The organism is Vibrio sp. 1159, from assembly GCF_033340395.1.
GTDB lineage: Bacteria > Pseudomonadota > Gammaproteobacteria > Enterobacterales > Vibrionaceae > Vibrio > Vibrio alginolyticus.
In genome coordinates this window covers 1-55,820 of the sequence record NZ_JAWOWL010000013.1, presented here as the reverse complement: position 1 = coordinate 55,820, position 55,820 = coordinate 1, and the positions used below count along the sequence as shown (strand labels likewise).

62 protein-coding genes and 1 pseudogene (1 of these 63 running past the window's edge) are annotated in these 55,820 nt (G+C 52.7%); 14 read left to right on the top strand and 49 right to left on the bottom strand.

All coding sequences use genetic code 11. The features are described 5' to 3' along the window. The 6 genes from bet to R7127_RS12180 form a co-directional block, all read right to left on the bottom strand. On the bottom strand, nucleotides 1-595 hold the 5' portion of the coding sequence (gene bet, locus R7127_RS12205) for a phage recombination protein Bet (RefSeq protein WP_001282585.1). Its footprint begins 395 nt before the window's first position; only the first 595 of its 990 coding nucleotides appear in the window; it begins with the start codon at nucleotides 593-595; its stop codon lies off the left edge, out of view. A gap of 94 nt (nucleotides 596-689) precedes the next feature. After that, a complete protein-coding gene (gene ssb / locus R7127_RS12200) occupies nucleotides 690-1,220 on the bottom strand; it encodes a single-stranded DNA-binding protein (protein ID WP_000987165.1) in 531 nt (176 codons plus the stop codon). 60 nt (nucleotides 1,221-1,280) lie between these two features. Next, nucleotides 1,281-2,189 (bottom strand): hypothetical protein, encoded by a 909-nt coding sequence (locus tag R7127_RS12195; RefSeq protein ID WP_000739139.1) that lies wholly within the window; start codon nucleotides 2,187-2,189, stop codon nucleotides 1,281-1,283. Between the two features lie 10 nt (nucleotides 2,190-2,199). Next, nucleotides 2,200-3,168 (bottom strand): AAA family ATPase, encoded by a 969-nt coding sequence (locus tag R7127_RS12190; RefSeq protein ID WP_000085162.1) that lies wholly within the window; start codon nucleotides 3,166-3,168, stop codon nucleotides 2,200-2,202. Nucleotides 3,169-3,387: 219 nt separating this feature from the next. Next, nucleotides 3,388-3,573: a hypothetical protein gene (locus R7127_RS12185; protein ID WP_001186917.1), complete on the bottom strand. Its 186-nt coding sequence runs from the start codon at nucleotides 3,571-3,573 to the stop codon at nucleotides 3,388-3,390. A 303-nt stretch (nucleotides 3,574-3,876) separates the two neighbouring features. Then, nucleotides 3,877-4,197 carry a hypothetical protein gene (locus tag R7127_RS12180; RefSeq protein ID WP_000547566.1) on the bottom strand — a complete coding sequence of 107 codons (321 nt, stop codon included), beginning with the start codon at nucleotides 4,195-4,197 and terminating at the stop codon, nucleotides 3,877-3,879. Between the two features lie 293 nt (nucleotides 4,198-4,490). On the opposite strand from R7127_RS12180, the gene R7127_RS12175 reads away from it, so the two are divergent. Then, complete coding sequence (locus tag R7127_RS12175; protein ID WP_000796664.1) at nucleotides 4,491-5,132, top strand: hypothetical protein; 642 nt, start codon at nucleotides 4,491-4,493, stop codon at nucleotides 5,130-5,132. Nucleotides 5,133-5,254: 122 nt separating this feature from the next. After that, nucleotides 5,255-6,115 (top strand): hypothetical protein, encoded by an 861-nt coding sequence (locus tag R7127_RS12170; protein ID WP_000709517.1) that lies wholly within the window; start codon nucleotides 5,255-5,257, stop codon nucleotides 6,113-6,115. A 38-nt stretch (nucleotides 6,116-6,153) separates the two neighbouring features. Here R7127_RS12170 and traN read toward each other — a convergent pair whose 3' ends face one another. The 24 genes from traN to mobH all read right to left on the bottom strand — a co-directional run bounded on the left by traN (nucleotide 6,154) and on the right by mobH (nucleotide 34,320). Then, nucleotides 6,154-8,952 (bottom strand): conjugal transfer mating pair stabilization protein TraN, encoded by a 2,799-nt coding sequence (traN, locus tag R7127_RS12165; protein WP_001256487.1) that lies wholly within the window; start codon nucleotides 8,950-8,952, stop codon nucleotides 6,154-6,156. Nucleotides 8,953-9,067: 115 nt separating this feature from the next. Then, nucleotides 9,068-10,075, bottom strand: a complete 1,008-nt coding sequence (locus tag R7127_RS12160; protein WP_000983283.1) for a TraU family protein — start codon at nucleotides 10,073-10,075, stop codon at nucleotides 9,068-9,070. Further along, complete coding sequence (locus R7127_RS12155; RefSeq protein ID WP_001337754.1) at nucleotides 10,072-10,743, bottom strand: EAL domain-containing protein; 672 nt, start codon at nucleotides 10,741-10,743, stop codon at nucleotides 10,072-10,074. Before R7127_RS12155 ends, R7127_RS12160 begins: the two co-directional genes overlap by 4 nt. Continuing rightward, the gene (locus R7127_RS12150; protein WP_000621288.1) at nucleotides 10,740-12,005 is read right to left on the bottom strand and encodes a TrbC family F-type conjugative pilus assembly protein; all 1,266 of its coding nucleotides are present in this window, start codon (nucleotides 12,003-12,005) and stop codon (nucleotides 10,740-10,742) included. Before R7127_RS12150 ends, R7127_RS12155 begins: the two co-directional genes overlap by 4 nt. After that, complete coding sequence (locus R7127_RS12145; protein ID WP_001010738.1) at nucleotides 11,968-12,498, bottom strand: S26 family signal peptidase; 531 nt, start codon at nucleotides 12,496-12,498, stop codon at nucleotides 11,968-11,970. Before R7127_RS12145 ends, R7127_RS12150 begins: the two co-directional genes overlap by 38 nt. Further along, nucleotides 12,495-12,812 (bottom strand): hypothetical protein, encoded by a 318-nt coding sequence (locus R7127_RS12140; protein WP_000351984.1) that lies wholly within the window; start codon nucleotides 12,810-12,812, stop codon nucleotides 12,495-12,497. Before R7127_RS12140 ends, R7127_RS12145 begins: the two co-directional genes overlap by 4 nt. A gap of 14 nt (nucleotides 12,813-12,826) precedes the next feature. Continuing rightward, on the bottom strand, nucleotides 12,827-15,274 hold the full coding sequence (traC, locus tag R7127_RS12135) for a type IV secretion system protein TraC (RefSeq protein WP_000637386.1): 2,448 nt from the start codon (nucleotides 15,272-15,274) through the stop codon (nucleotides 12,827-12,829). Continuing rightward, nucleotides 15,271-15,978 (bottom strand): DsbC family protein, encoded by a 708-nt coding sequence (locus R7127_RS12130; RefSeq protein ID WP_001259347.1) that lies wholly within the window; start codon nucleotides 15,976-15,978, stop codon nucleotides 15,271-15,273. Before R7127_RS12130 ends, traC begins: the two co-directional genes overlap by 4 nt. A 148-nt stretch (nucleotides 15,979-16,126) precedes the next feature. After that, a complete protein-coding gene (locus tag R7127_RS12125) occupies nucleotides 16,127-21,658 on the bottom strand; it encodes an Ig-like domain-containing protein (RefSeq protein WP_000606833.1) in 5,532 nt (1,843 codons plus the stop codon). 200 nt (nucleotides 21,659-21,858) lie between these two features. Continuing rightward, a complete protein-coding gene (traA, locus tag R7127_RS12120) occupies nucleotides 21,859-22,176 on the bottom strand; it encodes a TraA family conjugative transfer protein (RefSeq protein WP_064754699.1) in 318 nt (105 codons plus the stop codon). 78 nt (nucleotides 22,177-22,254) lie between these two features. Next, complete coding sequence (gene traV / locus R7127_RS12115; protein WP_000793435.1) at nucleotides 22,255-22,833, bottom strand: type IV conjugative transfer system lipoprotein TraV; 579 nt, start codon at nucleotides 22,831-22,833, stop codon at nucleotides 22,255-22,257. Further along, a complete protein-coding gene (locus tag R7127_RS12110; protein WP_024131605.1) occupies nucleotides 22,830-24,143 on the bottom strand; it encodes a TraB/VirB10 family protein in 1,314 nt (437 codons plus the stop codon). Before R7127_RS12110 ends, traV begins: the two co-directional genes overlap by 4 nt. Next, complete coding sequence (locus R7127_RS12105) at nucleotides 24,143-25,060, bottom strand: type-F conjugative transfer system secretin TraK (protein WP_000794249.1); 918 nt, start codon at nucleotides 25,058-25,060, stop codon at nucleotides 24,143-24,145. Before R7127_RS12105 ends, R7127_RS12110 begins: the two co-directional genes overlap by 1 nt. After that, entirely contained in the window at nucleotides 25,044-25,670 is a 627-nt protein-coding gene (locus tag R7127_RS12100) for a TraE/TraK family type IV conjugative transfer system protein (RefSeq protein WP_001049716.1), read from the bottom strand. The genes R7127_RS12105 and R7127_RS12100 overlap by 17 nt, the downstream gene beginning before the upstream one ends. After that, nucleotides 25,667-25,948: a type IV conjugative transfer system protein TraL gene (traL, locus tag R7127_RS12095; protein WP_000805625.1), complete on the bottom strand. Its 282-nt coding sequence runs from the start codon at nucleotides 25,946-25,948 to the stop codon at nucleotides 25,667-25,669. The genes R7127_RS12100 and traL overlap by 4 nt, the downstream gene beginning before the upstream one ends. A 144-nt stretch (nucleotides 25,949-26,092) precedes the next feature. Then, entirely contained in the window at nucleotides 26,093-26,458 is a 366-nt protein-coding gene (locus R7127_RS12090; RefSeq protein ID WP_001052531.1) for a hypothetical protein, read from the bottom strand. Between the two features lie 11 nt (nucleotides 26,459-26,469). Continuing rightward, a complete protein-coding gene (locus R7127_RS12085; RefSeq protein ID WP_001275801.1) occupies nucleotides 26,470-26,613 on the bottom strand; it encodes a hypothetical protein in 144 nt (47 codons plus the stop codon). A 180-nt stretch (nucleotides 26,614-26,793) separates the two neighbouring features. Continuing rightward, complete coding sequence (locus tag R7127_RS12080; protein ID WP_001231463.1) at nucleotides 26,794-27,456, bottom strand: hypothetical protein; 663 nt, start codon at nucleotides 27,454-27,456, stop codon at nucleotides 26,794-26,796. Next, nucleotides 27,456-27,833: a hypothetical protein gene (locus tag R7127_RS12075; RefSeq protein ID WP_000869261.1), complete on the bottom strand. Its 378-nt coding sequence runs from the start codon at nucleotides 27,831-27,833 to the stop codon at nucleotides 27,456-27,458. Before R7127_RS12075 ends, R7127_RS12080 begins: the two co-directional genes overlap by 1 nt. Nucleotides 27,834-28,074: 241 nt before the next feature. Continuing rightward, nucleotides 28,075-28,251 (bottom strand): hypothetical protein, encoded by a 177-nt coding sequence (locus tag R7127_RS12070; RefSeq protein ID WP_169342285.1) that lies wholly within the window; start codon nucleotides 28,249-28,251, stop codon nucleotides 28,075-28,077. A gap of 47 nt (nucleotides 28,252-28,298) precedes the next feature. After that, complete coding sequence (locus R7127_RS12065) at nucleotides 28,299-28,928, bottom strand: DUF4400 domain-containing protein (RefSeq protein WP_000743450.1); 630 nt, start codon at nucleotides 28,926-28,928, stop codon at nucleotides 28,299-28,301. Further along, a complete protein-coding gene (locus tag R7127_RS12060) occupies nucleotides 28,885-29,430 on the bottom strand; it encodes a hypothetical protein (RefSeq protein WP_000228720.1) in 546 nt (181 codons plus the stop codon). The genes R7127_RS12065 and R7127_RS12060 overlap by 44 nt, the downstream gene beginning before the upstream one ends. 49 nt (nucleotides 29,431-29,479) lie before the next feature. After that, nucleotides 29,480-31,345 (bottom strand): conjugative transfer system coupling protein TraD, encoded by a 1,866-nt coding sequence (gene traD / locus R7127_RS12055; RefSeq protein WP_000178856.1) that lies wholly within the window; start codon nucleotides 31,343-31,345, stop codon nucleotides 29,480-29,482. After that, nucleotides 31,342-34,320, bottom strand: a complete 2,979-nt coding sequence (gene mobH, locus R7127_RS12050; protein WP_001337757.1) for a MobH family relaxase — start codon at nucleotides 34,318-34,320, stop codon at nucleotides 31,342-31,344. Before mobH ends, traD begins: the two co-directional genes overlap by 4 nt. A 167-nt stretch (nucleotides 34,321-34,487) precedes the next feature. On the opposite strand from mobH, the gene R7127_RS12045 reads away from it, so the two are divergent. Genes R7127_RS12045 through R7127_RS12030 form a run of 4 tightly spaced genes read left to right on the top strand, consistent with a single transcriptional unit; the run spans nucleotide 34,488 to nucleotide 38,015 of the window. Further along, nucleotides 34,488-35,105: a hypothetical protein gene (locus R7127_RS12045; protein ID WP_001249396.1), complete on the top strand. Its 618-nt coding sequence runs from the start codon at nucleotides 34,488-34,490 to the stop codon at nucleotides 35,103-35,105. After that, nucleotides 35,087-35,320: a hypothetical protein gene (locus R7127_RS12040; protein WP_001191892.1), complete on the top strand. Its 234-nt coding sequence runs from the start codon at nucleotides 35,087-35,089 to the stop codon at nucleotides 35,318-35,320. The genes R7127_RS12045 and R7127_RS12040 overlap by 19 nt, the downstream gene beginning before the upstream one ends. Further along, entirely contained in the window at nucleotides 35,320-37,512 is a 2,193-nt protein-coding gene (locus R7127_RS12035; RefSeq protein WP_000366822.1) for a DNA topoisomerase 3, read from the top strand. Before R7127_RS12040 ends, R7127_RS12035 begins: the two co-directional genes overlap by 1 nt. Nucleotides 37,513-37,526: 14 nt before the next feature. Next, entirely contained in the window at nucleotides 37,527-38,015 is a 489-nt protein-coding gene (locus R7127_RS12030) for a hypothetical protein (RefSeq protein WP_000468105.1), read from the top strand. A gap of 91 nt (nucleotides 38,016-38,106) precedes the next feature. Here R7127_RS12030 and R7127_RS12025 read toward each other — a convergent pair whose 3' ends face one another. From R7127_RS12025 to R7127_RS11975, 11 genes are all read right to left on the bottom strand, one after another. Then, nucleotides 38,107-38,385: a hypothetical protein gene (locus tag R7127_RS12025; protein ID WP_014386427.1), complete on the bottom strand. Its 279-nt coding sequence runs from the start codon at nucleotides 38,383-38,385 to the stop codon at nucleotides 38,107-38,109. Between the two features lie 232 nt (nucleotides 38,386-38,617). Beyond that, a complete protein-coding gene (locus tag R7127_RS12020; RefSeq protein WP_000464631.1) occupies nucleotides 38,618-39,235 on the bottom strand; it encodes a hypothetical protein in 618 nt (205 codons plus the stop codon). Between the two features lie 93 nt (nucleotides 39,236-39,328). Then, nucleotides 39,329-39,547 carry a hypothetical protein gene (locus tag R7127_RS12015; RefSeq protein ID WP_000362482.1) on the bottom strand — a complete coding sequence of 73 codons (219 nt, stop codon included), beginning with the start codon at nucleotides 39,545-39,547 and terminating at the stop codon, nucleotides 39,329-39,331. 205 nt (nucleotides 39,548-39,752) lie between these two features. Beyond that, the gene (locus R7127_RS12010) at nucleotides 39,753-40,409 is read right to left on the bottom strand and encodes a hypothetical protein (RefSeq protein ID WP_000268551.1); all 657 of its coding nucleotides are present in this window, start codon (nucleotides 40,407-40,409) and stop codon (nucleotides 39,753-39,755) included. Further along, nucleotides 40,409-41,836: a DNA cytosine methyltransferase gene (locus R7127_RS12005; protein ID WP_000936896.1), complete on the bottom strand. Its 1,428-nt coding sequence runs from the start codon at nucleotides 41,834-41,836 to the stop codon at nucleotides 40,409-40,411. Before R7127_RS12005 ends, R7127_RS12010 begins: the two co-directional genes overlap by 1 nt. Before the next feature lie 3 nt (nucleotides 41,837-41,839). Further along, nucleotides 41,840-42,340 (bottom strand): hypothetical protein, encoded by a 501-nt coding sequence (locus R7127_RS12000; protein WP_000647189.1) that lies wholly within the window; start codon nucleotides 42,338-42,340, stop codon nucleotides 41,840-41,842. An 8-nt stretch (nucleotides 42,341-42,348) separates the two neighbouring features. After that, nucleotides 42,349-42,660, bottom strand: coding sequence for a hypothetical protein (locus tag R7127_RS11995; RefSeq protein WP_002210541.1), 312 nt, complete (start codon nucleotides 42,658-42,660; stop codon nucleotides 42,349-42,351). Between the two features lie 5 nt (nucleotides 42,661-42,665). Next, the gene (locus R7127_RS11990; protein ID WP_000566600.1) at nucleotides 42,666-43,172 is read right to left on the bottom strand and encodes a hypothetical protein; all 507 of its coding nucleotides are present in this window, start codon (nucleotides 43,170-43,172) and stop codon (nucleotides 42,666-42,668) included. Continuing rightward, a complete protein-coding gene (locus tag R7127_RS11985; RefSeq protein ID WP_000344151.1) occupies nucleotides 43,165-43,839 on the bottom strand; it encodes a thymidylate kinase in 675 nt (224 codons plus the stop codon). The genes R7127_RS11990 and R7127_RS11985 overlap by 8 nt, the downstream gene beginning before the upstream one ends. After that, complete coding sequence (locus R7127_RS11980; RefSeq protein ID WP_000044824.1) at nucleotides 43,814-44,095, bottom strand: hypothetical protein; 282 nt, start codon at nucleotides 44,093-44,095, stop codon at nucleotides 43,814-43,816. Before R7127_RS11980 ends, R7127_RS11985 begins: the two co-directional genes overlap by 26 nt. Further along, nucleotides 44,088-44,465: a hypothetical protein gene (locus R7127_RS11975; RefSeq protein ID WP_001125905.1), complete on the bottom strand. Its 378-nt coding sequence runs from the start codon at nucleotides 44,463-44,465 to the stop codon at nucleotides 44,088-44,090. Before R7127_RS11975 ends, R7127_RS11980 begins: the two co-directional genes overlap by 8 nt. 318 nt (nucleotides 44,466-44,783) lie before the next feature. Here R7127_RS11975 and R7127_RS11970 point away from each other — a divergent pair, with 318 nt between their 5' ends. Next, entirely contained in the window at nucleotides 44,784-44,927 is a 144-nt protein-coding gene (locus tag R7127_RS11970) for a hypothetical protein (protein WP_000939033.1), read from the top strand. 91 nt (nucleotides 44,928-45,018) lie between these two features. Continuing rightward, nucleotides 45,019-45,654: an N-6 DNA methylase gene (locus R7127_RS11965; protein WP_000074431.1), complete on the top strand. Its 636-nt coding sequence runs from the start codon at nucleotides 45,019-45,021 to the stop codon at nucleotides 45,652-45,654. Nucleotides 45,655-45,706: 52 nt separating this feature from the next. Here R7127_RS11965 and R7127_RS11960 read toward each other — a convergent pair whose 3' ends face one another. The 4 genes from R7127_RS11960 to R7127_RS11945 form a co-directional block, all read right to left on the bottom strand. After that, the gene (locus R7127_RS11960) at nucleotides 45,707-45,979 is read right to left on the bottom strand and encodes a helix-turn-helix domain-containing protein (RefSeq protein WP_000703827.1); all 273 of its coding nucleotides are present in this window, start codon (nucleotides 45,977-45,979) and stop codon (nucleotides 45,707-45,709) included. A gap of 48 nt (nucleotides 45,980-46,027) precedes the next feature. Next, nucleotides 46,028-47,209 carry a ParB/RepB/Spo0J family partition protein gene (locus tag R7127_RS11955; RefSeq protein ID WP_001207227.1) on the bottom strand — a complete coding sequence of 394 codons (1,182 nt, stop codon included), beginning with the start codon at nucleotides 47,207-47,209 and terminating at the stop codon, nucleotides 46,028-46,030. Nucleotides 47,210-47,212: 3 nt separating this feature from the next. Beyond that, on the bottom strand, nucleotides 47,213-47,998 hold the full coding sequence (locus R7127_RS11950) for a ParA family protein (protein WP_001151304.1): 786 nt from the start codon (nucleotides 47,996-47,998) through the stop codon (nucleotides 47,213-47,215). Nucleotides 47,999-48,171: 173 nt separating this feature from the next. After that, nucleotides 48,172-48,483: a hypothetical protein gene (locus R7127_RS11945; RefSeq protein ID WP_000338945.1), complete on the bottom strand. Its 312-nt coding sequence runs from the start codon at nucleotides 48,481-48,483 to the stop codon at nucleotides 48,172-48,174. 306 nt (nucleotides 48,484-48,789) lie between these two features. Between R7127_RS11945 and sul2 the strand changes: the two genes are divergently transcribed. From sul2 to R7127_RS11925, 4 genes are all read left to right on the top strand, one after another. After that, nucleotides 48,790-49,605 (top strand): sulfonamide-resistant dihydropteroate synthase Sul2, encoded by an 816-nt coding sequence (gene sul2, locus R7127_RS11940; RefSeq protein ID WP_001043260.1) that lies wholly within the window; start codon nucleotides 48,790-48,792, stop codon nucleotides 49,603-49,605. A 60-nt stretch (nucleotides 49,606-49,665) separates the two neighbouring features. Next, entirely contained in the window at nucleotides 49,666-50,469 is an 804-nt protein-coding gene (aph(3'')-Ib, locus tag R7127_RS11935) for an aminoglycoside O-phosphotransferase APH(3'')-Ib (RefSeq protein ID WP_001082319.1), read from the top strand. Further along, nucleotides 50,469-51,305 carry an aminoglycoside O-phosphotransferase APH(6)-Id gene (locus tag R7127_RS11930; protein ID WP_000480968.1) on the top strand — a complete coding sequence of 279 codons (837 nt, stop codon included), beginning with the start codon at nucleotides 50,469-50,471 and terminating at the stop codon, nucleotides 51,303-51,305. Before aph(3'')-Ib ends, R7127_RS11930 begins: the two co-directional genes overlap by 1 nt. 305 nt (nucleotides 51,306-51,610) lie before the next feature. Then, nucleotides 51,611-51,853, top strand: coding sequence for a transposase (locus R7127_RS11925; protein WP_000844627.1), 243 nt, complete (start codon nucleotides 51,611-51,613; stop codon nucleotides 51,851-51,853). A gap of 31 nt (nucleotides 51,854-51,884) precedes the next feature. Here the strand turns inward: R7127_RS11925 and tetR(A) are convergent, their stop codons facing one another. Beyond that, a complete protein-coding gene (tetR(A), locus tag R7127_RS11920) occupies nucleotides 51,885-52,535 on the bottom strand; it encodes a tetracycline resistance transcriptional repressor TetR(A) (RefSeq protein WP_000164043.1) in 651 nt (216 codons plus the stop codon). A 105-nt stretch (nucleotides 52,536-52,640) separates the two neighbouring features. Between tetR(A) and tet(A) the strand changes: the two genes are divergently transcribed. Then, nucleotides 52,641-53,840 carry a tetracycline efflux MFS transporter Tet(A) gene (tet(A), locus tag R7127_RS11915; RefSeq protein ID WP_000804063.1) on the top strand — a complete coding sequence of 400 codons (1,200 nt, stop codon included), beginning with the start codon at nucleotides 52,641-52,643 and terminating at the stop codon, nucleotides 53,838-53,840. On the opposite strand, the pseudogene R7127_RS11910 reads toward tet(A), so the two are convergent. From R7127_RS11910 to R7127_RS11900, 3 genes and pseudogenes are all read right to left on the bottom strand, one after another. Then, nucleotides 53,786-53,995: pseudogene (locus R7127_RS11910) on the bottom strand (IS91 family transposase); the annotation flags it as partial. The gene tet(A) and the pseudogene R7127_RS11910 overlap by 55 nt on opposite strands. Nucleotides 53,996-54,205: 210 nt before the next feature. Then, on the bottom strand, nucleotides 54,206-54,430 hold the full coding sequence (locus tag R7127_RS11905; RefSeq protein ID WP_000743213.1) for a hypothetical protein: 225 nt from the start codon (nucleotides 54,428-54,430) through the stop codon (nucleotides 54,206-54,208). Beyond that, nucleotides 54,427-55,164, bottom strand: a complete 738-nt coding sequence (locus R7127_RS11900; RefSeq protein ID WP_001366550.1) for a recombinase family protein — start codon at nucleotides 55,162-55,164, stop codon at nucleotides 54,427-54,429. The genes R7127_RS11905 and R7127_RS11900 overlap by 4 nt, the downstream gene beginning before the upstream one ends. Before the next feature lie 326 nt (nucleotides 55,165-55,490). Here R7127_RS11900 and R7127_RS11895 point away from each other — a divergent pair. Further along, nucleotides 55,491-55,820 (top strand): hypothetical protein (locus R7127_RS11895; RefSeq protein WP_170868628.1); only part of this gene is annotated, 330 nt, incomplete at its 3' end.

The following is a 55,820-nucleotide window of genomic DNA, read 5'->3' as shown; positions in this document are numbered from 1 at the left end:
GCTCCATTTCACGGATGCGTTCAGCTTCATCCTGGTCATAAATACCAGAGAAACCAAATGCGACACGAGAACACTGGATCAGCGACTTGTGCCGGAGTTGACGCTTGGTGTGCGTTTGCCAGGGGCCATCAACAGTGTAAGCACCATTGCGACCTTGACCCTGAAACGGTTCACGGTACACCTCATCAATGAACTCCTTGATGCGGATAGGGCGAGATCTGTCCTTACGGTAAATCACGCATTCAATCCACTCAGGGCAGTCAACTTTCGCCCCCTGCATTCTGACCATCTTGTCCGAATACACGAACTCGACGCCATCATACTGGGGATGCTCGTTGATGATGCGGCTCCAACCATCAACACCTACTACCGGAATGATCCCATTTTGCTTGTCAGGAAACGCATAGATTTCCCGAGTGAAAGGGTTCAAACCGTACTGTTCAGCCACGATCAGGAGCGTCATCATCTGCTCATCGGTCGGGGCACTTCCATCTCGCTGCTTGAATGCGGTCGCCTTCAAAGTTTCATAGAACTTTCGGGTGTCCACGCCAAACCGGCTTGCGATACGGGTTACAAGAGATTTGTTATCAGACATGGTGTTTCTCCAATTCACGAATGAACGGTTTGAGGACACCATGACCCCCTCGGGGCATGAGTGCCCCCGTGGGGTTTAGTAAGAGTTGGCGGTGTTACCCGCCAGCCAAGTGGTGCAGCCGCATGAACGGGATGTCATCATCCCAGCCATCAGGAGCGGGACCATAGCCTCCGCCCATACCACCTTGCGGTGCTGATTGCTGCACAGGAGCAGATTGCGTACCGGCTCCTGTACGTTGCCCTTTTTGGGGCGCTGCACGTTGAGAGTTGTCCTGAGGTGCATTTCCACGACCACCAAGCATCTGCATTTCAACGCAGTGTACTTCGGTGGTGTAGCGCTCGATTTGTTGGCTGTCAGTCCACTTCCGGGTGCGGTTGCTCCCTTCGAGATAGACTTGGGAGCCCTTTTTCAGGTACTCACCAGCGACTTCTGCCAAACGACCTTTAAGCACAATACGGTGCCACTCAGTATGCTCTCTTTGCTCGCCAGACTGCTTATCGCGCCACGTATCCGTTGTTGCAACGTTGAAGTTGGCAACGGCAGTTCCGCTTGGCATGTAGCGAATTTCCGGGTCAGAACCGAGATTACCGACCAGAATTACTTTGTTGACGCCTTTAGACATCATGACCTCCAAGTTATTTGGAGAGGGCCAACGCCCCTTTCGGGGAGCAAGCCCCCGTAAGGGTTAAAAAAAGTGATCCTCTTGTTCGGCGTCGATCTCTGCCAGGCGAATCAGCTCAGATACAAGGCCAAGCCTTTCTGCATCTGCTCTTACTTCGTCGTAGCTGAAACCAAACCGTTCAATGAGGGGTTTTAGTGAATCAAAACGCTCGTAGTCGAAGGTATCACCCTGTTCATCACAGAATGCCACCAGCGGCTTCTCTACGTTTGAAAAGTCATCCGCGAAACGCTGTTGCAGGTAAACCAACATCAGCAGGGGTTTGTGACCATGTTCCGGGCGGAGTTCACCAGCGCCTTCCAGCGTAGCTGGATGGATAGTGTTTTCGCCTAGTCCAGTGCTAACCCCAAGCTCATAACCGCTGTCAGTACGCATCAGCACACTGGGTAGCAAGTCATTTGAGCCTTCGCTCCGAGCAACCTCAAAGCCGATTAAACCGGCTCCTTTGGCAAAAACCCCAGCAACAAAACCTTTGAAGAGGTTTATGTCACCTGGAGGTAACTCAGAGGGCGGAGATAACAGCCAGTTGAGAGATCCCAAGCTGGCTGTTTGTCCGGCTGAAACATTCCCCCCTTCCAGCACCGTCTGTGTCTCTGCGTTTACCAGCACCTCATCCAGAAAGGTGTACCCCTGGCTGAGAAACTGTGACACATACTGGCTTTCTTTGTCCTTGTAGGACATTGGGATCGTGTCTGGGCCGTTAGCTTCAAAAGGTCCTTCGAGCTTTGTCTCAGACCAATTTTCAGCTTTCCCATCAGTGACGGTTCGGCGTAGCTCGACCATCGTGAATTGGCCTGGCTCCGAGGAGCTGGGCTCCCGGAGCAACTTGTAGCCAATGAAGACTTCTATTGTGGTTTCGTCATTGCCCCACTCTTTAGCAGTGTAACGACGGCACAAACAGTCATTTTTCTTCATGCGTCACCCCTTAGCGCCATTGGTCCCCGAACACATCCTTCGCAACACGCAGGATGGCTTCACGCTCCTCTTTGGCCGCACGGATAAGCAGAGCTTGATCCAGGGCGTATTCAAGAGCATTTGGGGCACCACGGAACGCTAGAGACAGTTTCGCCCAACGCACCAACGTCCGAGTGGACATGGTGACGCTGATCTGACCATCTTCACCGTTTTCGCCAAGAAACAGTTTGCGGACCTGATTAGCAATCCGAACCATTCCCTTCCGCACATTTTCCGGAAGTTTCGGAGTAACACGGCCAAGAATGCTGAGTTCAGCTTCCTCATCCGCATACCCTACTTTGGTGAAACGATAGCGATCCATAGCTGCGAGGTTCTGCATCATCACCCCCTGGTACAAACCAGAAGCATCACCGGACCCCGTAGAGTTACCAGTAACGACCACACGAAACATCGGGTGCGGCTTGATGATTTCCCCGCCATTCTGAGCGATCACAAGGGGACGCCCTTCAAGGACATCGTTGAGACCAGCCAGCTCGGCAGGGTCGGCCAAATCCACCTCGTTGATGAGGAGCAGATGACCTTCACGCATAGCGACTGCCAGAGGTCCATACATGAACTTCATGACAGGTGGTTGACCAGGCTTTTCCGCGACCAGAGCGTGATGTCCAATCAGATCTGTCAGCTCCATCCGCCCGTGGGCAGTGATTTGCTGAACAGGCCAGTTGAGACGACCAGCGATCTCGGTGATACCTGAGGTTTTGCCAGACCCGGTAGGGCCGGTTACGAACAATGCGTCACCGCCAGGCTCTTTGAGATAGGCCAAGACCTCTCGCAGAAACTCTTTGCGGAAAACGTAGTTGGTATCAGTGGCAGGGATGAAAGGGTTTGAACCGTCAGCGTAGCCGATGGCCGTTACCTTCTCCGGAATGCTGGGCATACCGAAAACCTTGCTTACTGAGAATTGAGAGTATTGAGACATAGGTGCGCTCCTATTGTGACAGGCGCACCACGTCCCGAACCGGGCGGATGCGCCCGGTTGGGCTAGTAAATTAACGTTAATTTGCTGTTTGTTTTTGGCGACCAGCTATCGCACTTTTCGCTCTCCGAAGAGAACAAAATCTGCTTACTGATGGTATTCACCATGAGTAAGAAGACTTTTAAGGAGCGAGGAGAGTAGCCTCTCCTGGAGGCCACTCCCTCAATGGACGAACATCACCACATCGTCGTTTTGACCAATGACCCCGGTTTCTTTGGCCCACTTCACTGCTTCACTGTGCGCCTGGTAGGAGCTGGAATACAGTTTCGGATCAAATTTCACCTCGCGTCCATCAGCCAGATAGATGATGCCTGCGTGATCGTCGTAAACATGAAGATTCTGTTGCATTCGACATTCCCCCTGTAGCTTGTCGTCAAAGCCAACTGACACCAGAAGACTTTGAGGACAAGCCACAGAGGCTTGACCAGAAAGAGAGGGGTTGCCCCCTCCCTTTGCGTTGACTATCAGCAGTAACCGAACGATTCAGCGATTCTCACGAAAGGACGAGAGATTGCCCAACCAGTAGGGATACACAAAGCGATGATAGCGATTTCCATGATGTTGCTCCTAAGCAAAAAGGGGCAACATCCCCGTCGGGGTATGGTTGCCCCGATGGGTTTGAAAGTGTCGAAGATTACTCAGCGACAGTTATTACCAAACAAGTTCCTTGCCCTTACGAAGGTAAGTCGGGATTTCGAGATAATCCCAGTCAGGTTCTTGTTTAGCGACTTCTTGAACTTGAGTTACCTCAGGTTCAACGACTGCTTTGGCTTGTTCAGCCTTGGCAGCACGTTCTTTGATGACGGCCTGTACAGACCGCATTGCAGGAACTGCGAATTTGTTCCAAAGGAACAAACCGATACGCTGGAACACTTTAGCGAGAACGATGAAGGAAAAAGCAAATGCCTTCGCGCCTACGTACAGTGCGCCCAGAGATGCAAGCAGAACTACAATGAAAGTGATGATGTGCATGGTGTTGCTCCTATGTAAAAAAACAGGGGCAACACCCGAAAACCGGGAGAAGCCCCCGGCTTGGGGTTAAGTAATGCCATACGGCATAAGACTAGATGCTGTTTGTTTTCGGAGACCAGCTATCTCACCTATAGCCGCAGAGCGACTAAGATGATTCAAATATAGCTCACCTTTGCTAAACAGAAAACGCTGTAACTGTCCATTTTGGGCACTTCGAGAGGTCAGGTTACAGATTGACCGCATTTATCCTTTCCAGTGCGTTTATCTGTACCTCAAATTTAGGAGTATCTCTAATGGCAGAAGCACAAGTAGCACTGGACACAAACAACGACCGCAGCAACCACTACTCTCGCCCTGTTTTCAAGCAAGTTCTGAAAGTAAACAGCCTCCAAGCTCAGCGCGTCATGGAACGCAGCTTTGAGCGAGTTTCCAACTCCCTGTTCTCCATCGACGTGATCCTTCGCATCATCGGTGAGCAGGACGAAATCGACCAGGTTGAAACCGTCATCCTGGAACACATTTCCAAGGTCTCCGAAGACCTGGACAAAGCTACCGCCCAGCTCAACAAGCTGATGGAAGACAACGGCATCGACATGATGCCCGGCTACACCAACCCGAATGAATACACCATCGAGATCAACTCTCCTCAGGTTGCTCAGTTTGCACACCTGATCCGCAAACTGGATACCCTGATGGGGATCGTTGACACTCTCTGGCTGAACACCGTACTGACCAGCAAGCAGCGCACCGACGCCACTTACCAATGGCAGCAACGCCTCATCAAGCTGGCCGGTCGAATCATCGGCATCGAGAAACGGGCTCGCATTTCCGCCCACAGCAAAGGCAAAGAAGGTGAAGTGGCCGAAGCCGCTCCGGAATCTGCAACCGGCGACAAGGAAATCGCAGACGAAGCCGAGAAAACAAAAGCAGCATAACCCAGCCCAAACCTTTGCCCCTCGCCCGAGGGGCTTTTTTTTGTCTTTTATGGTTGCATTTTTTGATGCTGTGATATTATCGAAGTAAATCAGATTCAACTCAGGTAAGAACGGAGAACAACATGAAAAAGGCTTTAATCACCACCGTGGCTCTGGCTGTAGCAGCTCTATCTGGCTGTGCATCCACCAGCAGTTACGAACCCACAGCGTACAAAACCAATCACAGTCGCGCTTACAACATCGCGGAGGCCGGTGGCCTGGTAACAGGCATCCAAGACGCTTCTGTTCCGCGTGACAAGCTGGAGCGTCTGACCGACACCAAAACGTTTGGGGCAGCCTACGTGCTGTCTGGCTACATGTCCCCTCAGCTCGGAATGACCGACTGGCAAGGTGGCTTGGTCAACCTTGCGAACTGGGCTATCGGCCCCAAACAGCATGGCGCTCGCAATAGCTTGATCGCTTGGATGCCTGCTAACGAAGCAGTTTCACCGGCAGACGCTCAGGCCAAATTTCTTTCACATGTGAAAGTTTCCATTGAGTCAGCGCTGACTGATTTGGGTGCCAATTTCACGCTTCTGTATGACAAAGATGGTCGCCTAACCTATCAGTTCTACAAGAATGAATGGGGTTGCCCGACGTGGGTGAACGGACAAAGTAAGGTAGCTGACATGTGTTCCGTTAAGGTGAAAATCGTGGAGCCTCGCCTAGGGTCAGCTCCTAATTTTGTCTCTGGCGTTCAAGGTACAGCGTATGCCTTCACATCAGGCCATGAGACCGCATACAACTTTGTGAATGTCGGTAATGGGGCAGCAAGCCATGCTCCTCAGCAAGCGATCTACGCAGCTATTAGCAAACAGCTACCAGCTTGGGCCTACCTCTACCTTGCTCCAAAATCGGTTGAGCTGGATAATGGCGAAAAAGTTGCTTTCCCTTACCTTCTTGATCAGGGAAAAGCAGAGTTATTTGTTTACCCAGAAGCGTAATCAATCTACATGAGAAAGGGGCCGAAAGGCCCCTTTTTTTATCCACCACCACCAGTTGGCGCGCCTGTTTGAGGGTCTATGCTGTTTGTCGCCTCTTTTCGCTTCGCGTCAATATCAATCCCTTCCAACCGCTCCAACGCCCTTTCCTGAGCATTCTTCCGCGTCCCGTCAATATTGAAGTCATTCCCTGCTCCAGTCAGCGAGTCGAGATTTATTGAGGCCGGATCAGGGAATTTACCGTTCTGCTGTAATATCCCAAGCCACTCATCCAAATTAATTTTGCTCCAATCAATTTCGGCAATTTTATCTAGTGGAATCCCTTCACACTGAGGATTTTTGGGGTCTCCAAAGTTCTGCCCCAATTGAGGGCGAACCTGTTCTTGTATAATACGAGAGAGCGGAGAATTGAAGCAGCAATACGCTTCTCTTTTTTCAATACAAGCGCCCAACACCTTAGATTTACAATAAGAGCCTACATAGGTGCAATTCTTGAGCGCTCTTTTGGCGTTCATAGTGAACTCTTCTTCCTCGCACTTATAAATCATCTGGATCATCACCATCGCAACGACATAGACGGTATATATCGTCATGGCAGTGCTAAGCCATGTTGTCGCAGTCTCCATCATTGCTTCGGCAGCTTGTTCAGATGCTGCGGCAGCCGCCTGCTCTGTTGCTGCATCTTGGCCTGCTGATTTCATGACATCCATCATCACTTCTTTGACTTGCTCTTTGAGCTGGTCAATGAGTTGATCAACAAACTGCTCTACAGGCTGGAAGAACGAATCAACAGCACCTGAAACGTTCTCTATATAACTTGTGAACGGTTTTGTGACTTCTGTCCACCCTTGAAGGGCAGGTTCCCTAAGTACCTGATAAGCACCTTTAAGCGCATTACCATCAGTCAGCCCCATCACTGCGCCATCGAGCTTTGGAACGGCCATTATTAGGTTCAGATAATCGGCAAGAGATATATTGGTTGGCTTTTCACAGCAATCAGAAACTCCCCCAACAGCTATCTTGCATTCGCCAGCTTCCCCTGCAAAAGCAGAGCAAATAACGTTTTCATCCCCGGTAGGATTGTCATCCCCATCTTGGCCTGTGCAGCTCATATCCTGCGTCATGAATTGGGCTGCATTGAGCAACGCAGTAGCGCGAGCAAAATCAGTGCTTTGTGTTTTGGTCAAATCAAGGCAGTCATCTCCCATGCAGCGTATAGGCCCACCGCACTGGTACTCAGTTTCCTTTTCCAAGGTCGGAACAGAAACATCTGTACCACAGTCATAAGTATCCTCGTGGACGTAGCACGTACCAGAACTTCCCTGAGCACCATCAACACATTTGGAACTGATGAAGCCGCACTGAGGGTTTTCTTCATATTTCTGACAGCTATCGAGATTCCCGCCCGTGTTTACCGGACAGTGCGTTTCACCTTGAGGGTCTGTCCAGCAGTCCATTTGCCCCTTATAAAAGTCATAGTCAGCTTTAACTCGAACCTTTTTGCATAGTTTTGGAATACCAGGCAAAGGTGACGGCTTGAGTTGAGATTCGCAAACTTTGATCCCATTGATGACTGTGCAGCCCGTAGCATCAGTCGGGTCATCTATACATGTGATCTCGCCTTCCGCAAAACCATCTACAACCCCTTTGGCTGAATCCATGCAGCTCTGTGGAGCCCACTCATCCTTGGTAATGGCTTTTGATGGGTCATAGCGTAGCTTTATGCGGCCAAAACCCTCACCTGCGCCAGTTACTGAAACGCGGATCTTAAACGTAACAACATCACCATCTTTCACATTCTTGAAATAGGGAGTGACATCAATATTAGGGTTTCGCTCCCAACTTGTTGACAATTCACATCGGCCAGCCGTTTCTGGAGGGAAATTGCCGTCAGGGCCGGACCATACTTTAGTTTCCTGACCTGATTTACCAACCCAAACTTGCATGTAGTCATCCCACTTGGCGTACTCAAGAGTTGCAGACACTATGGCGTCTGGATTACTGACTTGGACCCGCGTGTATTCCTCATAAATCGAACAGTTGCCACTCCAGTAGTCGTTACCAACTCGGCCAATCCACAACTCAGTACAGCCTTCTCCACAAGATTTGAGGTTATATGGACCATCATAGTGCTTCACCACAGAGGCATCGTAGTCATGGACAACCTCACAGTCCGCGCTTTGATCTACAACACGCTGACACCGTTCATACTCTGGAATGTGGGCGTTGATAGTATTCTGATTGATGGTTGTTTCGGCAGAACAATCCCCAAAGCCACCTGCGATGAGGTCCATATCCTCATAGGTCTTTTTGCTTAGATTTAGTACAGGGTCATTACTGAAATCAGGGCGTGATCGATTAGAGGCATCGAGAAGAACCTTGTATGCCGCACCAGAGATTGATGGATTAGCACTATTGGCATCACTCCACAGCGACCCTTTTGCATTATTCCCCACGCTGTCCATGTCATCGCCAGAGTCGTAAATGCCTTGCAGACCGCCCACATCAGGTTTATTGGCATCAGGGAAGTAATAACTATCAGGTTTATTGTTGGTCCCGCTCGTTCCGGGGAATAGATCATTGACATTAATCTGACTCCCCCCGTTCATTTGGAATTGACCGTCTTTCAACGTCGGCATAGAGATTGTGCCATCTTGCACAGTCCCCGAGCTCGACTTGAATGAGTTTGAGAGGTTTTGTCCGAAAGCCTGGGCCTCTTTACCCACCGCTGTGATGTCCTGGTCTTGGCTACCGTTAGCGTAGGAATGTATCGGCAGCGCAGACATGGTTACTGTCAACAGCGAGGCCACAGCTTTCATAAAGTAATTATGACTTCGCATTGTGTTCTCCATTTCAACCTTCCCATGCTATCTGAGAAGACAAGGGCCACCTGTACGTGTAGTGGCCCTTTTGGGGCATAATCTAAAATGCCCGTGCAAATTCGTTAGGGTCTGCTCAATTGTTACAGCAATCATTCCATCGCCAGATGGTGTAAATAGGGTCTTGCCCAATTGCCGGTATAGTTCGCGCCAGACCCCACGTAAGAGTGGATTCGCCAATTACGTGAGATGAGTTTGTCTCTGGAACCGGATGCAATAGCGTGAATTTGTACTGCGTTTTGGGTAGTGTTGGGCTAATAACACCTCTACACATAGCCTCAGAACCCATTGTCTTCCACGCTAACCCCCGGCGATGCAAAGCAGCCAGAACCCTTGTGCTAAGAAGACTGCTATCGCGGATAACACCTTTTCCACCATTCTGGTTGCCACTAAATGGATACAGGGTGCCCCATGAACCAGCACACCAGAAAAGCTGTTTTAAAGGTTTTCCAGCGGTTGATGAGACAGCATCAGCAGTACACGCAGCCGCCGCAATTGGGTTTGCTACTGCCGCCGCCTCTGGATTGGTAAAAAAAGCGAGCTCATCATTGTTCCAGGTCGGGTCGAGCTCCGACATGTACATGATGTCGAGATCCATATACCCATCAGCATTACAGGTCTGCTTAATAAATAAATCGAGCATCACCAACAGAGGAAACGCATAGTAGTGATAGTGCATAAAAGAACCATCACCACCATCCATGTCTCCCATGCCATGATGCCCTTGGTTAGTCCTATCAAACGGGAACCTGACACCATTCAAGACAGATGAGCAGCCAGGCACTCTCTGAAATTCAACAAGCCGTGCTGGCTCCCACATAGAAGTGGTGACTCCAGGCCGAGGGACCCCTAGATTATCCTCGCACATACACAGAGGGTTGCTTACGGCTTCACTCGGGAATGATCCGCCTCCACCACTTATAGGAACCCCTGCTACTTTGATGGGAAAAATACAGCTCCAGCAGATGTCAGTAATCAGTTTTCCGCCGATTACTTCCGCATTCTGGCACCCAGGGTCAGCCGATACCGAACGAACCCAAAAGACCGCGCTAACGGCAATGACCCGTAGAATTTTTTGCATCATGGTAAGGCCTTTACGTAATTCAAGTGTTTCTCCATGACAGCAGGCTTCCCGTGATAGAAACCTTGTTGCCATGACAGTCCAAGTAATTTGGCGCTCTCCCCCAATGGGAAGCTCTCCACCTGCTCAGCAATGAGCTGTATGCCTTTTCGGCGGCAGTGGAGGATGGCCGAGTAGTCTTCAAGCGACCGCAGTCTTCTCGCGTCAAACTTGCAATAGTGCCAGTCATAACGACTCAGGCGCTCCAGCGAAGAGTTTTTGTCTCCATAGTCATCCAGCGCCAGCTCAACCCCTATTTCGGTAAGAGCCTCCCATCTCAATGCGAGAGAGGCATCCTGAATGCCCTCGGTAATCTCGATGACAAGCCGTGATGAGTGATTCTTAGCAATGTCGCGGACAACCCTCCACCACGCTTTGAAAATGACGTCTGATTGCAAAGTATGTTCAGAGACATTCAGAAAAAGAGCTGGGTACAGATCCAAGCAATAATGAAGGTTGTCCTGAATGAACCGTGCCATCTCCATATCCACCAGCCCCCAATAAGGAGGTGATGACAGAGAGGATGGTGTAAGAACCCGGCCTTCGTCGTACCAACGAGCCAGTACCTCAGCAGCGACAAACGAACCTGTGCCGACGTCTTTAATTGGTTGGAAAGCCGGGGCAAAAATCATTCACCGCCCTCCTCAGCAAGTTCGCGGACAACAAACTTCTTGCCTCTGGCAGTAATGACGCTCGGTGTGTGCTCCAGCTCGAACCGGGTAATCAGATCTGGCGTCAGCAGATATACCGGCGCGTCAAAGTTGTCGGTGACACTCTTGTAGGAATCCCAGCCTTTGTCTTTGTCGAACTCTGTGGCGATATAGGTAATCCGTTGTACGCCAGGTTCCTGCTTAATTTCAGGCAGCTTCTTGGCGAGCAGCTCCATTTGCTTTTTGTCCAGCGGGTCGAAAACTACGACCGCTTGGGTAAATGGCCGCGTTCCAGGCTTGCAAACTTCCTTCGGATCGCACAATGGGTTGATCACGTCACCCGCGTGAGCGAACACAGTGCCATCCGGAGTGCTGATGTCACTGGTGATCATGACGCTAGGGTCAATTTCTCGTGTTCGAGATTTTGGCGCTCTGGGCAGCTCATTGAAATTCTGCTTGGTCCAGAAGCGCTCTATAGCCTGTTTCTTCTTCTCTTCCCAGTCGATATTGGCAAGGCGTTTCTTGGCAACATCAATAAGGTCTGGCTCACTGATTTTCTCCACCGGCCCCTTAACGCCGAGATCGCCTTTTTCTCCGTTATCCACTTCCCGAGCCAACCATACCGGGTCGGACAACCCGGAGACCTGGGCGACGACGTTTGGTTGTTCGCCAGGCAGCGGCTCATCCTCCAGCATCACAATCGTGGGAACGGCTGTGATGTTGTACGTTTTGAACAACGTAGGGTTGATGATGATGTTCGGCACTGGGTCTTTTTTGGCCGCGAGCGCCTGAATAGCTTTAACTCCCTGCCCCAAGTTCATTCCTTCCGGGATGCCACGGAACACAATTACAGAATCAGGCTGGCCTGACACCGCCGTTAGGACGTCATCTAACCCCTGTTCGCCAAGAGACAACGAGGCGAAAACCAGTATCCGATGGTCAGAGTAGATACCCTTTTCAGCCTGTTTCCGGTGCATCTCCTTGAGCGTTGGGTTAGTAGTTTGGAGCTGCTTGAAAAATGCCTTGGCTTCGGCCTGAGCCTCGTCCATGTGTTGGTTTTGCAACAGAGATGGCATTTCCATCTTCTGGGCCTTTTGGGCAATTTGCTTTCCTTTCTCAATAAGCGCCTTATCCTGCTCTGTGAGCGGAGACTCTTGAGCGTATGCCCCGCCAGCCACAGAGAATATCAACGCCACCAGAACGCTCTTAGAACAGGGGATATGCGCGGCCAATGATCTGATCATTTTTCACAGTCCCCCAGTAACGTGAGTCGAAGCTGAATGGGCTTTTGCCCATAAACCAGTAGTTATTCTCTTTCAGCGTGGTCTTGCCGTAAAAGTGGCTCTCTGGCAGATGTAGTTTCCCTGCGAGCTGGAGCCCCTCTCCGACGACATCACCATTGACGGTGATCTTCCACTTATCGTTGATCTCGACTTTATCCCCCGGCATACCGGTGAGGATTTTGACCATGCGAGTCCCGTCCTTGTAGAAAGGCTGCATGTTCTTGGCTTGGAAGGCGTAAACAGCTCCCCTCTCCAGAGTTTGGTCGTTCAGATCAATGAGGAAGAAGGTGTAACCCGGCAGGCACTTCTCCTGTTGTGGATCAATGCCAATACGGTAGCGGCTGGCAAAGGCCGCACCAGCAGCCCAAAGAACCAGTAGTGTCACACCGGCCTTAACCCCGAAGCGCTTCCAGGATTCCTTTTTGACGAAATACTTCTTGAGTGGAAAATTCATTTCAGCACCTCATCAGGGAGGTACACGTCACTTGGAGCACCGACGACAGCACTTGCGTCAAGGACCAAATAACCTGCGTCTTTCAACTTCAAAATTGCGTCATTGGTCTTGACCATCAGTCTTTCAACTTCCTCCTGAGAGGCACCAGCGGGATACGCCGACGCCACTTTAGCGAAGTCAACCACGACCACTGGCGGGGTTTGATTCAAACGCTGATGGATGCTTGCCGTTTGTTCGCTCATCACGTAGTAGCTACCGCCGAAGCCACCAGCGGCACCGAGAATGGCGGCGATTGCGATTGATTTAATGTCCATTACTGTCTCCCTGGTTATGCAGCCTGCTGACGGCTTCGCATCACGGCCTTGATTGCCTCAGGAATGCTCATGCCTTGTTTCACAAACTGGTCGATGGCGTTAACGTCCACCGGATCGGTCGAATAAAGCAGCTTCTGGAAGTCGCCCACTATCAAGCGTCCGACGCCCATGCCGCTCTTCGATTTGATAAAGATTTCTGAGTACACGCCCTGGATGGTGTGTACCGTCTTGAGGGTGTGGAACCCGCCCTCTGAAAGGGTCAGACGACCGCTACGTTTAACAGATTCCACGGTTTCTTCGGTTTGGCCGAGCAAGTACATGCTGGCCGAGTTCTCCGCGATGGCGCGGCCCACTGCGTTCTCATAGAGGTCGTTGATGGACTGCGTTGCAATGACAACGGAGCCACCGTACTTACGGAATTTGCGGTAGGCATGTTCCATGAAGACCGAGACCTCGCCCTCTTTGAGCAGGTCCCAGGCCTCATCCACGATGACGACTTTCTTGCGGTTACGTTCACCCAGGAATACTTCTTGCTGGATCTGGTAAATAAGCTGGAGCAGTACAACCTGACGCAAGTGCTTACGCCCTTGCAGTTCATCGAGCTCCAGTACAGTGAACTGGTTCTGGAAGCTGACGTTGTTCTTGCGAGAGAAGTATTTCCCGTAGCTACCTTTCGACGTAAAGGCGTAGAGCTGCTGACCAATATCCTTGAGGCGCTGGTCGTTTTCTTCTTCCAGACAGCGCTCAGCGATGTCGTCAACCTTCATCTCTTTACCTTTCTCTTCCCACAGGCGAGAAAGGACCTGTTTCAGCGCAGAGATTTGCCATTCATCCAGCAAGCCTTTGGCCGACGCCATTGCACAAACGAGGCTGACAATCGCGTCTTCTTCGTCCTCGTAGTTCTGTATGAGCTCGAACGGGTTGAGGCAGACGTGCGTTCCTTCTTCAAAGTGAACGAAGTCGCCATTGAGCATTTCCGACAGCTTCTGGTAGGACTTACCGGCATCAATAACCCAGACCTGAGCACCCTCGGACAAGTAGGAAAAAATCAGTTCGTTGGTAAGGAACGATTTACCCGAGCCGGATTCGGCTGCGATCACCAGGTTTTTGTTGGTATTACTGTCGTGAAGAGACAGACTCATGAGCTGGCCGTTGCGGGAAATCAGCGCTGCATGATAGGTCCCGGTCCCCTTCCATTCCCCAAACACCGGCAGGACCACAGCCGCCTGCTCGGTTGTCATGGTCTTGTAGCGGAATAGGTCTCGCACTGCATCCCGGTCTGTACAGAATGGCAGGCAGTTGAGGAACATCGGCAGAGCAACGAACTTATCCTCCATCAGCTCGAACCGAGATTCACGCCAGATGTTTCGTGCGGCCATCGCCGCCGCTTCAACACGTTCTTTGGTTGGAGCAAATAAAACCACCGAGTAGGTGATCTTGACTGGCTTAGCCCCCTCTTTCATGGACTCATAGAGAGTGTCGAAGCTCTCCTTTTTGTCCGCCAGCACCGGCACGAATTTGAGCATCGGCCCGTAGGCTTGGTTTACAGTGAACTGGCGTTTGCGCTCCAGAGTGTTTTTCGTGCTTTCTGCCTCAGGGAAAAACACATTGGTCACAACCATGTAGTTTTCTTTGATGCTGGAGTTGCCGCCGCTGAGATCCCCGGCATAGGTCAACGCATCACCAAAGTAGAAAACGTCAGGCAGCTTTTTCGCTGACATGACTTTCGCGTGGTAGTCCCCCAGCCTGATGCCGTTCTTGCTGACTTCCACATCAGTGCCGTAATCGAAGATTTGCTCGCAGATGGGCTTATCCATCTCCCAATCCACAGAGTCATGTCGCCATGAAGCATCCGGCCCCCAATTCAGGATGGTGCTCATGATCCGGATGTAGTTCACCGCCGTCATTGTGCGGGGACGCAGACCAACGGTTTGAAGCGATGATTCGACCTTCGTGCGAAGCTGTGCGAGCTGCTGGAGTTCGCTTTCAGTCGGGTTATTGTTCTTGATGGGGACTTTGCACGTAACGAACAGCTTGAGGTCTTGGATCAAGCCATTGTCGTAGATACCTTTGTTGGTCTTGGCAAATATGCGTTCTGTCGTGTGGTGCTGGAGGAAGTTAATCCGTTCCTTGATGACAGATGTCAGCAGCTCGTGACGGAAGCCATCACGCAACCCCATCATCCGGTACATCTCCTGATTGATGTCCGGGGAGCGGAACAGAACAAACTGGAGCGTAGTCTTCGACGGGAACTCCTGATTCAGGAAACCGTTCATTCGCTCCTGAACTTTTTCATCGGCACCACACAGGGGCTCACACATGAAACCAAAGCCTGCACTGTGGTCATCCATAAGGAAGACATGATCGTCTTCGTCATAGGCCAGGACAGGAATAATCCCGGCAGCTCGCAAGTGCTCCGGGATCAACGTTTCTTCGAGTTTCTTTTTGATGGTTACGATCATTCAACACTCTCCAACCATGATTTCAGGTTCTTCGGACGTCCTTTGCTGACACGACCATCCGGAGCAACCACGAACGGAACGCCCTCAATCCCAATGAAATGAGCTGTCAGCAGCGTTTGATCGTATTGGCCGGGGTCGCAGGTTTCTTTTGAAGGAAGGGAACCCAAGGTGTTGTTCATCAGCGCATCGAGCGCGTGGGTTTTGTCTTTCGCGCAGTACAAGTTCTTTGCCAAGCGGTTGGACTCAGCACCCAGAGCAGGAATCACGATAAATTTAAAGGTGTAATCATCCACCAGCGATTTGGCATCACCCATGAGCTGATGGCAAACCGCGCATCTAGGATCGACAAAGACCACCACCTCTTTGTCACCACGCCCCATCGAAACGGTGTTCAGCGTGTCCACATCCATGCCCATGCTCTTGAAGTGGATACGCTCCGCTACATCCCTCATTTGGGACATCGTGTTGAGGGGCTTCTTGCTCCACAGGTCGTAGATTTGTCCTGAAATAACAAATCGCCCGTTTTCAGAGAGGAACATGATCTGCCCATCACTTTGGACGGCTCGAACCCCTTTGATGGGTAGCTCTACGATGTCCTCTATCTTCGCCGCTCTGGGATCGGTGATTTCCAATTTCGATGACGCATGAGCCGTGCCGGTAATAATCCCGAACACCATCAGCGCCCCGAGTAATTTTGTCCGCATGTCTATCCCCTAAGATTGGATTACTGGATGCTGGGCAGTGTATCCGGGGGAGGGAAATAGACTCGCCTCTGTAATAGCCCAATTTGGACAATTCCAGCGCGATACAAAAAAAAGCCCGGTCTGAACCGGGCTTTGAGAGGAATGAACCTTAGTTCATGGTAACAGCTTCGGATTTGCCACCAGAGTCATCGACCCCAACCAGAGAGATGGTCGGCATCGTTTCATAGGTGCCCTTGCTGATAGTCACTCGATCAGAGCTGATGCTCTGCAACTCACCGGCAATGGTCCATTCGTAGGACTTCATGCGGCCATCGGTATCTTCGCAGTTCGCATAAACGATCCACGACCCAACGGTCTCTCGTGAGCTCAGGCTACATGCAGGCAACTTGTTCTCTGCCACATTGATGTTCACCTCGCCCTCAGCTTCATGCCCCATTTCTGAGGTTATTTTCAGCTTGATGCTGTGCTCACCAGCGCCCAGAGTTGCTCTGCCGTAGTAACCGCTGCTTTCCAACGGCGTACCATCTACCGAGTAGACGCGAGTCGAAATACGGTCGCGTGGGTGGCCGCCAGAAATGTACGGTCGCAACAGCACATCCAGAGGCTCACGCTCGTATTTGTTCGAGCCAGAGTATTGCAGGTCGATAGCATAGGGCTCTGCCTGGCCGATCTTGAGCGGTTGCTCGATCACGGTTTCATGGCCGCGAGCATCACGGACAGTCACCTTGATGTTGTAATCGCCCGGCTCATTGATCACAAAGGACCGGACAATATCCTGCCGCTGATCCTGAATCACTGCGCCTTCCGGCAACTCCCACTCGTAGGTCGGTTCTTCCAGCTTGCCGTTGAAGGCAATTGGCCGCACTGACGCGGTGATCGTCGCAGGAGCCACGTCAGCGTTCTTCCTGACCTGCATTCCGAAGCTCGGCCATACATACTGCCACACGCGGGAGCGTAGGCTATGCGAGGCTTCTGCACCCTGATCTCGGTATCCTTCGATCCAGGTGGTGTACTTCGTTTCTACAGTAGCCTGGTTGAGGTCAGTGTCCGAAGGCACGTACTCAGCAGTATCACCCTGCACAATTGAGCCATCAGGCAGCGTGAAGAACCCGTTCAGCTTCACGTCCATCCCACGGTAAGGCAGGCTGGTTTCGGCTTTGAACACATACTTCTTACCGGTCTCAATGACTCGCGGCCCTGTCACGTAAGGACGGGGGGCCTTCACTGCTCGGAAGTCAACTGCCGTTTTCGCAACTTCATAGGCATAGCCGTCATCAGCCGGTGCAGTGGCAGAGCGCACACGAGCCCACAGGCGGTATCGGGTTTCTTCATCGCTCGAAAGCGTGATGCTATCCCCTGTCTGCGCGTAGGTTTTGCCACCGTCAGTAGACCACTCAACAATGGCATTGCCACCGGAGATTGGCTCATCGTTCAACGTCAGGTTCGCTGTGTACTTGCCTTCACTTCCGACAAACAACGTGGTCGGGCCGATAACAGCAATATCAGGTTTGTCGTAAGCGACAACACTGACCGCTTCGGTGTACTTTTCCGCACCTGAGTTGACGTTCACCACCTTGGCCCGAACCTGGTACTCCCCCTTGTCGAAGGTCTTCACAAGCTGATACTTGTATCGATCTTCTGGGATGAACTGCTCCCAGGTTTTACCGTCGTCCTTACTGGTTTCCCACACAACCTGGCCGGTAGCCCGGAGATCCTGACGGTCGTCCAAAGATAGCTTGAACACAGCAGTGAACGGAGCTTCACCAGACAACTTGCGAGCCTCCACGCCAGCACCGATGGCACCACCACGAAGCACTGTCAAGAAGGCAGGTCTGATAGACAACTCTGTGCGGTTGTAACCCTCAACAGGGCTTTCCAGAACAGCCTCAGCAGCGATACGGACGGAGGAAGTATCCACACCAGACAGGTCTACTGAGAACTGAGCTTCACCGTTCGATGCTTCCGCATAATCAGTGAGCGCAACCGTCTCGTTGTAGGCCTTTTGCTGGATCAGGCGTACTTTCCACACCCCCATCGTGTTAGCGTCATAGTCACCATCAGGTTTGTACTGATCACGGATGAGAACCCTAACCGGCAATGCCTGGGTGTCAATCGCGGTATCACCTTTAACTTCAACGATAGGACGGATACTGTCAGAAGGTGCAGAGATAGCCCGGTAGACAACCTCAGTCTTCACATCAGGCACCTTGTTGTAGGCCGCGTTCACCTTGTAGGTGGTCTCCTCCCACAACGCTCGCTCATCGGTATTGATGCGGCGATACACCTTATTGGTGGCACCCCATCCCGGAGTGAAGGTCTCAGACTCAAGAACATCAGAGTTGCGCGATATGGCAATATCCAGATCAGCTCGTTCAGAGTTGATAATGGCATCACCCAGGTAGTTACCTGTCATCGGCACCAAGTAGATGTTGTCTTTGAAGTTGTAGTCGGAGGCTAGTTCAACGGTCGGAGCTGGTGGGTCAACCGCTTCGACATTGAAAGTCTCGTCGTTCAACGTCACCCGAGTGCCGTTACGGGTGAAAATACTTACCCGCCACCCCAGAGGGTGATCACCGTTCTCGGCCAGGGAACCTGACAACGAAGGAGATTCCGATAACGGGTCTTGGACCAGTCCATCGGGGATCTGCTGCCACTCGAACAGACAGGTGCGGCTTGCACTGCCAACAGCTTTGTTCGCGGCCTCGTTTTTCGCACGGTCAGCACTGAGAGTGATTGAACAATCAGGACCTTTGCTCTGCTTGAAGTTCACATCAAAGTCTTCAATGACGCGATTCACCTGAGCAATGTCATCAATCGGGGTGTAACCAACAGAGCCATAGGCAGTAGTTACCGTCAGGTTCTGAGAGCCAGACCCAACTTTTACCTTGGAACCGTCACCACTGAACAGGTACAGGCTGTATTCGACAGGTTGTTCACCAATGCTCACAGCCTGCCCCACCAGCCCGGCAACTTTCATCCCGTTGTTGTCCTGCGTAGTTTGTTCAGCCTCATCCGGAGTTCTGTCCCATTGGAGCAAACACACCGGGTCACGAATTGGGTCTGCGGCCATAGCCACATCCTCTTTCGTGGTGAACCGGCAAGGCACACCCGACTCTGGCAGGGCATAGATTTTCACCGGGTCAATAACCTGGCGAATTGTCCATGATTCAGCCGAGAGCTTGGCCGTCCCTTTCCAGGTATTGATGTCCACAACCAAGATGGGTGAGTTCGGCGCGGAGGTCATGACAAGAAGACTGGAAGAGCCGACCACATCAGGAACAGCCGGTTTAACCGGAATGCTCAAACGACCACCTGACGCACCGAAATCATGTTGGCTCATGATCCCCATTGTCTGGCCCGGCTCGATACGCACCCCATTCACCACCAGCGGCACTTTCGCATCAGAACGGAGGGTCGCAAACACGTCGTATGAACCTGTCACGACAGCACCATCACTGAGCGTCAGCGGCTTGGTCTCGATGATCCGCTTGCCATCTGCATGAACAAATTCATGAGTGACAGCGGGGACCATAACCTTGCCATCCATCCCATCCGCCAGCATCACCTGACGCGGTTTGTACTCGAAGCCAACCGCCTTTTGAACCGCGTTGCCTTGTGCGTCCTCACCGGAAACAGTCAGCGTGTAAGATTCCCCTTCCTTCAAAGACGGGAACATTACCGGGTACTCAAGGCGGAATCGACCTTTCGACTCCTCACGCCAAGACAACTGCACCTTGTCATCGGCTGGGCCTCCGACGAGGGCAATAGAGGTCAGCTTAGGACTCGGGTCGGCAGTATCAGTCAAGGTGATTACAACATCATCCAAAGACTGGATTGGTGCTCCATCACTGATCGATACGGTTAGTGTCGGCGCTGAATTATCTATGCTCATAGCATATTGGGAGCCAGTGAATACCTGCTTAACCTCATTACCGAAAGCATCTTTAGCTACGAGAGATATGCCGGTATATGTGCCCTCTGACAGATTCTCAGCAGAAAATGTGAAAAACCAATCATTTGTGCTACTACGAAGAACTTCAGTACGAGACAACGGACGTTCTTCGCCAGTCGAGGTTATCGCAGACGCACTTGAGTTGTTAGAAATAACCCACTGGTTAACACCCCAACCGTCAAATGAATCAGGCTCACGGAAATGAGCTTTAAAAATCCGCCCATTTCGTTCTAACCCAGCAATTTCAGGAGGGTTAAGGTCATAGCAGAACGTTGCCCCAATCCGATCAGACGGAAGTTCAGGCTTCCCTTCCGGTCGAGACCAATATCCAGGCCATGAACATGAGCGCCCACTGAACGATATATCCGTATCCACTTCTGCATAAGAAGCATTTGCCGGAATTTTAGTAGTAGGCAACCAAGATCCCCATAACTCCTGAGCGTAAGGTCTCGGCTCAACATGAAATCTCAGTTTTTTATAATGGTTAACTGAGCTCATATTAATGGTTTCACCGCGGACCCACTGACCATCATCCCTAAGATATTCAACATACTTACCGATGGGAGCCAAGCTAACCGATGGATCAGCTTTCACACTGACGGATGTATTACCAAGAGAGTTCATAACCCAGTCGTAAATAATAAACGACTTAGTTTTTGTCCCATGTTGCTGGAATACATCAGCTTGCGTCTGCCGATAATCATATGTACCGTCTTCGGCAATGATATTGCCTTCAATACAGTTTTTATAATCACACCAGTTACCGCTTTGAGCACCGTAAGGTGAAGAAGGATAGGAGTTTGTTTTGGGTATCCGGTAGAGCACCCTGTAGGTATCGGAATAAATGGTCATTCCGTTCTGATAAGGCGCAAAACCTGATAGGGCCTGACCATTAACCTTAAAAGTTGAGGCCTGCGGGTTCTTAGGGTCATACACTGCTACTGGCTCAGGATTCTCTCCAGACTTTGCACCTACTGAATCCCAAGCAATAGGATAGGCTATTGACCCTTTGTTCCCTGCTTTATCCAGGGCCTCGAAATGAAGCGTATATAGATCCTCCCCATTAGGGAACACAGTGCTCCAGTTCAACAACTGGCCTTGGCCGTTGGCGTAATTAACCGAGACAACAGGACTCCTCTTGCCTTTGCTATCTACAGCATACGCCTGTATAGAGGAAACCGAAGAACCGGCATCAGATGCAGACACATCTATACCTGAAAATCGGTTAGGACCTCGCAGTAGCGTTCCATCAGAAAGCGCCCGGTTCCATTCCCCTTTTACTGTCACGTTTGCCAAACTTGGCGCTGTCGTATCGACTTGAAGCGGGTATTCATCAGTCTGAACGGAACTTCCGTCTGACGCCAGTATTTCGGCCCTTAGTTTGTAGACTCCCTCGGAAGGAGCCGGTAGTTGAAGTTCCGCACCATAGTAGGATTTTCCACCCACTGTGATGCGATCAGTAGCCCCAAGAAGGTGGCTGGTCGCTGTCGAAACCACTGTTCCATCCGACCGAATCACCGAAATCTTTACCTTTCGGTCGATACCGGCACTCAAGGCAAACGAGATATTGCCCGTTGGGTTGGCATAGTTGGCATTCGGAGTCAGAGACCGTTGCGTACCATCTGGAGCCTTAAAGGTGTATTCCAGCAGCTCTGCATGAGCAGCACCAGCGGTAAGAACCGCCAGAGCCCCAAGCATCGCCGGAATTTTAGGCTTGAAATTGATCATCGCATTCTCCATTCGTTTTGAGTTACAAGAACCCAATGCTGGAGGTTACGGGAGGGAGTGCATAAACATGGGCTGTGGAAGTGCCCTTTTTGAGCAAATAAGGAAATAGTTGGAATTTGTTATGACTGGACTTTTTGCCAAAAAATAAGGGCAGCTTTTAGGCTGCCCCTATCACCCGTTGATTAACGGCAAGGTGTCTTTTACACCCCCAGGCCATTGCTGAGTTGCACAACAGCCGGGATGACCTTCTCTGCATGTTCCAGAGTAGCAGACATGATGGATTCCACTACGGTCGGGGAGTTGTACAGGCCCATACCGCCACCGATACCCATAGCGAAAGCCATGAGGCTCTGGCGAGCGATACCACCAACAACACCGACCAGGATCATCGCACCCGCAACGATTCGACCCAAAGTACCTTGGGTCCAATCCTTGAGAGTTACCCATACGTCGTCAAACGCTGTACCACCAGTACCAGCGTGGGCCTGATCCGGCACGAGCAGGAAGGCTACCACCATCAACCCCAGGAAGAGGAAGAGTGCGTTGTTTTTACTTGAGGCATTCGCCAACTGATTTGCGTTCATCAAGAACATCTCCTATTTGGTTGTTTCAGACTTCGGTTCGTGTTGTACCGTTTGCAGCGGTCTCAAAACTGGCTCACTTTGCGGTGTGCCATCCCCAATCACCCACCTGCGCGGTTCGATTTCGGTATAGACATACCCTGTCACGATGAGATCACCATTGGTGTCCTCCCAGGGAGCTACCCAAATCCGCATAACCTGTGCTGGTGTACGAATTGGAATCGGGCGATCCGGAAGACGCGGTGCGACATAGTTGTCAATCACCGGGTCTCCGGAGCTAGATGAGTTCGCTGAAACGTTTGAGGAACCTTCGCCATCCGCTTCCGCTTTGGCCTCGACTTCCTCTGGTTTCATTGGGCGCGGGACATTTCCGTCATTGGTTGCGGCGTAAACGTCTCGCGCTGACATACACTGAACACCATTCGGCATTCCCGGACAGCTATACTCATCCTTGCCGATGTTGAACGTCGAACAGCCCGACAAAATAAGTAGCGCTGCACCCACCCCCAACATCTTTGCGGATCTTACTGCCTGTTCCTTTTGAGCCTCGCCTCTGGAACTGCCCTTTCTGGTCAAAATGTTCAAATTTTTCATTTCTTGGTTCCCCCGGTGGAACGAATTTGTAGCTTGGTTCCTTTGGTCACGATGATGTCTACCTGACGGCCAGCATCGACCTCGATAACGGGGAAGATGCCTTCGGCCATGTCGATATAGAACTGAGCGATGCGATCTAGCGCCTTACTGGCCCCCTTCACTGCTGCTCCCTGCAACATCTGGTCGGAGAACACAGACTGGTACTGGGTATTTGAGCCAGGGTTAGTGCTGACGACCGGCACAGGATTGACGTCAAAGGCTTCGGAAACGCCACCAAGGAAGCCTGCCATCAAGCTCTTGGCGATGATTTGCCCCTGCTTCGATACGACGCGACCACGGACACCGGCCTTACCGTCTTCACCCACTGCATAGGAATCCAGCTTCGCTTCTATGACCCCCCCATCATCCCGAACGCACGAGAAGGTCTCGCCACGCAGGTACGCTCGCTCTGAACTGAGATCTCCATAGCCTGAAACAATCAGGAAGCACTCACGAACATCCGCACGGAAGCGGTTAGGCAAAATAGCCTCTTTCTGAATCCTGAGGGTCGAAGGGAACGGATCTCGACGAGCACCTTGAGATGTTGGTGCGTCCATACCGTTGATGAGCACCCCTGTCAGGATGGAGCCAGAAGGTAGGTAGATAGACTCATCATCCTTGTTGTCCTTCTCTTCAACTTCTGGCGCTTTCTGCGAGTAGCTCACTATTTGGATGCCTGGTTTAGTTGCATCACGACCGTCTCCCTTGCCAGTTGCAGGAGCCCCACCCTTCGAGTCAGGAAGCGGTGCGTCCCGAAAAAAGGATGCTGGATCTTTGTAGTCGAGCTTTTTCTCCATGAACTGACCATCACCACCAGATGCACCATTAACATCGGCTCTGGCATCCTCTGATGAAGAGGATGTTTTTCCACCAGCAGCGCCGGTTTCGACTTTCTTAGCCAATTCCATGTTCTTCTGGGTCAGGCGGTCCAAATCTTGACGAAGGCGGGTCATCTCACGGCCAACATCACTGGATTTCCCGGCAGTGGTTTTGGTTTCCTCCAGCTCTTTCTTGACTCGTTCCAGCTCCTTTTTCAGGTCGGAGTTTTCACGAGACACCATCTTCACATCGGCAGACAACGAATCTATCCCGATCTCACGGGTGTTTTTGTCTGTGAGAACGTGCTTGATGGTTTCTTGGCGACCGCGCTTCTCTTCTTTCTTGGGTTCACCAGAGAACATTGTCACGACCGCAAAAAGAACGAAGACGCCGCCAGCGATAGACACCCAACGCTTCTTGTTGGGGTCTAACTGTGTCCAAAATCGCTTAATCATTGGGCACCTCCCAGCAGCGATGGACGCTTAGACGTTGGTGCGAGACCACGCTTCTGCTTCTTCGCCACATAGATCTCCGTCTTCTGGCCGGGCTCAAGCACGTTAAGCGGCCACGTAGTCACCGCAGCCACATCCCAGCTCCCACACAACGCCTCTTTGAACTCAATAGGCTGATCAGAGACGTTCAGGGCGACACCGATGAACACGTTAAGGTGGTGGCCCATCATGTATTGCCCCTTGCTAAAATCCACCTTTACCCCAGGATGAGCGCAGCTCGGCACCGCAGCACCAGCAGGGATGCGGTTCAACGTGTAACCTTGAGGGACTTCACCAAGAGCAATCTTTCGGAATACTGACCGGATGGTTTCGACATAAGGCTGGCTCTGTTCCCAGGTCTCAGCCTTGGTATTGGCAAAAGCACCAGTGATACCTACACCACCATCGAGCTTGAGAAAGACTTCTCTGGGCGGAATACGACGGGGAACCATCGTCAGGCTGAGAGCTTGGGCTTCCGAGCCTTTTTCAGTAATGAACATAGTCACCGGATACTGCTTATCCGTGGCGACATAGACCACATTCTCTTTGATGCAGACCTCACCACACTGGCCGTTATCCGTCGCCCCGGTCAGAGATGTTGAAACGATCTCAGGATTGCTGAAAGGCGTGACGATTCGGTTCGGATGACCAACGGCTATCGGGATGATCTGGTTAACCCCCGGCTTCATCGTCAGTAAGGGGTTTTCATTCATGCTGCCCACAACCTCATGGGAGCTTTGTCCTGACGTCACAGGGGCAGGAACATCCTTTTTCATAACACTGGCCGGGACAACAGGAATGTCATCCGAGGCATAGGCCATTGAAGTTCCAAGCGCCAAGGACAGCGCCAGGAGCGAAAGTTTAGCGTTGTTCTTCATGCTTTCTCCGGTTTTCTTCTTTGCGCTGGAGTTGCTCCAAAACAGTTTTGGTGCGTGGCTTTCCTACATAGGTGTCGATGTAGTCCAGCACGGGCGCGTAGTTTGAAATCTTGATGGCGAACTCGTAGGAGCGTTCGCTACGCTCTTCGTTAGAAGAAGCCCCTTTGACGTAGGAATATCCGTAGACAAACACCTTGTCGCTCTTGGGCTCGTACTCAACAAAACGCGGCTCAAACCGCATGGTTACGCGGTCGTTCTTGATCTGTTGAGCTTGAATTTCGATGGCATCAATCACGTCCTGATAGATGCTCGGGGAGAGAAGCGGGGTGATCCGTTCTTTCACAAAGTCAACGGTTCCTGGCGTCACATTGCCAAGGAGCTGAGCAAAAGCGAAACCCCAAGCCTCTTTATAGGACTGAGAGGCGTTATTTTTCGTCACCCAGGCTTCTTCCGTGAGCGTGAAAGGCTGGATAGTGACGATGGTTTCCTTGCTGAATACTTGGACCACCAGCAGGAAAACGATAGCAATAAGACCACCCTGGAAGATTCGTCCCCACTTATTTTCTGTTTGGGTCCCTTCCCAGGTCTTGAGATACTTTTTCAGGTTCAAGGCAAATACCTCCGGACAAACGGATTCTTGAGAGATTTGGCCTTGGTCATGATGAACCCGGCCCAGTAGATCATGTGGAGCAGGTATCCATCCGGATGGTTATCCCTGAATCGGCGATAAAGGTTGGTTACAAGTAACCCCCCCAGAAAGCAGATCAGGGCCTTACCGATGATGACCCCTATCGTTAGCCCCAAAAGCATCGGGGCCAACTCATCTGCGCTCCACAACAGCAGATGCGGGGGCTCATCGACCCGGCGCGGTATCTTTACAGGCTTCATAGCAACCCTCTTCTTTTCCTAGTGGCCTGTATTCTCATTCAGGGTCACTGATTTTCTGCCACGGCTTCGCGCCCTTTTCGGGCACTTCCAGCGACAAATAAAAAAAGGCGGCCTAAGCCGCCTTTTTTGCGTTTACTGGATCGGTTATTGATTTTGAGGAACCGCTTCCGAATGTTTTTCCGAAGCCGCAACGCTAACTTCATTGGCTGGTCGGGCCACCCCCAGAGTTTTCACTTCCTTGTTAGCATTGGCTTTAAACTTGAACATCAGACTGTACGCCGCCAGCAGGAAGAAGCTGAGAATGCCCCAGTAGGTCTGAACCGTGCCCAGAGCCTTGGCCGGGTCACTTGCAGCTCTGTTGGCCGTATCAGCAGCCAACTTAACCCACTGACTCCAGTCAAAACCTGCCGCAAAAGCAGACAGCCAAAACGCGACGGCCACTGGAACGATGAAGATGCACATCAGCACCGCGTTCATCAAAAACCAGAAAAATTGTTTATTAAGGTTCACACTTCCTCCCATTAACCTAGAAAATTGAATGCGTGTTCCAGGTTCATCCCTGCAACAACACCTATAACGAACATCACCTGCCAGACAAGGAACTGCCAGGAGATGAATGAACCAGATGAGCTTTCGCTTTCTCTGACGTGAGCTTGTGCGGACATAGACCCTCCAAATAACTTGTCGTCATCACGGAGTAATCGTCTCTTAATTGATCAATCTAGGAACAGTGCTGTTACGGCCCATTTTGGGCACTTTATGGAGGTTTATTCGAGGAGATGATAAGAGCGGGAGGCGAAAAACTTTCACATGTGAAAGTTCAAAGCGGCCAATGGCCGCTTGTTTCACACTGTTCTATTGTAACGGAGTTCTCGATAAGCATCCCATGCTTGCTCTGATGAGACACCTCGACAACCAACATCTGTGGCGCACTCAAGGTCCATCTTGTACTGCTTAACCTTCTGGTCTGCTGTATCGCCCCAGCTCATGGCTGATGGGTACTTGGAAACACTAAACACATTTTCAAGTTCAGCCTGATAGTCGTCGTTTTGTAACAGAGGTTCGGTTTCACCATCATCCCAGCGAATGTAAGCCTTACCCTGGAGAGCCTTCAAATGCAAAGGCACCAGTAAGGTGGAAATCACTTCGTCAGCCCTGATGTCTTTGTAAGCACACCAGTGAGGTTTAACGGTGATCACACCATTTACCAAAACGATGTCACACGCCAGTGTCGCTTCAACATTATCGTTAACATCCTGCCGAGCGTAGATCTCCACGAAACCAACCTGCTCTGGAACAACCTTGTCGATGAAGCTCCAAAAGCTGGGGTACGACGTTCCATCGCTGAGCGTCAACTGACCGTCATGCTCTTTCAGCATACGGTTCAGTTGTGCAGTGAAGAACTCTGCCGACACTTTTCTTGCCAATGGTTCCATATCACTCAGTCGTAGAGTGGCTCCTGCACCCCCCTCATACACCTCTCCAAAAAAGAAATCTCTCTTACGCATTAGACTTTGCCTCCTTTAATCGCTTGCTGGGTCAGCTTGATCCAGTTCAACGGGTTTTCACAGTCAACATGGTTGCCAGCGGCACCAACTACCGTTTTGTATGCCTCCGAGCCTGCCGCTGTGTGTACTGCCAGCATAAACGAAAACATAGGGTCATTTTGCATGGTGCCAATCATCATTGCACTGGAAGTGTCTTTGAGCTGGCAGTTTTCAACCCGCAGATTGAGTACATCTTTTGCCACCATCTTACAGTCGGGACACACCTTCTCAAGGTTCTTGAGCTTTGCGTCGTCATTGAGCACATCAGGAGCCGCGATGGCAGTACCGGCCATACACAGCCCCAGTGCCAGCAGTTTGAGTTTATTGGTTACTTTCATGGTTCCTCTCTATATCGTTCCAATTTCGTTTCGGTAAAAGAACAGTGGCCCAGTGACTGTTCTGAGTTCCGGCGTTACTTGCTTTACTCTTGAGCAAATATGCTGCTTGAAAAAGTTGTGGTATCCGTACAAAGCTGGGCGTGTAAAAACGGAATAGATAATGAGGGTGATGGCCGCACCAGCGGCCCACCCGATCACGTCCGGAGAGATAAGTCCTGGCACGTCTGAGATACGTTCTGGTTCAACCAAGCGGCACACCACCAGCACCCAGAACCACATTACCGGCATCACAAAGATCATCTTTCCGACGCAAGCAATGAGCACCTTCACCAAATTCAAGCTCTGCGCCCAGTAAAGCCACAACGCAGACAAGGATTGGCGACGTATCACCTGGTAGACGTTCAATGGGATGTCGCACAGATGCACCCCATCTTGATTTATAACGGAGTAGCTCATCCTCCCTCCCTATACCCGTTTCTGGAGGTTGCCGAACGTCAGGCCAACCAGGACACAGCACGTCATCATTGTCATCGGGATGACAACCGGATCGAGCGCTATGGGGATGAAGAACGCGATGAACAATCCGGCCATCAGGTACATCGTTCCGCGAACGCTATAACGATGGAGAACCGGACTCGCATAATCGAAGTTGGTCCGCTTAATTCGCCATGTCATCATCCCGTCATATACCGCAGGTACGAACAGGATCAGCATATAGGGAGCCCACGCGGCTAACAGCGCCAACCGTGTGTAGAACTGGTAAATGACGTTGACAAAGGCTTCCATGCGGCCTTTGACCCACACAAACCAGCCCTTGCCCATATCCTGCATCCCCTTGGACTTCTGGCGCTCCTCTTCTGATGGGATCAGCGTTTGGTACATCCCCTCATAGAAGCCTGAATCAATAACGCTCGACCTGAACCAGGTAGATGCTTTGTTCTGTATCCAGTCTCTTGCTTCGACACCAAGACTCTGTTCCACCAGCACGGATTCCCTTTTGATGGCTCTGTCTGTCCAGTCGCCAGGGATCAGCAGCAATATTGCCAGCAACTCAATAACCAGCAGCCATGCGACCAGCAACCACGGCTTCTTCATAGTCGGTTCTCCTTAAAACAGTTTTCACGCTCTCACAGGTGATGAGCTCATACAGCAAGCCACGCAAAGAGGTCTCATCCTCATGGGGCTGCGGGTTAATGGATAGTTCTCCTGGATGGGAAGAAAGCCACAGTGAGAACGACTCTCCTGAATCGACAGACCATGAATCACCGCCACTATCGACAATTTGCACTTCCAACGCCCGGCAGGTTTCGGTGATCAGGGTTTCCAGAAATGCCCCAATTCTGGCCGGGTCTTCATATTTCTCTCTCTGCTCATGAAACACGAGCTGGCTGTAGCGATGCAGAGCTTCTTCAATGATCGGGTAAATCACAGGCTCCTGATTAGCCTTAATCCCGTCTGTGATGTAGCAGCTCAGCTTCTCGATGATGGCCTCCGATGCAGGCCAGTCGAATTGGAGGATGCTCAGGATGTGAGCGTTCTTGCGGCCACGACTTTTCAATTCATTCATAACCCTGTCGAAAGGGTTCACATCGACCATGATGGCTACCTCGTAATCTCTATACTTCTTGTCACACATAGCTCTGCTCTTACTGGGTCAATATGGGCAGACGGCCTTTTACGATTGTTCCGCCTGAAATTTTGGCTATGTATTCCAGGTTCGGAAGCATTCCCAATAACTGGGCTGGGAACAGATCAGCTTCCTCCTCCATCAAACGCTCGCCTTGGTTGCCTCCGTGCATAATGGGCTCCTTGCCATCCGAGTTCTGGCCTTGAGTCCGCATGACGTACTTGAGCCGGGTCTTCGGCAGGTTATCCGCGATATACTCCTGGGTTTCACCATCGACGATACGCAGAGCAAACGTGTTGTTGATGTTCCCCAACACCTGGAGCGCTTTGTCTTTGCTACCCAGTCGAGCTGCGAAGTCAGCAAAAGTCTGAGTTGCAACGAAAAGACGAAGTTTCGCACCGCGACCTTTGTTCAGGAGCTGGATGAACGGGTCGTTGATCACCTCGGCAGCCTCATCAACAAAGATATTTACGGGTCTGTTGTTGACGCCGTAGTTGTATCTGTCACCGGCAACCGCTGTCAGGTCTGACAGGAAGATGGACCCCATAGCACTACCAACCATGTTGTCGGTCAGGGAGTCGAGCCCCAGATAAGCAACTTGAGCGTTGTTGATGATTTTTGCGGAATCGGTGATCTGGCGTTCGTCGCTCAGATCAGATGAGTCTGGAGACAGCAGAGGGCCTAGCTCCCCGGACGTCAGCATATTCATGATCGGCAGGAGGTTCGCCACCATCTTGGAGAAGTGGGTTTGGTCGTGCTGGAACATCGACAGCAAGCCTTCCAGGTCAGAGTTCGGGTGCTCAGGTTGGATGATGTCGTAGTAGAACTTCATCAACGCGAAAGCGATCTTCTCACGCGAACCGTTTTTGGCTTTTTCCAAGTAAGCCGCTGCTTCTGCCTCCCAGTCGGGCATAACTCGCTCTGAGTAAGCCTGAACGGCCTTGATGACCAAGCCAGCAGCGCCACCTTCAAGGAATCGGCGGAGCTTTGTCAGGTTGGGACGATCATGAGTGATGACCAAGCCCTGAGCGATGTTGTTCAGTGCCTGCCATCCAAATGATTTGAACGGGTCGGCCCCTGCTTCGGACGGGATCAACGCTGCCAAACGACTTGCGATTTCAGTCACGCGGGTGAAGTTACGCAGAGGGTCGATACGCACCGACTCTTCCGGGAATGCTGGATGAAATGAGACGAATCTTTCCGGCTGCCCCATAGCTTCACAGGCACGTCGGGCATTGTCCCGCATCTCCTTATCCCCTTTCGGGTCTATGATGATCACGGCTTCCCCACGCAGAATGGCCTGTGAAATCAGGATGTCGAACATACGGGTCTTGCCCGAGCCGGTGGTCCCAACGATCAGCGAATGCCCCTCAGTGTGCTTGAGTGGCTGCATCAGCTTCTCTTCTTTGGGCTCTACCCCGTGAATCCAGGGCTGGCCGATTGGCAGCTCCTTTTTCTTACCCTGTATCTTCCGGACAACCTTTTTGACCGTGGACTCTCTCCCTACGATGGAAGTCCAGTCGCGTTTCAGGATCTCAAACACGCGCTGGGCATGGCGGTTTTCCCACAGGAACCCACTACCAAGCCACATATCGTCCGGCGTGTCCTTGATGTACTTTTGGAGCTCCGCAATGGAAATAAACTCCAGATCACGCCCCTTCAAATGCTTTTGGAGCAGGTGAAGTTTGATAGCCTTGGGCAAACGAGCCATCGCCATCACGCCACAGATCCCCGTCATCCAATAGAATGGCTCCGGCGGCATCGTGCTGACTTGCTCTACGGCCAAAGCCGCGCCGGAGGCGGCAAGCCAGCCTGCTACAGCATTTTTTTCATAGTTGGGCCGCCACGGCATCTCGTAGGCGAGCGGGTCATAACTCATTGTCATGTTTCATTTACCTCTAAATACAATTTTCCCTGACGTTTCTTGAGCAAAGGGCGTCTCTGTGCCCGGCTCAGCATCCCGCAGAGGATGTGTTTGCTGATGCCGATGTTTTCACCGGCAATCATGTCGAAGGCTTTGTCACTGGTTACTAAGCAGCCATCCTCTTCCAGGACAGGTGTCACGAGCCATCGGCCCGAGCGTTTTTGGATCATGTCCTTGAGCATCTGGAGTGCTTTCTGAGGCGTAACACCAGACGGCAAGAAATCTTCCGCGTTGATGTCTTTCGGGTTTGTTTTCGCCTTAGGCGGCTCAAACTCCCTAACCTCTGGATCTTCCCTTTCTCGCACCTCGACGTGTCCCAATTCCTTCTCACGCTCAACTTTGGGCTCAGGAGCCACCGGTTGAGCCTCCCGCTTAGGAAGGCGAGCCACGTTCTGTTTTTCTTGGACCGGCTTGCGCTGTTGCTCTTCAACCGGAGAAGTAACATCGACCTTCTTCTCCTTCGGCTGTGGCTGGGAGTCCTTACCTTTCGCCTTTTGTTCAGGCGAGGCTTTACCGGCATTAACCTCAGGCTTCTGCTGCTGCGCCTTTTTTCGGCTTTGTTGTTTCGGTGCAGACTTATTTTTGCTTGCATCCAAGCCAGGGGGAGAGACGAGCTCAAAGGCATCCTGGTATCCACCCATTGACGCCTCGGCATCCTTAATGGCCGCCACGACTGCATCTGAAAGCTGCTCCGCCAGTACAATTGCCTTCACTCCGCTGAAATCACGAACTTTGCGACCTGGCATAATCGGGTCCGGAACAATCGCGTTGGCGTGGGACAGCTTCGAGAGAACCTCTGACGGCGCACCCAGCGACCGAGCGCCATCCGGGTACAAAATGACGGCTTGCCCCTTCATCAGGCATAGGACTTCGCCCAGCGTCGTTTTACCTTCCAAAACAGGCATGATCGCTTGTTCAAGCAACGCCGATGCTTCCCCGTATCCAGACAACATCTCAACGAGCAAGGTCTTTGCGTCCTTCTCATGCTGATTAACGTTGTCCGTATGCGGCATTTCTGGCGTGTGCGTTGGTTGTTCTGGTGCGTCAGTCAGCATAGGGAGCGGCTCAATCGCCCATGATGGCGGTTCATCAGAACCACCGAACATTGGAAAGTCATCGCCCTGCAGGGAGTTTTGTTCTTGTGGAACGAAGTCCTGTTTTGGCTGCTCCTCTTGCTTTCCGGGCATTGCCACATCTGGGATTTCTGAGTTTGTTGCGTCAGTGCTGGTTGTCTCTGCCGATGCGTTGAATGCGTCAAACGGGAAGTCGATGTCCCCCAGTCCACCCCCAACATCCTTGAGTGCTTGTAACGGATTGTCGTTTGCCAAAGGTGGTGCGTTTTTGGCAATGTCCTGAGGGGACAGATCCTCTTTTGCCTCTGGTTTATGGGGTTGTTTCTCCGTATCACTCTTCGGTTTTGCTTTGCCCGGTTTGCTCTGCGGCTTACCCTTCTTGCCAGCGTCAGGCTTAGATGATTCCGTTGGTCCCGCATCTTTTTGCTCTGGCTTCTCCTCGACAGCATCGGAGGTGCTTTTCAGCATCTCCATCGCATCACCAAAGCCAAGGCCAGCTAGAGCTTTCTCTGCTTCCTGCTCTGCGGCCAACATGTCATCGTTCAGAGCTGCTTCACCTTCCTCTTGGTCGTCACCGTCATCGGCTTCCTCAGGATCAACGAACTCAATCTCAGCGTCCTCAACATCACCAACAACTTCCGCAGCAACAGCCGCAGGAGGCTCAGTCGTAAACACCAGGTCGTTTGATTCGAGTCGGAGCATCAAGATCTTCACCGAACCCGCCGCCTCCTGGAGCATCTCAGGCAAAACTTCCCAGTAGCGGTAGTACGCACGTTCACCCTTCTCCTGCACCGTGTTTGGTACAGCAAAACCACGTTCGATGAGAATGTCGGCCAGTGTGTCAGGGTCTCGTGGGATACCGGGGATCTTGTCGTGGCTGATCAAGTCATAAAGGTCCCCAAGCTGTTTCCAGGCAATGAATACACCTTGGTTGAGGTGCCAGACTTTCGCGCCTGGCTCATTGACCTTCCATTTTCCGGTTTTAACCAGGCGGCGGATGGCATCGAACACGTAACGCTCGACGGGCACACCATAGGAGAACTCGTCCACATCGAGACGACTCTGGCGAAGGTCCCGTGAGACGCTCTCTTGGTCAGCGCGAAGCATCAGCTTGGTCACAGGCTGATTGACGCTGGTTCCTGAGATAGCTTCCAGCATCGCTTCCATGATGGACGGGCCAGACTTGGACAGAAACTCCCGAGTCTCAGCCGGAATAATTCGATCCACCGCCAGCAGCGAGAATTGCTCATGTCTTTTGTGTCGCTTGTCGCGCCACCGGATAAAGTAACGGTCGATTTCGTGACGGTGTGCCCAGTCATGAAGTGACTCCGAATACGGGTTCCATGTGATTGACCCGTCTTTGTCCGTAATGGACACATCCGAGAGCGGTTTACCCACATCATGCAGCAGCCCAGAGAAACAGCTCGCCAGTCTCCAACGCGGCTCATTGTCACGGCGTTCCCGAGGCGTCCCCTCGATGGAAAAGATAACTGACTCAGATGCCTGAGCTGCCCAGAAGGCCACTTCAAGCCCATGTCGGAACAGACCACCAGCGCCACGGTGGTGGTGTGATTCGGAAGCTGGCAACAGGTGAACAAACGCGGCATACCGCTGGATCACCGGCAAAACAAGCCGGTTGAAGTCGTCCACAGTGAAACCGAGAGAGTTCCGCACTTTCTCAATCAGTTCAGCTTGGGTTGCCAGTATCTTGTCTAGTGGGGCCACTGGCAGGCCCTTGGCAAAAGGTGGGTATCGAGGGATTTCTTCATCTTCCACGTCTTTAAGCGGCAACACTCTGGCGCTCGGCGCGGTCTCGATCACTCCACTTCGCCCACCAAATAACTTGTTAAGGGCTTTCAGCATGTAGGTTGACCATATTCCTATCGTATTTCTCGTCGCTACATGCTCTCAAAACACCTTTAGATCGCACACACGCCTATCTGTCCAATTTGGGCAGTTTGAGAAACCAGCTTTCCATCCCCCCCCTTTTAGAATGGGCTCATCGACAATTTTTGATGAGGAACGACACGATGAGACAACTGATAGCAATTCTGGGAGTGGCAATTCTGGCCGGGTGTGCCTCTAACGCCCCCGAGCAAAAGCCTCAGCCCCAGACTGCCCCTGCCGAAAATGACAAACCTGCCCGAGTTAGCCGGGAACTGTCGATGGCATGGGACAACATGGGGCGCGGTGGTGCTGCATTACGTCAACCTGGTTATATCCATGTGCTGGGCGACGGTAATGTCAGCGCAACGATGAACAAGGTCAAAGATGACTCCGCTGGTTCAGATAAAACTCCAGCAGGGATCAAGCAGCACGGGGATGTGAACGAAGCCATCAATACCTTCAAGTCCATGAATAAAGGCAAAGGCTACTCGCTGTACGAGTTGTCACGCTGGGAACGCTATTGCGATGGCGGCAAAGGTATGGACGAGCACGATTGGCGCTTTGTGGAAGCCGAGGGGACTACAAACATCCCCAAGGATGTTGTAACCGGCTGCATACCACCTACCCACACCTATCAAGATTATCTGAATGCCTGGACGCACTTTTGCACCAGCCAGGCTGTAACTGACGCAGATCGCCGCATTGTGCGCGAGTCCGTGCGTCCCTATTCAGTGGTGAACCCATGCAAAGCTCTGAAATAAGAAACCAGACAGAGCCAAGCCGTAAGGCTGAGCTCTTCGACGCTTTATCAATCATGCTCCAGGAGGCCGGTTCGAGGGGTAATTCCCGCGAAGCGGCCTATGTCATTTCTGGAGTCCTCGAAAACCTCTCCAGAGACTACCCCGAAGTCAAAGGTCTGGCCCAAAGCTGGGCTGAGCTGGCGAATCTGGAATCAAAGATGAGAGGAGCTGCTTAATGGACCTTTATATCTGCGAGAAGCCTTCTCAGGCCAAAGATTTGGCTGGCGTAATGAAGGCCTCCCAACGAGGTGATGGATTTCTCCATGATGGAGGAAACCGCGTTATTACGTGGGCGTTCGGCCACCTGCTGGAATTGTATATGCCAGACGATTATGACGAACGCTACAAGTCATGGTCACTGGAGACCCTCCCTATTGCACCAGAGTCATGGCGGTACAACGTTCGCAAGAGTGCGTTCAAACAGTACAAAATTGTTGAGGGACTGGTCAAAAAGGCGAGCACCATCTACATCTCAACGGACTACGACCGAGAAGGTGAGGCTATCGCCCGTTCGCTTCTGGATCGATTCCGCTACTCTGGCCCTATTCGCCGGGTTTGTTTGACGGCTCTCGATGAGTCAAGCATCAAGAAAGCGCTGAACAACGTAAAGGATGGCAAGGATACGGTCTCACTCTACTACGCCGCATTGGCACGGCAACGCGCTGACTGGTTGGTAGGCATGAACGTGAGCCGCCTCTACACAGTGCTGGCCCGAGATGTCGGCTTCAACCACACTCTTCACGTTGGCAGGGTTATCACCCCAACCGTCGCTCTTGTTTGTCAACGGGACCGAGAGATCGCCGGTTTCACCCCCTCACCATACTGGACTCTGGGTGTGAACGTGTCCGTACAGAATGGACAGTTTGCCGCCCAATGGATACCACCAGAAGAGTGCAGTGACGAGCAAGGCCGGTGCGTCAATAAGGCCTATGCCGAGCAGGTAGCCTCCCAGGTCAATGGTGCCAATGCTGTTATCAGCAAAGCAGAAACCAAACCAGGTAAAGAGTCAGCCCCCCTCCCCTTCGATCTAACGTCGCTGCAACAATACGCAAGCAAACGATGGGGATACACCGCTCAGCAGGTACTGGATGCAGCTCAAGCTCTGTACGAGACGCACAAAGCGACCACCTACCCTCGTACTGATAGTCGTTATCTACCCGAGAGCCAAAAGGAAGACATTCCGGACATTCTCCAGGCGCTCATTTTGTCCGATCAGAACGTCTCTGGGCTGGTGGCTGGCGCAGATCCTCATCGCAAGGCCAGGGTATTCAATGACGCCAAAGTGACCGCGCACCACGCGATCATTCCAACACCGGCCAGAACAGACATCAGTGCCATGTCTGAGATCGAGTTCAATCTTTACGACGCCATCCGTCGTTTCTACATCGCGCAGTTCTACAGCGAGTTCGAGTTCACCAAAACCTCCATCGAGGTGCAGTGTGGGCGTCACCTCTTTGCGGCCTCTGGTAAGACACCTGCCAAACAAGGCTGGAAGGTTTTGTTTGCTTCTGATAGTGAAAGCAGTCCCAAGGACGAGGGGGAAGACACCGACGCGCCGGTTGAACAAGAGAAGCTCCCCAGGGTTAGCCAGGGCGAACCCGCTTTGCTTAATGGTGCCGAGCTGGCAAACAAAATGACGCGGCCAGCACCGCACTTCACCGAAGCCACATTGCTTGCCGCGATGGAGAACATTGCCCGGTTCGTGACTGAGGAGAAGTTCAAGCAAATTCTCAAAGACACAGCCGGTTTAGGCACTCCAGCAACACGCGCAAGCATCATCCAGGGCGCTGTTGATAAAGGCTACTTCAAACGTCAGAAAAAGGTACTGCTTGCAACTGATAAGGCTCATGCGCTTATCGCAGTGCTTCCACCAGCCATCAAATCACCCGGCATGACTGCGGCTTGGGAGCAGGAGCTTGAGAAAGTCGCCTCCGGCTCCGGGAATATGTCTGTCTTCATGAAGCAGATTTCCACCTGGATCTGCCAAATGGTTGAGCAGCTCAAAGTGCCCGCACCGGTTCTGACCAAAGAAGGTGGCGCGATGGCTAAAGCCTTCGAGGGCGCTAAGCCGCCTTCACACGAATGCTTCAACTGCGGTGGAGAGATGCACCGGATCAAAGGGAAGAACGGATTTTTCTGGGGCTGCCAGAACGAGGCTTGCAAGAAGACGTTCCCAGACAACCGAGGGAAACCCGAGAAGCGTATCGCGGCTGAGGATTGTCCAGACTGCCCAGATTGCGGTAGCCCGATGCGTCTCAGGAAAGGAAAAGCGCCCGGCAAGAAGCGAGCTTCTAAGTTCTGGGGCTGCACCGCCTATCCCGATTGCAAAGGCACTATGCCCTTCAAAAAGTCGGACTTTATGGATTGATAGAGGAATTAAGTATGTTTGGAACAATCATTTTAACTGCGATGCTCACCACCAGCTCAGCCACTGCCGAAGATGCAGGGAAGAACATCGCCTCAGGCTTGGCGGCGGCATCCGCCAGCCAAATGGGGCAGGCCGTAATGCCAACTTTAGCTACCAGCTCGGCCATTGCAAAAAGCGCAGGTAAAGGCATGGTGTCAGGTTTGGCTGCGGCGACTGCCAGCTACATTCCCCAAGACGAGCTGAGCTTTACTCGAAGCTATAAGAACTCTGAGGCTGTGGATATGGCAAAGGGCCTGGGGACATTGAAAGAAGCGCCTGAGTTTCTCTACGTTGTTACAGACGTAAATGCCAACATGGCGGTCAAATGCAAGCGCGTCTGGGAGCCTCAATCTCTGGCTTTAAGTCCAGTGATTGTTGAGCTGGTGGAACTACGTAAGACGAACAACAAAGACAGCTACGAACAAGCACTATCCCACCTCGATTGTTCAATGTTCACAGACTAAAACAATTAAGGGGCCGATGGCCCCTAATTTTTAATAACCCAATTTCTTTTGATACCTGATTTTCCTACCAAGCACAGTTGTCATACACCATTCAATTCACATGGATAGCGAATACTTCAACCGGACAATCTCCAAAGTGCGGGTGCGTTATAACACTCCTTGAGAAGCCACGCCAAGGGCGAATCTCTATCCTGGACATATCTCCAGCCTTTGGGTAGCCACACTTAACATGGACTTCATCATACTCGCGCCCCTCTAGTCTTTTTATCCAGTAGTCTGTAACGAGGCGATATTCATCTGGTTTTTCTCCAGATTTGATCTGATCGAAGTAAATCTTTTTTACGGGCAGATGAAGTATTCTCTTTTTCATAATCACCACCTGATAGCCCATCAGACTATCTAACTATTCGACAAAACATCCCTTTTTCAATTTCTGTCTCTCTCGCCTCATGGGCCAATACAATATCCGCGATAACACGAATATTCCCTTCATAGTTGCGAATGGCCGCATCCCTCATCGTGTCTAAAGTGTCCTGACACTTCGCTCGCCTGAATTTAACGAGCCAACTTTGCCGATCTATCTTGTCCACACCAAATCCCATTTAGCGAACCATGTATCCAGCTTTTTTGGCCGCAGCATCAAGCTCGGAGGAGAAGTTAACGTCGGACTTTTCTGCCGCGTTATAGAGGGCTCCACACTTGGGCCATGAGCGTCCTACCAGTTTCATCGCCAACGCATCCGCCAGCATTTCTCGGATCTGTGTTTCAGCCTCACCAAAATCGGCCAGAGTTTCGTCTATGCCCGACTCTTCCATCAGCTCGATGAGCTGTGGTTGTTTGAGCCAGACGCCTGTTTGCATTTCCAACTGATCTCTTGCATCGGCCACCAATTGGCGTTCAAGGGTTACGCCATTCACGGTCTTAACAAATTGCTTTGGCTGACGCTTTACCTTTTTTGGCCTGGACACATCAGAGATAACCGTCACCGGCTTCCCACGCAGTTCACGCGGCAACGGTCCACTTAGCCCCAGAACTAAGCGACGAGCGTACTCATGCTCGTATGGTTTCAACCCTCGACCTTCACGGTACATTTCAGTATCCACCAGCAGATCACCGCGCAGCCTCGCATTTTTCCGCACTTGTTCGGACAAGACCGATTTACCCTTCCCGCTGGCTCCCATTACGAGCGAGTGAGATTCTACTTTGTTATCAAAAAACATAATTCCGCCCCCAAGGAGGTGTTGCTATAAAACATGGTTTGAACATCCGTATTTTCACGGCAATAACCGCCGGATAATGCAAGACTCCCAAACCTAAATAGGTCTCCAGGTGATGACATCGAAGTCATAGCTGACTTCCGAGTTGTCGTCCGCCGTTCGCCACGAACAATCATCTTCCTGAACATGGATCAAGTCGTACTCAACAATTTTGCCCGACCAACATCCTTTAAGCTGGCAATGAACAGGCACACCGACGACCGGCATCTTGTCGTTGACGCTGATCCACGGTTCTTGCTTTTGATCCAGATCCACCGGTTAGTCCTCTATGAACGATTTAATGGATCGCCCATCAAAAAACAGTTTCCCAGTTCCTGATACCGAATGTACTTCTGGAGCTGCCTTCCCTTTCAGGAGTTTCTGATAGCGCACCGCGTCTTTGAGCTCAGAGATCCTGACGCCAATGAGTGTGGCCGTCTCCTCAACTGTTAAAATACGGTCCCAAAAGCTGGTGGCGCTGTTATTGCGCCCACCGATACTCTGGGCAACGCACTCTGTTCTGGCCGCTTTTCCCTTTGCCATTGGCAATGTCCTCTTCATTCTTCTCAGCCCCCAGCTTACTCAGTATTTCAGCTTTTGTAGCGCGATGGCCGCGCATTAAAAGAGCATTCAGCAGGTATCCAGTGAACACCTCTGTACTCGGCATACGGTCAAGCAACTCAACATACTGCTCATCCGTCAAATCATGGATCTCACAATATTTTTCCACCGCCTTTTCGTAGGCTTCTGCGTAGCCATGAGTGGAAATCCTGAAAGCAATATCCCCATTGCCGTAGCCTGGCTTTGTGACGAGAAAACAAGGCGCGAAGTAGGTTCTCTTCACCCCCATCCGGCTCCGGTTCTCAATGCTGATATAAGCCCTCAGCCCCTCAGCAATGATGTTTGGCCCGGAGTTGCGTCGCCGCTTACAAGTCTTATTCTGACGCTTCACCTCTTCTGCCTCAGCTTCCCACTTTCGGTCCAAGCTGTAGGCCAGCCGGTGAGCTGTTGCGTAGGAATACTCTCTCAAGGAGAAGTATTCCTGCCGGTAATCATCCGCCACCCCAACTGTTCGTGCGACACGGAACCCGACGAAACCGGCGTCATGGGTTCCCTCGCCGTAGTAAATGACTGCCATTATCTACCTTCCTTACTTCTGATACCGTGCTGCACCACGGTATGGCGACCGCAATTCACATTCAGGTGATCCCGAACTGCGGCCATGACCGCTGAATGCAATCTGTAATCCACACTCTGCCCAAGCGTTTCTGTCGCTTGTTCTTTTGCCATCCACGAAACATCAAAGCTATCAGGTATCGACATCAACTCCTGAACCAGATCGACCGATGGCTTGTAAATGCGGCCACCGTCTTGGATGTACACTGCATCCTTTACCCCACGATCCTGAGACTTGAGGATGGTCGGGCAACTGGTGCTTTCTCTCGTCAAGAACGCAGGCATCCTGCGAGAAGTTGACTCTCTGGCCTGAATTGACTTCAACACTGTGACGTCAGCACAATCCCCGAGGTGCTTCTCGATCACCGGCCACAATCGTCCACCAGCTCTCTGCTCAGGTTTCGGTGGAACGAACCCAGGGAAGACCGACGCCACCATGTAATAGCGTTCTCGCCCCTGGTAAGCGCCGAAATCCAGACCGTTCAAGACCATCTCAGTGAGGAAGTACCCCATCCGCCGCAGTGTCGTTCCCATCATCGCCCCGGCTCCGGATGCTTTGAAGTTCGGGACGTTTTCCACCAGCACGACGGCAGGGTTCACGACCTCGATCTGTTTTAGTGCCGGGTAAACCATGTCGAGCATGGTGGAGAGATCCTCAAGAGAACGCTCTTTGTCCCTTGGACTTTTGGCGTTTGAGTGGTCATCACACCCCAACGAGTAATGGGCCAAACCAATTGGTGGGCACTCCGCCAGCAAGGCTCCAAGGCGATCCAGCTCCAGGTGATGAATGTCTTCATTCAGCAGGATACGCGGGGAGCTGTTCACCAGCGTATTGAGCGCATGTACTTCACTCAGGTTCCGCCCGGATGCTCTGTCTCTGGCTTCAACTGGACGATGCTCCAAAACAATCTCAGCCTTCCAGCCAAGCGCTTCCATAACATGAATGTCTACCCCGCCAGTCAATGCCACAAAGGCACGGAAAGGGCTGGTTTTTCTGAACCGATCCGCAATGGCAAAGGCTCTGTTTGCGACAGGAGTGAAGACTACTCGGCCTTTTCGCATTTCGACGTGGAAACGCTCTGTATAGCGAGGGAAGCACTTATCTATGAGCCCTTGTCCAGAAAACTCAATAACGGTTTCCAGCGGGTTGTTGGAGCGACTCTTTGGTTGATACCGGCGCTGATAAACCTGGTGTGTCTGTAGTTCATCGGTCGCTGGGATCACCGAAAAACCGCCCATCCCCTCCCCTGGCTCAACGGCGATGCCCATACCTGGCTTGAACCCCATAACATCCAAAAAGTTGGACGAAACCCTAACCTTGCGTTTATCGCCTACTCGATTGAACGCAAGTTGTTTGGTTACTACGGAGGGGGAGACGATCGGTAACATTGGTCAACCTCTTTTCTTCTTGTTTTGCTCGCGCTTCACCATTGCTCCAGCAGCTTTCAGAAGTCTCTGGTTCTCCGCCAGCTCCTCTTGGAGTTCCTGAGTATCCTCTTCTGTCTGAGGCTTTTTCAGCTCGGCCTCGCAATATTGGACCTCTTCCTGCAAGCTGACTTTCGCAAACTTGAGAGCGGCCAGTCGCGTCGTATAAACGCCAAAAGGCAATTCGCCACCTTCCCGGAACTGCTTCAAACACCAGCTCGGTATAGATGGCAACCAACCAAAGTCCCCATTCTTCCGTGACCTTTTCCCCCACGTAATCCCATCTAACTTTTGGGCAAGATTGACATAGCGTTGATCGCTGGTTGAGTTGCGTCGTTTCTGAATAGAGCGAACTATCCACTCTGTAACCTCGACCTTTGCTTTATCATCATCAGAGATGTAATAAAGGGCTGCGTACAACACAGCGCCTTTACGAATGACTGATGGTGGGTATGCCTGGGCTTTCATCTATCCCCCTATCGCTTTTTCTGTCCGACAAGACGGAGATGATCGGCGGCCAAGTCATACTGCTCGTTTTTGTCGCGGCGGCGGAATCTGTCAAAAAACTTCCCTCGTGGCAGGGTTTCTTCCATAGCGATCAGGCGGTTCAGCCACACTTCTTGAGGTAGCATCCCTGCTGGAGTCGGCCCGAGCTTACGTCCTTCCTTGACGTGCTCCATTGTTTGCGTGGCAGTAAAAATCGCACCACCAAACTTTCTCCACTTGAATTGCAGGGGCATATCTGGAGACTCATCCAGCATCAATTTCTTATTGGTTTGTTCTGTCACGACAATTACTCCACCATCCATTCTTCACTAAGCAGGAACGCCCAGCGCTCTTCTGCTTTTTCTGGGTTGTCTTTGGCCTGTTTGATCATGATCTCGGCGGCGTTAAAGCCTACCTCTCCACTGAACCGGCCCCATGAATGGCTATGCCACTCGCGCATCACACTTCGGCCAAGCGATGCAAGTTCTGGACTTACACCCTCATGGAGGGCATAGAGCTCCCAAGCATCCCACCCGTATCGTAATAGGTTGTGCCCTGGGGCGTTAAAGGCCTGAGCAGCCTTGAACCGCTCTCCAGGCTCCTTCCCTCTAACATCCACACCCTGGAGCACCAACCCCATTACCACTTCAATGACCGGCTCGCGTTGCTTCTTTGCCAGCTCGATGGCAGCCACCAGCATTGCTTTGGCGTCAGCAAATTTCCCATGCCCTTGGCACATACCGCAGGTTTCTTTGGAAGGGGAAAAGTCATAAACACCGGAACCAGCACAGAGGCGGCATGTCATGTCAATCATGGGCTCTTCTCTCCTCATACTCTTCGATGCGCTCTTTCAGACGCTGAACCACTGGTGCGAGCTCAGGGATAGCTTCCGCTTCCTCAAGCGTGTATCGCTTGTCTTCCTGGTAATCGACTATTTGAGGAGGCCTTGGCTGTTTAGGGAACTCAGCAAAGTCATTCAGCGACATCGAGGTAGGAAGTCCTCCTTCAATCTCACCTTTTTCGTTGAGTGACTGGGTGACGATAAGCTGTGTTCCGCCCACCTCGGTATCAAAGCGGTCATCAAAGCGCTCACCGATAGTCCAGCCGCCACGGCCAAGAACACAGGTCGTACTCATACGTAGGCGATTGAATGCTTTAGCGTCATCCCAGTTCAAAGGATTTTCATCCATGAGGAAAAAAGGCGCTTCGTCCCGAACGAACACCTTGGACTTGGCGTTATCGAAGATCGGCCCAAACACCCCCTGCTGGAGGTATGGTTCGACCTTCTCTGCAAGATCCTGGTGCCCTTGAGAACGCAGCGCCTCATAGAGCTGGGTGATTGTTTGTTTGCCGGTGCCCGGAAGGCAGGACAATACTGTCTGCTTTTCCTCGTCACTCAGGCTTACCATTCTGGACAAAAAGCTGACTACCAGCTCGTTGTGCCCATCGACCGTTTCAATGTTGAGCTTGTTCTCGTCCATCTTCTTCCTCAGTAATCGGTTCGATAAATTCAATGGAGTCCATGCTTACATGACTGATAATGGCTTTCAGGCCGCAGCAGTCGCATGGTTCAAAGGTCAGTTCTGATCCCTTGGGAGACTGATGCGTGACCGTTGCCACAGCCCCTAGAGGGATCACCCCCCAGCCGTTTTTTAGTACCCGAGTAGTTCTGACCAGCCGACCTTTGTACTCTCGTTTCAGTTTCGGATGCGGCACTACCGCATATCGCTTACTCATTTCGGTCCCCTTGTACCAAAGGCTCGACAACCAGCTCTTGAGCTTCGTCCCAGTCGGACACCTTTGCATCACCAAACGCAAAGGCAATTCGCATAGCCACTGTCGGCCTGCCTATTTTCATCAAGTAAGCCGCAGCACCGGCACACATCGACTCTTGTCCCGAAGGTGCATAGTTACCCTCTTCATCCCATTCACCACCTGACTTTGAATGCACGGTCTTGTGGCAATGAAACGTCGTCATGTCGTTTTCAACGATGTCGTTGATGATGCCTTCTAATCGCCCAGGGACCAGCTCGATAGCGCCCTCCTTCCGGAATGGACAGTTGGCGCAAGGTTTCTTCAAACGGAGATGATTTGCTTGCTTTGGCATACATATCACTTTTACAGTATCATTTTATGATTCTATGATATAGCCATATTCCGTGTAGTCAATATCTCACTAACAATTACTTTCTATCGGACGCTTACGCGCCCATTTTGGGCAGATAGACAAGTTATTTGGGCGTTTGGAGTGTGCGAGGTGGACAGCGGGGAGACTTTCACATGTGAAAGTTTTGTTTCTTGGTATCGTTTTATTGTCCCTTGATATTATTTTATGATGCTGTAATAATCATAAATAAGGGCCGCATCGCTCTTCGACCTTCGTTGCAGCCCTTACAACACAATCAAGCAATTAAGGAGCTTTGTTATGCTGCAAGGCAATACTAACACGAATAAGCGCATCCCGCTCGCGGCGTTCATGAAATGGCCGCTGGCGAAACGTCAGGACTTCATCGACCGGGAAATGTCCGGTTGCCCCGACTTTATCAAGACGTCTTTGCTTCGGCATTAAGGCGATCAGGCAGGAAAGCAAAGAACCTCGCTTCGGCGGGGTTCTTCGTTTCTACCTCTTGAATGTTTCGTCAGAACAAACTGGAGCGCTTATGTCACCAGAAACACAGCAACTTACATCCAAGGCTTTATCTCTCATCGAGCAGTCCCGATACAGAATGGGCACATCTCGGTTTGTTGAGGCCTTTATTGACCAGTGGGCATACTTGCAGACTGGCCTATACCCAGCCAAGGAGGAGATCCCGGAAGAACTTCAGCCGGTCGCCTTCGAGCTCTCTCACGTCCTGTCTGCCGCCATTAAGCGCGACCCCACCAGCGATGTTTTGGGTTACGTCCTAAGCATGTCTGGCTTCCACAAGAAGGGCACCAATTACTTCCCCACTCCTCCAGAGATTGGCCGCTTGATGTCACTCATTGTTGGCTCACAGTCTTCGGCAGACTTTTATGAGCCCTGCTGTGGTTCTGGCATCAACGCCATTCACTGGATGGAAAACCTGATCGAGAACCACGGTCCCGAAGCATTGAGAGAAGCCTCAATCTACCTGGAAGACATCGATCCGTTGATGGTGAAGTGCTGCATGATCCAGCTATTCCATTATTTCGAGTCCCGCAATACCACTCCCAAAACGCTGAGTATCGTCGGCATAGACACCCTTAGCAGACGAACCAAGAACATCGCCTACTACGCCGAAAAACCTCCAGCAACCGCCGCTACCGTGGCAGCATAAAAAAACCCGCCGATTGGCGGGTTTTGCATTCAATGCGCTGCTCTATGGCACCTTACAGTTTTCCGTACCGGTTCAAGAACGAAGACCTGTCTAAGATCCCCCAGTCTGTCAGCATGTAGTAGCCGGTGGCACCTCGTTCGCCGGTAGACTCCCTGACGAACAAGATATTCATTCCGAACTCATCACGCAGGGCAGACAACTGTCTCTTGATCGTTGATTCAGGAATATTTGTTGCCTTGTGAAGGTCTTGGAGACTTGGCTTCTCCGTTTTAGACAGGGCATTCACCAAAGCAAATTTTCTTTTCATGTCCTGTGAGATCTTCATATTCACCTGTTCTTGACAGGCCCAACCTCTCTGGCTGGGCCTCCTTTATTAGCCTTCGACACTCAGGAGTTCAATGTCTGACACAGGCACATGAACATGCTTTTCCTTGCCTTCGCCATCGAGCGTTTTAACCCAGACAGTAGACGGAACCAGAGCAACACGGTCGGTCATGATGACTCCACGTTTGGTCTCGCCATCCAGGTTAACGTTGACAGCAAAAATCAAACTGTCAGCCCGGACGTTCTTCCATTCCTTGTCCTTCGGCAGAGGAGGAAGAGCATCACCGCCTTCTTCATCTTTGTCCTTGCCGCTGTTATCTGGCTGCTTGACAGGATCTTTGTGCTCACCCTCTTCATCACGCAAAGGGTCTTCGTCATCATCGTCCTGACCATTGGAATTTTTACCCCCTTCCAGTTCCTCCTGGGCAAGGTTCAGGTCGTCATTCCCGGTTTGTTCCGACGTACCATCCCCACCCGAGTTGAGGGATTGCTCGTCGGTGTTGCCAGCGCCAAGCTCATCATTCTGGTGGGAGCCAGTCAGTGGGCCTTTTTCCATTTCGTCTTTGATACGTTTGGCATCATTCAGCAGCTCACGGCTTTGTTTACGAGTAATCCCGTCAGACATAGCCACCGCGCAGACGGCGCGACATCTTTCTTCATTCAGATCGAACAAGAGACGAAGGTTATTCAAGGTCTCTGTATCAGAACATACTTCATTATCGTATAACTCACGCACACAGTCAGGTAGCTTGAGCAACGACAGATGCGTAGATACGAAAGTGATATTCTTACCGAGCCGATCAGCAATATCCTTTTGCTTCCAACCTTCTTCAATAAACAGGTTTAACGCCTCGGCAATCTCTACCGGAGTCAAGTCATCCCGCTGGATGTTTTCGATCAGCTCACCAGCAGTCTCGTCCAAGTTGTTCTGGACCTTATCATTCACCACCAAGTCAATGGTCTCGATACCAGCGTGTTTACACGCTCTCCAACGCCGCTCCCCTTTTTGGATGACGAACTTGCCTTCTTCGTTCTTCGGGAACACGATGATCGGAGACTGCTGCCCTTCGGTCAGCAAGGTTGCCGCCAGCTCTTCAATGTTACGGAAGCGCTTACGAACCTGGACCTTGGATACAACGTCGTCAACAGGTACGGTAAGAACCTCTTTGCCTTTCTTGCCTTTGGCGGCTTTAGCAAGTTCGGACAGGCCTTTTAAATTGTTCAATGCCATCGCTTAGCCCACCTTCTCTAATAGTTCTTCCAACACCGCCTCAACTTCTTTGGCCGCGACATGTCCATAGCGAAGCTCCCAGACAGGGATGCCATCAGTCGTCGCCGTATCGAGCGGAGGCCGGTGCATAATTTTGTTCTCAAACAACAGATCCGGAACTGTGTTCTCCAGCGACTTGAGGGCTTTGTCGTGATTGACAGAGCGGTCCATGTCGTTGATCACGATGCCCAGGATCTCCAAATCTTGGTTGTACGCCTCGCGCACACCAATAATCGTGTTCAGGAGACCTTCTACGCCGTCCACAGCGAAGCCAGAGAGCTTTACTGGACATGCCACATGGGTAGACATCACCAACGCTGCCACCAGCTTTCTGCCGAGGCTAGGCGGACAATCAATCAGCACGTAGTCGTAGTTCTCAAACAGCTCAGCCAAATGGCGAGCCGGATTCATGGCCTGGTCAAGAGGCACAGCCTCCATCTCAAACAGATCCGGGTCGTTTTTCGGCGTATGAATGAGGTCTGCACCGCAAGGGCAGTGCATGACCTCAATGCCGTCCAGCTCGTAAGCGAACAGCTCTGCGGTTTTGGTTCCTGTGAGGATGGGCTCGTAGTCACCATCCTCAAGCTCTCGTCTGGGGGCCAGTCGAGAGGACGTGTTCCCCTGACCATCCATATCCAAGACCAGCACTTTCTTTTTCTTCTGTAACGCCAGATAAAAGGCCTGCTGGATACAGAGGGTACTCTTACCCACTCCGCCTTTCTGGTTGGCGAAGCTGATTACTTTTGCCATACCCACCTCTATTTTGGTTTCTCGCAGGTGATCAAGACCACCCCCAAACTTTCACATGTGAAAGATTGTAGCGATCATAAAATGATACTGCAATATCTAATTATGGTTCTGTTAAAACAAACTTTAAACAAAAAAACGGCCATGAAGGCCGCTTATTGACAAGGTTTGTGCTGTCAGCGCAATTGATTTGCTGCTCCAAGCCCATTCGCCAATAACTGCATCGCATCGTTGAACAGCGCGGAGCCCCGTTCCGGTGTGAGCAATTCCGGCATATCTTCTCGCGGCCAAGTACCGGCTACTTGAATGAGCAAACTGGCAGCCCAGTGGATCTGCTTTTCTTCACTTTCATCGGCCAGAGTGCATACGACGGGGAAACCGTACTTACGCCCCCAGCGACTCACCTCTTTGAACGATACCAGCTCAGGCTTTTGCAAATCCCGGCTGTAGGCCTCAGCTATCATGTGGTTCAGTTCTTTAGCGTCCATTTATCCCACTCTATTGTAAACAAGACATTTTTATCTTTTATATTCAATGGCTTATTTTCCTGCTAATTGGTAATACCATGAAAAATACCATGCTCAGAAAAGGCTTAACAATATTTTGAAAAATTGCCTACTGAGCGCTGCCGCACAGCTCCATAGGCCGCTTTCCTGGCTTTGCTTCCAGATGTATGCTATTCTGCTCCTGCAGCTAATGGATCACCGCAAACAGGTTACTCGCCTGGGGATTCCCTTTCGACCCGAGCATCCGTATGAGACTCATGCTCGATTATTATTATTATAGAAGCCCCCATGAATAAATCGCTCATCATTTTCGGCATCGTCAACATAACCTCGGACAGTTTCTCCGATGGAGGCCGGTATCTGGCGCCAGACGCAGCCATTGCGCAGGCGCGTAAGCTGATGGCCGAGGGGGCAGATGTGATCGACCTCGGTCCGGCATCCAGCAATCCCGACGCCGCGCCTGTTTCGTCCGACACAGAAATCGCGCGTATCGCGCCGGTGCTGGACGCGCTCAAGGCAGATGGCATTCCCGTCTCGCTCGACAGTTATCAACCCGCGACGCAAGCCTATGCCTTGTCGCGTGGTGTGGCCTATCTCAATGATATTCGCGGTTTTCCAGACGCTGCGTTCTATCCGCAATTGGCGAAATCATCTGCCAAACTCGTCGTTATGCATTCGGTGCAAGACGGGCAGGCAGATCGGCGCGAGGCACCCGCTGGCGACATCATGGATCACATTGCGGCGTTCTTTGACGCGCGCATCGCGGCGCTGACGGGTGCCGGTATCAAACGCAACCGCCTTGTCCTTGATCCCGGCATGGGGTTTTTTCTGGGGGCTGCTCCCGAAACCTCGCTCTCGGTGCTGGCGCGGTTCGATGAATTGCGGCTGCGCTTCGATTTGCCGGTGCTTCTGTCTGTTTCGCGCAAATCCTTTCTGCGCGCGCTCACAGGCCGTGGTCCGGGGGATGTCGGGGCCGCGACACTCGCTGCAGAGCTTGCCGCCGCCGCAGGTGGAGCTGACTTCATCCGCACACACGAGCCGCGCCCCTTGCGCGACGGGCTGGCGGTATTGGCGGCGCTGAAAGAAACCGCAAGAATTCGTTAACTGCACATTCGGGATATTTCTCTATATTCGCGCTTCATCAGAAAACTGAAGGAACCTCCATTGAATCGAACTAATATTTTTTTTGGTGAATCGCATTCTGACTGGTTGCCTGTCAGAGGCGGAGAATCTGGTGATTTTGTTTTTCGACGTGGTGACGGGCATGCCTTCGCGAAAATCGCACCTGCTTCCCGCCGCGGTGAGCTCGCTGGAGAGCGTGACCGCCTCATTTGGCTCAAAGGTCGAGGTGTGGCTTGCCCCGAGGTCATCAACTGGCAGGAGGAACAGGAGGGTGCATGCTTGGTGATAACGGCAATTCCGGGAGTACCGGCGGCTGATCTGTCTGGAGCGGATTTGCTCAAAGCGTGGCCGTCAATGGGGCAGCAACTTGGCGCTGTTCACAGCCTATCGGTTGATCAATGTCCGTTTGAGCGCAGGCTGTCGCGAATGTTCGGACGCGCCGTTGATGTGGTGTCCCGCAATGCCGTCAATCCCGACTTCTTACCGGACGAGGACAAGAGTACGCCGCAGCTCGATCTTTTGGCTCGTGTCGAACGAGAGCTACCGGTGCGGCTCGACCAAGAGCGCACCGATATGGTTGTTTGCCATGGTGATCCCTGCATGCCGAACTTCATGGTGGACCCTAAAACTCTTCAATGCACGGGTCTGATCGACCTTGGGCGGCTCGGAACAGCAGATCGCTATGCCGATTTGGCACTCATGATTGCTAACGCCGAAGAGAACTGGGCAGCGCCAGATGAAGCAGAGCGCGCCTTCGCTGTCCTATTCAATGTATTGGGGATCGAAGCCCCCGACCGCGAACGCCTTGCCTTCTATCTGCGATTGGACCCTCTGACTTGGGGTTGATGTTCATGCCGCCTGTTTTTCCTGCTCATTGGCACGTTTCGCAACCTGTTCTCATTGCGGACACCTTTTCCAGCCTCGTTTGGAAAGTTTCATTGCCAGACGGGACTCCTGCAATCGTCAAGGGATTGAAACCTATAGAAGACATTGCTGATGAACTGCGCGGGGCCGACTATCTGGTATGGCGCAATGGGAGGGGAGCAGTCCGGTTGCTCGGTCGTGAGAACAATCTGATGTTGCTCGAATATGCCGGGGAGCGAATGCTCTCTCACATCGTTGCCGAGCACGGCGACTACCAGGCGACCGAAATTGCAGCGGAACTAATGGCGAAGCTGTATGCCGCATCTGAGGAACCCCTGCCTTCTGCCCTTCTCCCGATCCGGGATCGCTTTGCAGCTTTGTTTCAGCGGGCGCGCGATGATCAAAACGCAGGTTGTCAAACTGACTACGTCCACGCGGCGATTATAGCCGATCAAATGATGAGCAATGCCTCGGAACTGCGTGGGCTACATGGCGATCTGCATCATGAAAACATCATGTTCTCCAGTCGCGGCTGGCTGGTGATAGATCCCGTCGGTCTGGTCGGTGAAGTGGGCTTTGGCGCCGCCAATATGTTCTACGATCCGGCTGACAGAGACGACCTTTGTCTCGATCCTAGACGCATTGCACAGATGGCGGACGCATTCTCTCGTGCGCTGGACGTCGATCCGCGTCGCCTGCTCGACCAGGCGTACGCTTATGGGTGCCTTTCCGCAGCTTGGAACGCGGATGGAGAAGAGGAGCAACGCGATCTAGCTATCGCGGCCGCGATCAAGCAGGTGCGACAGACGTCATACTAGATATCAAGCGACTTCTCCTATCCCCTGGGAACACATCAATCTCACCGGAGAATATCGCTGGCCAAAGCCTTAGCGTAGGATTCCGCCCCTTCCCGCAAACGACCCCTGGAAGCCCCGTAGCGACGCGGAGAGGGGCGAGACAAGCCAAGGGCGCAGGCTCGATGCGCAGCACGACATAGCCGGTTCTCGCAAGGACGAGAATTTCCCTGCGGTGCCCCTCAAGTGTCAATGAAAGTTTCCAACGCGAGCCATTCGCGAGAGCCTTGAGTCCACGCTAGATCTATCTCATCTGCGCAAGGCAGAACGTGAAGACGGCCGCCCTGGACCTCGCCCGCGAGCGCCAGGCGCACGAGGCCGGCGCGCGGACCCGCGCCACGGCCCACGAGCGGACGCCGCAGCAGGAGCGCCAGAAGGCCGCCAGAGAGGCCGAGCGCGGCCGTGAGGCTTGGACGCTAGGGCAGGGCATGAAAAAGCCCGTAGCGGGCTGCTACGGGCGTCTGACGCGGTGGAAAGGGGGAGGGGATGTTGTCTACATGGCTCTGCTGTAGTGAGTGGGTTGCGCTCCGGCAGCGGTCCTGATCAATCGTCACCCTTTCTCGGTCCTTCAACGTTCCTGACAACGAGCCTCCTTTTCGCCAATCCATCGACAATCACCGCGAGTCCCTGCTCGAACGCTGCGTCCGGACCGGCTTCGTCGAAGGCGTCTATCGCGGCCCGCAACAGCGGCGAGAGCGGAGCCTGTTCAACGGTGCCGCCGCGCTCGCCGGCATCGCTGTCGCCGGCCTGCTCCTCAAGCACGGCCCCAACAGTGAAGTAGCTGATTGTCATCAGCGCATTGACGGCGTCCCCGGCCGAAAAACCCGCCTCGCAGAGGAAGCGAAGCTGCGCGTCGGCCGTTTCCATCTGCGGTGCGCCCGGTCGCGTGCCGGCATGGATGCGCGCGCCATCGCGGTAGGCGAGCAGCGCCTGCCTGAAGCTGCGGGCATTCCCGATCAGAAATGAGCGCCAGTCGTCGTCGGCTCTCGGCACCGAATGCGTATGATTCTCCGCCAGCATGGCTTCGGCCAGTGCGTCGAGCAGCGCCCGCTTGTTCCTGAAGTGCCAGTAAAGCGCCGGCTGCTGAACCCCCAACCGTTCCGCCAGTTTGCGTGTCGTCAGACCGTCTACGCCGACCTCGTTCAACAGGTCCAGGGCGGCACGGATCACTGTATTCGGCTGCAACTTTGTCATGCTTGACACTTTATCACTGATAAACATAATATGTCCACCAACTTATCAGTGATAAAGAATCCGCGCGTTCAATCGGACCAGCGGAGGCTGGTCCGGAGGCCAGACGTGAAACCCAACAGACCCCTGATCGTAATTCTGAGCACTGTCGCGCTCGACGCTGTCGGCATCGGCCTGATTATGCCGGTGCTGCCGGGCCTCCTGCGCGATCTGGTTCACTCGAACGACGTCACCGCCCACTATGGCATTCTGCTGGCGCTGTATGCGTTGATGCAATTTGCCTGCGCACCTGTGCTGGGCGCGCTGTCGGATCGTTTCGGGCGGCGGCCGGTCTTGCTCGTCTCGCTGGCCGGCGCTGCTGTCGACTACGCCATCATGGCGACGGCGCCTTTCCTTTGGGTTCTCTATATCGGGCGGATCGTGGCCGGCATCACCGGGGCGACTGGGGCGGTAGCCGGCGCTTATATTGCCGATATCACTGATGGCGATGAGCGCGCGCGGCACTTCGGCTTCATGAGCGCCTGTTTCGGGTTCGGGATGGTCGCGGGACCTGTGCTCGGTGGGCTGATGGGCGGTTTCTCCCCCCACGCTCCGTTCTTCGCCGCGGCAGCCTTGAACGGCCTCAATTTCCTGACGGGCTGTTTCCTTTTGCCGGAGTCGCACAAAGGCGAACGCCGGCCGTTACGCCGGGAGGCTCTCAACCCGCTCGCTTCGTTCCGGTGGGCCCGGGGCATGACCGTCGTCGCCGCCCTGATGGCGGTCTTCTTCATCATGCAACTTGTCGGACAGGTGCCGGCCGCGCTTTGGGTCATTTTCGGCGAGGATCGCTTTCACTGGGACGCGACCACGATCGGCATTTCGCTTGCCGCATTTGGCATTCTGCATTCACTCGCCCAGGCAATGATCACCGGCCCTGTAGCCGCCCGGCTCGGCGAAAGGCGGGCACTCATGCTCGGAATGATTGCCGACGGCACAGGCTACATCCTGCTTGCCTTCGCGACACGGGGATGGATGGCGTTCCCGATCATGGTCCTGCTTGCTTCGGGTGGCATCGGAATGCCGGCGCTGCAAGCAATGTTGTCCAGGCAGGTGGATGAGGAACGTCAGGGGCAGCTGCAAGGCTCACTGGCGGCGCTCACCAGCCTGACCTCGATCGTCGGACCCCTCCTCTTCACGGCGATCTATGCGGCTTCTATAACAACGTGGAACGGGTGGGCATGGATTGCAGGCGCTGCCCTCTACTTGCTCTGCCTGCCGGCGCTGCGTCGCGGGCTTTGGAGAAATTCTTCAAATTCCCGTTGCACATAGCCCGGCAATTCCTTTCCCTGCTCTGCCATAAGCGCAGCGAATGCCGGGTAATACTCGTCAACGATCTGATAGAGAAGGGTTTGCTCGGGTCGGTGGCTCTGGTAACGACCAGTATCCCGATCCCGGCTGGCCGTCCTGGCCGCCACATGAGGCATGTTCCGCGTCCTTGCAATACTGTGTTTACATACAGTCTATCGCTTAGCGGAAAGTTCTTTTACCCTCAGCCGAAATGCCTGCCGTTGCTAGACATTGCCAGCCAGTGCCCGTCACTCCCACTCGATTGTAAACAAGCACACAAAACCCTTTAGTGACAACAATTTGCAAGAACTATCAGGCTCAGTGCCATGAAAAATACCATGACCAGATCATGAGGTTGAACACGGCTTGCGCCGGCAGCGTTCACGCTCCTGGTCGGCGATCTCGCCCGGCTGCAATGCTAGCTCAGCATCGGTCATGCGCTCCAGCACGTCGCGTAGGCGGATGGTGCAAGGAATGGGCGGCAGCTCGAACTCATAGCCGCCGGCGATCATTTCGGCCGCAATCTCCTCGGTGATGAAAAACGGCTCGTCGTCTTGGTTCGGCTTCTTCATGCCCTTTCCTCCTGGCGCTCATCCTGGCCGACAGCGGCCAGGGCATCGGCTTCCGTCAATGCGTCCTCCACGAACGCGCCGTGCTGCTTCGCTTCGGCCTGGCTGACCTCGGCCCATATCCGTTTCACCTGGGCCGCACTGTACCCGGCCAGCTCGGCGGTCTTGTTGATGCTGTAGCCGGACTTGCGCAGCGCGACAACTTGGGCGCGGCGCTTCGGATCAGCACGGCGGCCCTTGTACCGCCCGGCCTGGCGGGCCAACTCAATGCCTTGGCGCTGGCGTTCGCGCCTGTCCTCGTAGTCGTCGCGGGCCATCTGCAAGGCCAGGCGAAAAAGCATGATCTGCACGGCTTCCAGCACGATCTTGGCGACGCCCTGGGCCTCGGCCGCCAGGTCGGATAGATCGACCACGCCAGGGACGGCCAGGCGTGCGCCTTTGGCCTGTATCGAGGCCACCAGGCGCTCGGCCTCGGGCAAAGGTAGGCGGCTGATGCGGTCGATCTTCTCGGCAATGACCACCTCGCCGGGCTGTAGGTCGCCGATCATGCGCAGCAGCTCAGGCCGGTCGGCGCGTGCGCCGGATGCCTTCTCACGGTAGATGCCGGCGACGTAGTAGCCGGCGGCCTTCGCGGCCGTAGTGATCGCCTCTTGGCGTTCCAAGTCCTGCGCGTCGGTGCTGACGCGCAGATAGACCCGCGCCACCATCGGCGCGGCTACTGGCTTCGTCCTGCGCATACTTGCGGGCTCCTTTGGGCATACGCAAAGTGTCCGGTCATGCTACCCCCGGCCAAAAAGGCCGTCATGCGATTTATCTTGGCCGGGTCGTTATTGGCGGGTCTAAATGGCCGCTCCGTGGATCTCATCGCCAGAAATGGCGATGCGAGATCCAGGGCAGGGCGGCCGCCATCGTCAGACCTGGCGATGGTCGACGCCGGCGCGCATCGTCGGATGTGGCGATGCGAGCTCGAGGTCGGTGGCCACCGCCGGCGACCTGGTGCCATCGTCGGCAATGGCGATGCTGCAGCTCGACGTGCGCGGCCTGGTCGTCTCGGCATCGTCGGATGCGGCGATGCTCGAGCGAGGCGAAAAAAAACCGCCTCGGGGTGTCCGAGGCGGCAAGTCTGCATGCGGTTCAGGGAGGAAGAAACCGCGCCGGCGATCAGGGAGGAAAACCGCGCGGCCTGATGTGCAGCTCGGCCACTTTAGCCGGATTTTTCGACTTATCCGATGCGAGCGGCCCGCCGTGGGCGCTGCTCGATCTGCTGTTGCTTTTTCTCGACGTGCTTCTGCTCCTGGTGCTGCTGCTCGTCGCGCGGCACTGTTGCAAAGTTAGCGATGAGGCAGCCTTTTGTCTTATTCAAAGGCCTTACATTTCAAAAACTCTGCTTACC

Excerpts from the sequence above, each read along its gene's own strand:
- R7127_RS11950 (WP_001151304.1), bottom strand. The coding sequence starts at position 47,998 with ATGGCAAAAGTAATCAGCTTCGCCAACCAGAAAGGCGGAGTGGGTAAG.
- R7127_RS12160 (WP_000983283.1), bottom strand. The coding sequence starts at position 10,075 with ATGATGCAAAAAATTCTACGGGTCATTGCCGTTAGCGCGGTCTTTTGG.
- R7127_RS12045 (WP_001249396.1), top strand. The coding sequence starts at position 34,488 with ATGAGACAACTGATAGCAATTCTGGGAGTGGCAATTCTGGCCGGGTGT.
- R7127_RS12195 (WP_000739139.1), bottom strand. The coding sequence starts at position 2,189 with ATGAAGAAAAATGACTGTTTGTGCCGTCGTTACACTGCTAAAGAGTGG.
- R7127_RS12065 (WP_000743450.1), bottom strand. The coding sequence starts at position 28,928 with ATGAAGAAGCCGTGGTTGCTGGTCGCATGGCTGCTGGTTATTGAGTTG.
- R7127_RS11975 (WP_001125905.1), bottom strand. The coding sequence starts at position 44,465 with ATGCCAAAGCAAGCAAATCATCTCCGTTTGAAGAAACCTTGCGCCAAC.
- R7127_RS11930 (WP_000480968.1), top strand. The coding sequence starts at position 50,469 with ATGTTCATGCCGCCTGTTTTTCCTGCTCATTGGCACGTTTCGCAACCT.
- traV (WP_000793435.1), bottom strand. The coding sequence starts at position 22,833 with ATGAAAAATTTGAACATTTTGACCAGAAAGGGCAGTTCCAGAGGCGAG.
- R7127_RS12125 (WP_000606833.1), bottom strand. The coding sequence starts at position 21,658 with ATGATCAATTTCAAGCCTAAAATTCCGGCGATGCTTGGGGCTCTGGCG.
- traA (WP_064754699.1), bottom strand. The coding sequence starts at position 22,176 with ATGGTGGTAGCCTTCCTGCTCGTGCCGGATCAGGCCCACGCTGGTACT.
- R7127_RS12185 (WP_001186917.1), bottom strand. The coding sequence starts at position 3,573 with ATGCAACAGAATCTTCATGTTTACGACGATCACGCAGGCATCATCTAT.
- R7127_RS12145 (WP_001010738.1), bottom strand. The coding sequence starts at position 12,498 with ATGAATTTTCCACTCAAGAAGTATTTCGTCAAAAAGGAATCCTGGAAG.
- R7127_RS12005 (WP_000936896.1), bottom strand. The coding sequence starts at position 41,836 with ATGTTACCGATCGTCTCCCCCTCCGTAGTAACCAAACAACTTGCGTTC.
- R7127_RS12140 (WP_000351984.1), bottom strand. The coding sequence starts at position 12,812 with ATGGACATTAAATCAATCGCAATCGCCGCCATTCTCGGTGCCGCTGGT.
- R7127_RS11945 (WP_000338945.1), bottom strand. The coding sequence starts at position 48,483 with ATGGACGCTAAAGAACTGAACCACATGATAGCTGAGGCCTACAGCCGG.
- R7127_RS11965 (WP_000074431.1), top strand. The coding sequence starts at position 45,019 with ATGTCACCAGAAACACAGCAACTTACATCCAAGGCTTTATCTCTCATC.
- sul2 (WP_001043260.1), top strand. The coding sequence starts at position 48,790 with ATGAATAAATCGCTCATCATTTTCGGCATCGTCAACATAACCTCGGAC.
- R7127_RS12190 (WP_000085162.1), bottom strand. The coding sequence starts at position 3,168 with ATGTCTCAATACTCTCAATTCTCAGTAAGCAAGGTTTTCGGTATGCCC.
- mobH (WP_001337757.1), bottom strand. The coding sequence starts at position 34,320 with ATGCTGAAAGCCCTTAACAAGTTATTTGGTGGGCGAAGTGGAGTGATC.
- R7127_RS12155 (WP_001337754.1), bottom strand. The coding sequence starts at position 10,743 with ATGATTTTTGCCCCGGCTTTCCAACCAATTAAAGACGTCGGCACAGGT.
- R7127_RS12075 (WP_000869261.1), bottom strand. The coding sequence starts at position 27,833 with ATGAAAGTAACCAATAAACTCAAACTGCTGGCACTGGGGCTGTGTATG.
- R7127_RS12130 (WP_001259347.1), bottom strand. The coding sequence starts at position 15,978 with ATGCGGACAAAATTACTCGGGGCGCTGATGGTGTTCGGGATTATTACC.
- R7127_RS11970 (WP_000939033.1), top strand. The coding sequence starts at position 44,784 with ATGCTGCAAGGCAATACTAACACGAATAAGCGCATCCCGCTCGCGGCG.
- R7127_RS12020 (WP_000464631.1), bottom strand. The coding sequence starts at position 39,235 with ATGTTTTTTGATAACAAAGTAGAATCTCACTCGCTCGTAATGGGAGCC.
- R7127_RS11980 (WP_000044824.1), bottom strand. The coding sequence starts at position 44,095 with ATGAGTAAGCGATATGCGGTAGTGCCGCATCCGAAACTGAAACGAGAG.
- R7127_RS12180 (WP_000547566.1), bottom strand. The coding sequence starts at position 4,197 with ATGCACATCATCACTTTCATTGTAGTTCTGCTTGCATCTCTGGGCGCA.
- R7127_RS12025 (WP_014386427.1), bottom strand. The coding sequence starts at position 38,385 with ATGAAAAAGAGAATACTTCATCTGCCCGTAAAAAAGATTTACTTCGAT.
- R7127_RS12040 (WP_001191892.1), top strand. The coding sequence starts at position 35,087 with ATGCAAAGCTCTGAAATAAGAAACCAGACAGAGCCAAGCCGTAAGGCT.
- ssb (WP_000987165.1), bottom strand. The coding sequence starts at position 1,220 with ATGATGTCTAAAGGCGTCAACAAAGTAATTCTGGTCGGTAATCTCGGT.
- traC (WP_000637386.1), bottom strand. The coding sequence starts at position 15,274 with ATGATCGTAACCATCAAAAAGAAACTCGAAGAAACGTTGATCCCGGAG.
- R7127_RS12085 (WP_001275801.1), bottom strand. The coding sequence starts at position 26,613 with ATGTCCGCACAAGCTCACGTCAGAGAAAGCGAAAGCTCATCTGGTTCA.
- R7127_RS11990 (WP_000566600.1), bottom strand. The coding sequence starts at position 43,172 with ATGATTGACATGACATGCCGCCTCTGTGCTGGTTCCGGTGTTTATGAC.
- traD (WP_000178856.1), bottom strand. The coding sequence starts at position 31,345 with ATGACAATGAGTTATGACCCGCTCGCCTACGAGATGCCGTGGCGGCCC.
- R7127_RS12030 (WP_000468105.1), top strand. The coding sequence starts at position 37,527 with ATGTTTGGAACAATCATTTTAACTGCGATGCTCACCACCAGCTCAGCC.
- R7127_RS12010 (WP_000268551.1), bottom strand. The coding sequence starts at position 40,409 with ATGGCAGTCATTTACTACGGCGAGGGAACCCATGACGCCGGTTTCGTC.
- traL (WP_000805625.1), bottom strand. The coding sequence starts at position 25,948 with ATGAAGCCTGTAAAGATACCGCGCCGGGTCGATGAGCCCCCGCATCTG.
- R7127_RS12150 (WP_000621288.1), bottom strand. The coding sequence starts at position 12,005 with ATGATCAGATCATTGGCCGCGCATATCCCCTGTTCTAAGAGCGTTCTG.
- R7127_RS12035 (WP_000366822.1), top strand. The coding sequence starts at position 35,320 with ATGGACCTTTATATCTGCGAGAAGCCTTCTCAGGCCAAAGATTTGGCT.
- R7127_RS12170 (WP_000709517.1), top strand. The coding sequence starts at position 5,255 with ATGAAAAAGGCTTTAATCACCACCGTGGCTCTGGCTGTAGCAGCTCTA.
- R7127_RS12105 (WP_000794249.1), bottom strand. The coding sequence starts at position 25,060 with ATGAAGAACAACGCTAAACTTTCGCTCCTGGCGCTGTCCTTGGCGCTT.
- R7127_RS12080 (WP_001231463.1), bottom strand. The coding sequence starts at position 27,456 with ATGCGTAAGAGAGATTTCTTTTTTGGAGAGGTGTATGAGGGGGGTGCA.
- traN (WP_001256487.1), bottom strand. The coding sequence starts at position 8,952 with ATGCGAAGTCATAATTACTTTATGAAAGCTGTGGCCTCGCTGTTGACA.
- R7127_RS12060 (WP_000228720.1), bottom strand. The coding sequence starts at position 29,430 with ATGGTCGATGTGAACCCTTTCGACAGGGTTATGAATGAATTGAAAAGT.
- R7127_RS12000 (WP_000647189.1), bottom strand. The coding sequence starts at position 42,340 with ATGAAAGCCCAGGCATACCCACCATCAGTCATTCGTAAAGGCGCTGTG.
- R7127_RS11905 (WP_000743213.1), bottom strand. The coding sequence starts at position 54,430 with ATGAAGAAGCCGAACCAAGACGACGAGCCGTTTTTCATCACCGAGGAG.
- R7127_RS12175 (WP_000796664.1), top strand. The coding sequence starts at position 4,491 with ATGGCAGAAGCACAAGTAGCACTGGACACAAACAACGACCGCAGCAAC.
- R7127_RS11900 (WP_001366550.1), bottom strand. The coding sequence starts at position 55,164 with ATGCGCAGGACGAAGCCAGTAGCCGCGCCGATGGTGGCGCGGGTCTAT.
- R7127_RS11985 (WP_000344151.1), bottom strand. The coding sequence starts at position 43,839 with ATGGACGAGAACAAGCTCAACATTGAAACGGTCGATGGGCACAACGAG.
- R7127_RS11960 (WP_000703827.1), bottom strand. The coding sequence starts at position 45,979 with ATGAAGATCTCACAGGACATGAAAAGAAAATTTGCTTTGGTGAATGCC.
- R7127_RS11955 (WP_001207227.1), bottom strand. The coding sequence starts at position 47,209 with ATGGCATTGAACAATTTAAAAGGCCTGTCCGAACTTGCTAAAGCCGCC.